The sequence below is a fragment of the Pontimicrobium aquaticum genome, assembly GCF_005047595.1.
GTDB lineage: Bacteria > Bacteroidota > Bacteroidia > Flavobacteriales > Flavobacteriaceae > Pontimicrobium > Pontimicrobium aquaticum.
Window position 1 is genome coordinate 519,042 of the sequence record NZ_SUPL01000001.1, and the last position, 57,671, is coordinate 576,712.

Consider the following 57,671-nt stretch of genomic DNA (forward strand, 5'->3'; position numbering starts at 1 on the left):
AGACACTTATGGGAATATAGCTGGAGTAGGTTCTTATGCTAACCCTTATTTTGTACGTATGGCGTCTAGCTCTACAGCAACTGTCTTAGGAGATGCAGCAGCTCAAGTTCCTACGTTTTTCTCATTATCATTAATTGGTGGAAATGATGTTCTAGGTTATGCTGTCTCAGGAGGTACTGGCATAGATCAAACAGGAAATTTAAACCCTGTAACGTATGGCAGTAATGATATTACAGATCCAAATGTGTTTGCACAAGCATTTAACGCAATAGTAACAACACTTACTGCCAATAACGCAAAAGGTGTTTTAACAAATATTCCAAATATTACTGATTTACCACATTTTACAACAGTACCTTACAACCCCATACCTTTAGATGCAGCTACTGCTGGCGCTTTAAATCAAGGGTATGCTGCATATAACGGAGGGCTTCAACAAGCCTTTGCTGCATTATCAGGAGCTGGCTTGTTTACTCAAGAAGAATTAGACAGAAGAACTATCAATTTTGTTGAAGGACAAAATGCTATGGTCGTTATAGACGAAGATTTAACAGACTTAGGAGCAATTAATCCTGCTTTTGCAGGCATTCCACAATATAGGCAAGCAACTGAAGAAGATCTTTTTGTATTACCATTATCTTCATTAATTCCTCAAGGATATGGAACCCAAATTCCTCTAGAAGACAAATGGGTATTAACGCCTGAAGAGCAAATGGCTATTCAAACAGCAACCGACGCTTACAATGCTACTATTACTTCAGTGGCATCGACTAATGGTTTAGCACTAGTAGATTTACAATCTATCTTAAATCAAGCAGCTACAACTGGAATTCCTTTTGATGACTATGTTATAACAGCCGATTTAGTTACAGGTGGTACCGTTAGTTTAGATGGAATTCACTTGACAGCTAGAGGTTATGCATTCATGGCAAATAAATTTTTAGAAGCTATAGATGCTACTTATGGTTCAAACTTTGTAGCATCTGGAAATATTGCAAAAGCTAATGATTATAACGTAATGTATTCACCAGGCTTATAACAATAATATCTTTTATAACTATTAAAAACCCAGAACAAAATTCTGGGTTTTTTGTTTTCTAATTCAACATTTTAGCGTTCTTTTCTAAACATAAAAAAACTTGTGTTTTTTGATACTATTTATATATGGTTTTTTAATTAAAACTCATATATTTGCAGCGCGAAAAACAGCTTGTTTTTCAATTAAAATTTAAGCAAAAACAATAAACACATAAGTAATGTCAAAAGTTACAGGTAAAGTTGCACAAATAGTAGGTCCAGTAATCGATGTTGAATTCGGTGCTGGTGCTGAACTTCCAAAGATTTACGATTCGTTAGAAATTAAGAGAGCTGATGGTTCTATTTTAGTACTCGAAGTACAATCTCACATTGGTGAAGATACAGTACGTACTATTGCAATGGACTCATCTGATGGTTTAAGTAGAGGTACAGAAGTTACTGCAACTGGTGCTCCAATACAAATGCCGATTGGCGAAGATGTTTACGGACGTCTTTTTAACGTAATTGGTGATGCTATTGATGGGTTAGGAGACTTACCTAAGGCTGATAAAGATGGACTTCCAATTCACAGAGAAGCTCCAAAATTTGAAGATTTATCAACATCTACTGAAGTTTTATTTACAGGTATTAAAGTAATTGATTTGATTGAGCCTTATGCTAAAGGAGGGAAAATCGGATTATTTGGTGGTGCTGGAGTAGGTAAAACAGTATTAATTCAGGAGTTGATTAACAATATTGCAAAAGGACACGGTGGTTTATCTGTATTCGCAGGAGTAGGTGAAAGAACTCGTGAAGGAAACGATTTATTACGTGAAATGTTAGAGTCTGGAATTATACGTTATGGAGACGACTTCATGCATTCTATGGAAGAAGGTGGATGGGATCTACAAAAGGTTGACAAAAAAGCGATGTTAGATTCTAAAGCAACGTTTGTTTTCGGACAAATGAATGAGCCTCCTGGAGCACGTGCTCGTGTTGCATTATCTGGTTTAACTATTGCTGAATATTTCCGTGATGGAGCTGGAGATGGACAAGGAAAAGATGTATTGTTCTTCGTCGATAACATTTTCCGTTTTACACAAGCTGGTTCTGAGGTATCTGCATTATTAGGTCGTATGCCTTCTGCAGTAGGTTACCAACCAACATTAGCAACTGAAATGGGTGCAATGCAAGAACGTATTACTTCAACAAAAAGAGGATCTATTACATCTGTACAAGCAGTTTACGTACCTGCGGATGATTTAACCGATCCTGCACCAGCGACTACATTTGCTCACTTAGATGCAACAACTGTATTATCTCGTAAAATTGCTGAGTTAGGTATTTACCCTGCGGTGGATCCATTAGATTCTACTTCAAGAATTCTTACTGCTGACATTTTAGGTGATGAGCATTATGATTGCGCACAAAAAGTAAAAGAGTTATTACAACGCTATAAAGAATTACAAGATATTATTGCTATTCTTGGTATGGAAGAATTATCTGAAGAAGATAAAATGGCTGTAGGACGTGCACGTCGTGTACAACGTTTCTTATCTCAACCATTCCACGTAGCTGAACAGTTTACAGGTATTCCAGGTGTATTAGTAGATATTAAAGAAACAATCAAAGGATTTAACATGATTATGGATGGTGAATTAGATCACTTACCAGAAGCAGCGTTTAACCTTAAAGGTACTATTGAAGAAGCTATTGAAGCTGGAGAAAAAATGCTTGCTGAAGCTTAATTTAATACAATTAAAGAATGCATTTAGAAATCGTAACACCAGAAGCCACATTATATAGTGGAGAAGTAGAGTCGGTTGCTGTTCCAGGAGTGAACGGTGAATTTGAAATGCTAAAAGATCACGCACCTATTGTGTCATTACTCAAAGAAGGACATGTAAAAGTGCACGGTAATATTCAACTTGATGAAGAGGTTGAAGCTAAGTTTATCAAAACAGATAAAGGTGTTTCTTTAGCAATAAATTCTGGTACTATTGAAATGAACGATAATAAAATTATAGTTCTAGCGGACTAATAAGTTTTATAAACTCAAAAATATATTATAAAAGGGCGAAATATTATGTTTCGCCCTTTTTTTTATTCTCTATATAGCAGCTTTTTATAAAATATTTGTCTTTATTTTTTTCCAAAGCTTAATAAGTACAAGTGCTGAAGCTACTGCTAATCCAGACAACGCTAATGCGCTTATATGTTCTCCATAAATAAAATGTCCTGTTGCAAACATAACACTGTAAATCAATACACAGCCCACTAGCATAGCAATAATACCAGAAGGAACACTCCATCCTTCATTGGTGTCAATAATTTCAATGTTTTCAGCTCGTGCCTCAGTAACAACTTTATTCCATCCAGGTCCACCTGGTTGTATTTTCTTATAAAACAATTGTAACACGTCTTTGCTTTCTGGTTGTGTTAGGTACGTTACAGTAATCCAAACTATAGATGATACTAATACAATAAATGGAAATTTTGCCCAAGAAGGCATAATCGCTTCATTACCAAACAATATTTCTCCTAAAGAAGTAAACGTAATTAACATAGATACAACACCTGAAACAAACATGGCCGAAATCTCACTCCAAGCATTAATACGCCACCAAAACCATCGTAATATGAATATAAGTCCTGTACCAGCTCCAAACATTAAAATAATATCGAATAACTGTAATGCGTTTTGTAACACAAGCGCAAATAATGCACTAAACACCATTAATAAAACTGTTGAAATTCTACCAACAGCCACTAATTGTTTTTCCGTGGCATTTTTATTTATTTGTTGCTTATAAAAATCGTTGACTATATACGAACTTCCCCAATTTAAATGCGTAGAAATAGTACTCATATAAGCTGCGACTAATGATGCTAAAACAAGTCCTAATAAACCACTTGGCAACTTTGTAAGCATTGCAGAATAGGCTAAATCGTGACCCAATTTATCTTCAGCGACATTAGGAAATGCCTCTTGTATGCTTACTAAATCTGGAAACACCACTAAAGATACTAGTGCTACAATTATCCATGGCCAAGGTCGTAATGCATAGTGCATAATATTAAAAAAGAATGTGGCTCCTATTGCGTGGTTTTCGTCCTTGGCTGCCAGCATACGCTGTGCAATATAACCACCACCACCTGGTTCTGCGCCTGGATACCAACTACTCCACCACTGTACTGCTAACGGAATTATGAGTAGTGTAATTAGTGCTTCAGTATTGCTAAAATCAGGTAATATTGATAATTTATCAGCTACATTTTCGTGCTGAAGTAAACCTTCTAGTCCTCCTACTTCTGGTAAACCAACCAAATAATAAGCGGCTCCAATGGCTCCAGCCATGGCTGTAAAAAACAATATAAAATCCGTATAAACCACACCTTTAAAACCACCTAAAGCACTAAAAATCATAGCAATAACACCAGCATATAGAACTGTTTCAATAGGTTCAAGGTCAAGCATAATACTACCTATTTTAATAGCGGCTAATGTCACACCAGCCATCGCCAAAATATTGAAAATTATCCCTAAATAAATAGCCCTAAAGCTTCGTAAAAATCTTGCAGGTGCACCACCATAACGCAGCTCATAAAACTCAATATCTGTATTTACCTTAGATTTTCGCCAGAGTTTTGCATATACAAAAACGGTAAGAAGCCCTGTAATTAAAAACGCCCACCATACCCAATTACCAGAAACTCCATTGTTACGTACAATATCAGTCACTAAATTTGGTGTGTCTGTAGAAAATGTGGTTGCTACCATTGATACTCCAAGTAACCACCAAGGCATACTTCTTCCTGATAAAAAATATTCAGCTGAACTTTTTCCTGATTGTTTGGATACGTAAATGCCTATAAAAAGTGTAATTGCAAAAAATAAGATGATAATTGAAACATCAAATACGGATAAATCTACCATGCGTAGTGTAAATTAAATTTTAGCCTAAGTTATACTTTTTTAATCACATTAGTTACAATTCCCCAAATGACAAATTGATTGTCTTGGGTTATTTTAATAGGCTTATAGTTATCGTTTTCGGGTTGTAACCAAATACCATCCTTTTCTACCCTTAATCGCTTTACGGTGAACTCTCCATCTAAAAAGCAAACAGCTATTTTATTATGCTCAGGCTCTAGACTTCTATCAATAATTAATAAATCATTATCATTTAGTCCTGCATTTATCATGGATTGACCACTTACTCTTGCAAAGAAAGTAGCTTCCTTATTCTTAATAAGCTCTTCATCTAATGATAATCGTTGTTGTTTAAAATCTTCGGCGGGAGAAGGAAATCCAGCTGAAATACCAGCATCTACTAGTATTGCACCTAGACTATTCGTTTTTTTTGGTGTTAAAAAAGTTAAATCTTGGGTTGATTTTGTCATTATTTTATTTTAATAATTTCATTTATATCTGTTGTATATCTTGGTGATAAACGTTCTTGGCGCATTTTCCATGTACGTTCTAAATCTTGATTACCAAGTTTTATTTTATAATCTTTATACCGTTTGTTAATACTATCAATTACTGTCATTAAAGGTTTGTGTTTAGGGTTTTCTTGCTCAAAAATATTTAACTGATGATTGTAAGTAGGAACCAACCCTGTTACGATAACGCCTGCTCGTTTATATTTTATATCTTCCTTAAAAATTGATGTCACAGCTTCTACGGCGTATTTGCATATAGTAAGCGTTGAATCTGTAGGATATGATAATTTTACTACTCTACTAACACGATGTTGTTCTAAGTCCTTTTTATGTCTATCGCTACTTAATAAAACAATAATCATGTGGCAGCTAGATTCTTGTTTACGAAGTTTTTCGGCACAACTGGTAGCAAAAGTTGAAACACGCTCTTTAATATTGTCAATATCAGAAAATGTATATTCAAAACTTCGTGTGGTTGCAATGGCTCGTTTTGTTTTAATTTCGTCTAGTTTTAAGGTTGAAATACCTTCTAAATCCTTTTTTAGTTTCCACTCGGTTATTGAAAAATGCTTGCGAACCCAATCATCCGATAACTGTGTAAAATCGAATGCTGTTTTACAGTTTTTTGCAGCCAACCGTTTTTGTAGTCCTCTTCCAATTCCCCAAACATCTTGCAATTTAATCCATTTTAAGGCTTTAATTCGTTTTTCTTCAGAATCTATTACATACACCCCTTTGGTCTCCTTAGGAAACTTTCTTGCAATCTTGTTAGCTACTTTACTCAACGCTTTTGTTGGTGCTACACCAACACATGTTGGAATACCTGTCCATTTTAAAATGCGTTGTCTTATCTGATTTCCATAATCATTAAAATCATAGGTATCGAAGCCTTTAAATTCTAAAAATGCTTCATCTATACTATACACCTCAACATCTGGTGTAAATTGTTGTAAAATTGACATAACGCGGCTGCTCATGTCTCCATACAACGGATAATTTGATGATAGTATTTCTATATCGTTCGCTTTACAAAAGCCTTCCCACTTAAAAATTGGTGCTCCAAAAGGAAGTTGCAAATGCTTAGCTTCATCGCTCATAGAAATAACACAACCGTCATTATTACTTAGGATAGCAACAGGTTTTTCGCGTAAATTAGGATTAAATACGCGTTCACAAGAGGCATAAAAATTATTACAATCAACTAAAGCAAACATGCTTATAAAGGTACATATTTGCTTTAGTTTTTTATAGAAAGTGTTTTTAAATTATTTACTTTTTTTACGTAACCAAGCCTCTCTTGCTGCTACTTGTTCCTGGCTAGCATTCTCATTAATACTTATAGAGTAAGAAGGATCTGATTTAAACGTTAGGCTTGTTTCTCTTTTATTTCCTAAACGTTCATACACTACTTTAGCTACATCACCTGCTTTAAAATTCGTCATTATAGTGTTAGAGTCTAAATCATCACTTAACACATAATCTCCTAGTTGAATGATAGTGTCGCCATTTTCAAGCCCTGCTTCATAAGCTGATGAACCAATACTTGTGTAACCATAAATTTTGCCTTGTCTAACACTTGCGCCAAAACGCGCTTTTGTATCATCCTGTGTTAATGACACACCAACAGTTTTAAACAAACGCTTCATGTCTGGCATATCGCTTTTATGTACATAATTATTAAAGAACGTGTCTCCAAAACCTTCTCCCGCATATTCGTTAAGTGCCTTTTGTAAATCTGGGATCGTGTATGGTTTTTCATCTTTTCCTAATGTATTCCAAACGAACTTCATATAATCATCTAGATTCAAATTCTTTTCACGAAGCGATAAATCTAAAGCTAAGCCCAAAGCACTTCCATAAGAGTAATACGAAATAAAGGTATTACCTCTATTTACAGGATCTACTGAACGAGCAGCATCCACGAAAGGTGCTTGATAACTCATTTCAATCACATTAAAAAATTGTCTCCCAGGAGAATTCCATACATAATTAAAGGTTCCCGAAAGCCCTCTTACGTAGTTTTCTGGCTCCATGAGCCCTGCGCGACATAAAATTAAGTTGGTGTAATAGCTTGTAAATCCTTCGGCAAACCAAAGTTCACCACTCATATTTGCTTCTTCAAAATCGAAAGGTTCTAAAGATTGCGGACGAATACGCTCTACATTCCACGCATGAAAAAGCTCATGAGATACTGTCCCTATATTTCTTTCCATACCTCCATCAGCCAAACTTCTTGTAGATGTTACTACTGTGGAGTTACGATGTTCCATGCCATCGCCAGATGCATTAGGAATGTAACAAGCTAAAAAATAATAATTATCATAATCAAAATCTGGTAATTCACCATAAACAGCTTCTTGTTCTAATACTACTTTCTTTACTTTCTCGAAATATTCATCTAATTCGGCATCAGTACCGTTATGATGCAATACAAGATTTACAGTTTGCCCATTTACATCGAACGAACGAACACCATGGTTGCTGATTTCGGTTGGACTATCCATAAAATACTGCAAATTAGGTGCGTAATAGGTGTTTCCGTCTTTATGCTTTAATTGTGTGGCTATTTTCCAATTTAAATCTTCACGTACATTAAACGTTACTTCCATTTCATCATTCGCTAAACTTGGCGCATACATAAACGTTGCTGGAATATTTAAATGTGCATGGGTTTCATCTATTTGCGCATAGGTTCCGCCGCCTCTATTAGCAAATAAGGTATATGATACTTTTATGGTACCATCATGTCCGTTTACTTTCCAAGAATAAGGATCTGGTCTTGTGGTTTCCAGCTCGTTTCCTTGGCTATCTGTTACTTTAACTGCATATACGTTTTTAATAAATTCGTGCAATGCATAACGTCCTGGAGAGGTACGACTCATTCTAAATTCTACTTCGCCAGATTTTAAATTGGTAAAGGTTGCTTGCACGTTAGCTTCGTGATGTACAGCATTTTCAAATGAAATGTTATAAGTCGTAGAAACACCTTTTGAGGCTTCTTCGGTTTGAGTGCCTTCTTTACAATTAAAAAAGGCCAAAAGTGTGAGTAATAAAAATAGTTTTTTCATGATTGAAATAGTAAAAAAAGTGTTTAAGCAACTAAGATACTATTTTTACAGAATGACAGAAACTAATAATGAATTAAAGTATATAGGTTACTCTTCTACATATTCCAAAATATCACTTGGTTGACAATCTAATGCTTTGCAAATGGCTTCTAAGGTTGAAAAACGAATTGCCTTTGCTTTCCCTGATTTTAATATGGACAGGTTAGCAGTGGTAATACCAATAATTTCGGCCAAATCTTTGCTTTTCATTTTGCGCTTTGCCAGCATGACATCTAAGTTTACAATTATTGACATAGGCTAAATGGTTAAATCGTTTTCATATTGAAGTTCCAACCCTCTTTTAAATAATAGTGAAAACACGTAAACGATACCTGCTATTAACACAAATTCGCTAGGTATTAAGGTTGCTTTTATGCCTTGTGTTGCCTCTAAAATTCCTACGTGAATATTATGAGCTACTACAATTGCCCACATTAGCAAAAGACTATAGCTAATAGTTTGCATCCATTTTAAAGCATTTGCATTAAATGGTTTGTTTATGTTTAAGTTACTCAAGAGTTTCACTACAAGAAATGCAATATATGCTTGAATACTAAATTGAATAATTCTATAGCCAACAATAATAGAGTAGTGCACCAAACTGTTTTGTTTATAAGCAATTAAATTCATGCCTTCATATAAATCTTTAGCAACTTCTTCGTTACCTAAGCTTATTAAATATGATATGATTATAGCACCTGCCTTAATTGACAGCCCAATCAAGGCTATCCATGCAAACACATGCAATATTTTAAGTATTCTTTTTGTATTCATAATGTCTTATTTATTCATAAACCAATGTACATGACCGCAATTATTACATATATAGTTTAAAGCTTGCTTATTTGCCCAATCTAATTTAAAAAAGGTCATTCTAGGTGTATTCATTAATGTGGTTCTTGCCCAAAATTTATCATGTTTGCACACATTGCATTCTAATTTGTTCCCTTTTATTATTCGTTGTTTTACTTGAAGATTACTTGACATAACTTTGCTGTTTTTTGATTAATTGATATAGCAAATATATTTAAAATTATCGAAAAACAATAATTTTATATTGAAAAAGGATGTTTTTAAGTTTAAAGCACAAGCTATAACTCGCTAACAACCTTAGTATAAGCATGCTTTAATTTTTCAACTACTGCTTCGATTTCTTCTTCGTTTAAGTGTCCAAAACCAAAACGAATGGCACAGGTGTTTCTATCTTGATACAAAATGGTTTTTGGTAAGAATACGTCTAATTTTTCGGCTTCTTCTGCTAGTTTTACTAGAGAAATTGTGACATTAAATTCCAGCCAAATAGCTAAGCCTCCATTAGGTTTAGTGTAAGTTATACTATTCTCAAAATAATGGTCTAAATAGTTACATAAACAGTCGCGACGCTTTTTATAGGTGATGACATTTTTTTTAACAAGTCTATATATTTCACCTTCATCTATTAATTCAGATAACATTTGTTCTTGTATTGCATCTCCTTGTGCATCAAGCAATGTTAAGTAATTATTGGCTTCTATAATTAATGCTTCTGGTGCCACTACAAAACCTGTTTGAAAGCTTGGAAATAAAGACTGCCCTAATTTACCTAGATAAATAACCATTCCGTAAGTATTTGCCGTTGCCATAGGTAACATAGCAGACCCTTCAAATTGAAAATCATAATCGTAATCATCTTCTATAATAGCAAAACCATAATCCTTTGCTAGTTGTAATAATTGCAATCGTCTTTCTGCATTCAAGGTTGTAGTTGTTGGGTAATGCCTATGTGCGCTTACATAAACACATCTTATACTACCTTTAACAAAATGCTTTTTTATATAATCTACATCTAAACCATCAGCATCTATAGGTATGGTTTTTATAATGGCTCCTGATTCCTGAAAAATAGTGTTTGAAGAGTAATTACTTAGCCGACCAACCAAAACTACATCACCTTGATTTATTAACAACTGTGACACAATATACAGACTCATCTCTGTACTTCTTGTGCTCATTAAATTATTTGGCATTATATGAAACCCTCGTGTTGCGTTTAAATAATTACAAAGGTTAATTTTATAGTTAGTAATGGTTGAGGCTGATCTTCTATTCCATTTATACTGTAAAGTCTTTCGTTTCATAGCGGCACTATACCATCTTGAAAACTGATGCGCAGGATGTAATCGTAAATCTGGACTACCTTCATTTATAATATAAGTTGCTCTTGTTTCTTGTTTAGTTGATGCTAAATGAAATGATTTTTGAAATGGAAAACCCGTTTCTTTAGGGTACGTATAGGCCTGATTTACATGTTTTCCTGTAGCTTTAATTATGGCTGTAGTTTGTTCTGGTACTAAAATAAAGGTTCCTTTATTAGCAACAATATCTACCCAACCTTGTGAGGCTAATTCTTCATATATAGCAACAGCTGTGTTTCTATGAATCCCTAACAAATTGCCTAAAATACGTGTTCCCGGTAACTTACTCCCTTTTATTATATAACCACGCTGAACAGCATTTATTATTTGCTGTGCTACTTGTATATATACAGGTTGTATAGTAGATTTATCAATAGATATAAGCTGCTGTAATTTTTCATTAACCGGACTATTAATCATTTCGAAACTGGACTATTTTAATAGTCCGGAAAGTTACGAATTTTGCATCTTAAAATTATTTCATCTTATGAAAAGAAAACTTACACTTACAATAGCTGTATTTATTACCATATTTCAATTAAATGCTCAAGAAGTTTCAAGGCAAAGTTTAGATTCCATAACCTTAATAGGAAACCGTATAGATATTCCATTTAAAAAAAACTCAAGAACCGTTACAGTAATTACTGCAAGCCAAATTTCACAAAGTCCAGCAACTAACGTTACTGAATTATTACAACAAGTGGCTGGAATAGATATGAGACGTCGTGGTGTTAATGGCATGCAAGCCGATTTATACATTCGTGGTGGAAGCTTCGACCAAACCTTAGTTCTAATTGATGGTATTAAAGTGGAAGATGCACAAACTGGCCACCATACCATGAATATGGCTTTACCCATTGAAGTCATTGAACGTATAGAGATAATTAAAGGACCAGCAGCACGCATATTTGGGCAAAATGCTTTTACAGGTGCCATAAACATTGTTACAAAAAAGAATACTAATAATGTAAACACTGCTGGTTTTCAGGTGGGGTCTTTTGGACAACAACATGCTACAGGAACTACAGGGATTGATTTTAATAGAACCTCTATTATCGCTCATGCGTCTGTGAATACATCAGATGGTTACAGGCATAATACCGATTTTAAAAATCATAATTATTTTATAAAAGGAACCTTTAATAAAAATCATACACCTATAAATCTTATAGGTTATTATACTGATCGCAAGTTTGGCGCCAATGGGTTTTATGCATCTCCTTCGGCTATTAACCAGTATGAAGAAACACAAAGCAGTTTAGTTGGAGCATCATCGGTTTACAAAAAAGGAAACTTTACATTAAAACCTCGTTTATATTGGAAACGCAACCAAGATATGTATGTGTTTGTTAGAAACAACCCTTCTATTTACCGAAACTTACATATTTCGAATAAAGTTGGTGGAGAAGTAAACATATCATATAAATCTAACTTAGGAACAACTGGTTTTGGAGTAGATATTGCCAAAGTGTATTTGTCTAGTAATAATCTTGGAAATCGTGATCGTTTTATGACAAATATGTTTTTAGAACATCGTTTTACTTTTGCAGATGACAAATTAGATGTCACGCCTGGAATAGCGATAAACTATTTTTCCGATTTTAAATTCCATGCATTCCCAGGAATAGATATTGGTTACCAAGTAAACGACCATTTAAAAATATACGCTAATGCTGGTTATACTTATAGAATCCCAACATATACTGACTTATTTTATAACGACCCAACAACAGTTGGAAATGAAGATTTAGAACCTGAAGAAGCACTAACCGAAGAGCTAGGAATTAAATATACTAAAGGGAGTTTCTCTGGTTCTTTAGCTATATTCAATAGAGATTCTAACAATCTTATTGATTATGTAAAAGAAAAATCGGACGATTTATGGGAAGCAACAAATATTCAAAATTTAAACACTATTGGGTTGGAAGCGAATGCGTCTATAAATTATACTATAAGTGGTTTTAATCAGAATATTACTTTAGGATATACATATTTAGATGAAGACTTAAAAAAATCGAAAGTTAATTTCTCAAGATATTCAATCAACTCATTACAACATCACGCTACTGCTACTTTTAGAACACAGTTCTTTAAAAATTTTAGACAAAGTATTGCTTATAAATTTGCAAAACGAACTGAAGGAACAGATAACGATTATCATGTGGTTGATTTGAAAGCAACATTATATCTAAAGTCATTTGAAATATCAGTGATAGGAAACAACATTTTTAATACCTACTATACTGAAACTAACTTAGTACCTATGCCTAAAGGTAATGTGTTATTGGATGTAAAATATAGATTTTAGATATTGCACAAACATTATTTTAAATTAGATAACGTTTTGTTAAATTTGAAACGTTAAAACGAATTCAATTGAAATTAAATCTTCAAGAGGTTCCGCGTGTAAAAACCATTACAAAACAGGAATTCATAAAACACTATTTTAAGCCACAAAAACCTGTGGTTATTGAGCGTTATATTGAAGATTGGCCAGCATTTACTAAATGGAATTTAGATTATATGAAACAAGTTGCTGGAGATAAAACCGTACCGCTTTACGACGACAGACCTGTAGATTATAAAGATGGCTTTAACGAACCACATGCGACTATGAAAATGAGTGAATATGTTGATTTGTTAAAAAAAGAACCAACAAAGTATCGTATTTTTCTTTGGAATATTTTAAAAGAAGTACCTCAACTTCAAAAAGATTATAAATATCCTAATTTTGGTTTACGACTCATGAAAGGCTTACCAATGTTATTTTTTGGAGGAAGAAACTCCTATACTTTTATGCATTACGATATAGATTTAGCCAATATTTTTCATTTCCATTTTGAAGGAGAAAAGCAATGTATTTTATTCGACCAAAAACAAAACAAACATCTTTATAAAATACCTCATTCACTAATAACAAGAGAAGATATTGATTTTGCGAATCCTGATTTTAATAAATGGCCAGCTTTAAAACATGCACAAGGCTATATTGCCAACCTCAATCATGGTGAAGTGCTTTATATGCCTGAAGGCTGGTGGCACTATATGCGTTATATTACCCCTGGGTTTTCTATGAGTTTACGAGCTATTGCCAGAAATCCGAAAAACTTAGGAAAAGCGATTTATAATATCTTTTTTATGCGAAATTTTGACAATGCTATGCGACGCTTAAAAGGTCAAAAATGGATTGATTGGAAAAATGAACAGGCCATTGTTAGAACCAATAAATCAAACAACCTTAAGTAACAAGTTCATTTACTTTATCGTAAACCAAAAAAGCTTCCCAGCCTCTGTATAATAAGTAATCTGCCAATTTTTTCTTTCGCTTATAGATATTACGTTCTTTAATTAAACCAAACTTTTTTTCTGCTAAATCATTAAAAATGTTTAAATATTCTTCATCATTTATCTCTGCTAAGGCTTTCGTTATGTTTACTTTAGAAATATCCCTTTTCTTTAGTTCTTGGATTAAACGTTGTTTTCCCCATTTCTTGTGTTTTAACTTTCCACTTACATATGCTTTGGTAAAACGCTCTTCATTCAGATAATTATGTTGTAATAAATGCACTATAATTACATCTATAGCTTCAGGTATCATATACATCCCTTGTAACTTTTGCCTAACCTCTTTATGATAACGCTCTTGATAAGCGCAATAATTTTCAAGCGCTTTTTTGGCTTCCTCTAATGTATAGGTGCGTTTTTTAAACATAGTTCAAAAATAACAATTGACGGCAAATTGTGCTCTACAATCTGTGTTTTTTAAAATTACTTAAACTCATAATTACGGTAAAACCACAATAATTTTACGGTTTTCCCTCAATAGCATTCATATTATTAGTGTTATATTTGAATTAAATACTATAAAAATAGCTGCCCTACTATTTTGTTTGTCAGATTAATAGCAAATGAAATATAACATTACTTTTATACTGCTTTTTGGGGTGCTATACTTTAGCTACGGTCAAACTATTTTTTCTAATGAAATAACCGACACTGACCCTTCTGCTGATAATCCATATACAAATAACCAGTATGTTGATGCAAATATTACTGTTTCAGGAATTGGGAGAGGAAGCAATATAACTCGTGTTCAAAACCCATATAGAGAAAATAAGTATGCCGCATATAATTGGTCTGAAGTCTTTCATGAAGACGATTATTTAGAATTTGTATTAACCCCAGATCCTGGCAAACAAATCAATTTTAATAATTTTATTTATACTGGAGTAGTTGAAGGCATTTATGGACAAATACCAACCAATATTTCTATCAGAAGTAGTGTAGATAGTCTTGCAAGTGATATAGGAACCCCTACTTTGGTTGGATACAATTATATTGATTTATCTGCCCCAGAGTATCAAAACATAACCTCTGCAATAACTTTTAGAATCTATGCTTGGGGTGGAGACCCTTTAGGTATTTTTGGGCTTGAAAGATTTGAGTTTAATGGATCAGTAGAAGATATCCCATGCTACGGAGGAACGACGTATACTTGGGAATCTGGGCAATGGAATTCTGTTAATCCTTCTGGAACTCCAACATTAAACGATCCTGTTATCATCAACGATAATTATAACAGCACCACAAACGGAAGTTTCAGCACCTGTAACTTAACGGTTAATAATAGTTATACATTAACTATAGCAAACAATACGTATGTTGAAGTTGAAAACGACATTGTAGTTAATGGTAGTATTATAGTACAACCAAAAGGGTCAGTCGTACAAATCAATGATAATAGCAGTGTAACCAATAACGGAAATATTACCGTTAATAAAGAAACAGCACCAGCTAATAAATGGTATGAATACACTTATTGGAGTTCGCCTGTTGAAAACGAAACGATAGGCGGTGCTTTATCAGATGCTGATATTGGAAGACGGTTTTGGTATAATGCTGAAAACTATTTGGATGCCACAATGGAAACCAACAACAATAATACATCAGAAACGGGACAAGACGACATTGATGATGATGGTAATGACTGGGTATATGCCAACGCAGCAGATACTATGATCCCTGGAGTAGGTTATGCATCAACGCATGATCAGGTTGCATTTAATTTTTCTCCAGGAAATCAATTTGTATATTCTTTTCATGGTGCTTTTAACAACGGTGAAATCACGGTTCCTGTGTATAGAAATGATTCTGAAACCAATGACAATAACTGGAATTTTATAGGAAATCCATATCCTTCGGCTATTGATGCTGATGTGTTTTTGACCACCAATAGTATTATTGCAACCAATATACCTCATCATAATCTTACTTTAGATGGTGCCCTGTTTTTATGGTCTCAAAATACAGTGCCTTCCGATACTGCTAATGGAAACCAAAATTTAAATTTTGCCTCTTCAGATTATGCAGTCATTAATGCGGTGGGAGAGATTGCGGGTGGAGATGGGGTTACCCCAACTAGATATATCCCTTCTGGTCAGGGATTCTTTGTGGTTTATTCTGATGATGCTACACCTGATACTACAGTTAATGATATAAGTCGGGGAACTGTTGTTTTTAATAATTCTATGAGAGTTACTGATAATAATGACCAGTTTTTTAGGACTACTCATAACACTAAAATGAATAAGCTTTGGCTAAACCTAACGTCTGATAATGGTGTGTTTAAACAAATACTCGTTGCTTATGTCCAAAATGCCACAGACGATGATGATGGCATGGCTTATGACACACCTAGGAATCTTTCTTCTAATGCTGCAGCTATATTGTATTCCACTATTGAAAACAATACTAAAAAGTTCGTCATTCAAGGGAAGGCTATTAACAGTATTGATAAGGATGAAGTGATTAGTATTGGTTATAAAACCAGTATTGATGTACCAACTATCTATTCAATATCTATAGCGCAACTTGAAGGAGGGTTTTTAACTAATAATGCTGTTTATTTAAAAGATAACTTGCTAAATAAACTTCATAACTTGAAAGTGAGTGATTATAATTTCACATCAAACGTTGGTGAGTTTAACGACCGTTTTGAAATCGTTTTTTCTCAAGATGCGCTTTCTCTTAACGAGCAACTAATTGGTAGTAATCAGCTCTCAATTATTGAACATGCTAATGGCAATGTTCAGTTTAAGCTGAATGCTAGCAACTCTATGACCAACATTAAAATTATTGATTTACAAGGTCGCATTTTGTATAATTTTGACGTAAGTAACAACGATGAAACTTTATCGCTTTCTAATTTAAGTGGTGCGCCTTACATTGCTAAAATAACGCTTGATAACAATGTAATAATCAATAAAAAAGCCATTAAGAGGTACTAAAAATAGAAAGTGACTATGTATAAAAGCGGGGGAGAGCCCTCGCTTTTATTGTTTTATAGGGTATATTTTAAAGACACTATAACATTAGTTCCTGATGCAGCTACTCCAGATGAATACGGTCTGTACAATTGGTTTGTAATATTTTCAATAGTTGCCACAATAGATGTAGATTCACTAATTTGATATTGCGATCTAAAATTTAAAGTGTACCAAGATGGCGCATACGAATTACCGTTTTTATCTTTAGCATAAATATAATCCTTATCTGCTTCAGAAGGTGCTAATTGATAGAATGACAATTCTCCATTATAGTTTGCAAAGGCATCCCATTTAAATTTGTTATTTCCCCAAGTTAAGTGCGTATTTCCAAAGCTAGGTGCTACATGCCTTATTGGTACTTCAACACCACCTTTTTCCTCTTCTGTCCCTCCAATAACGCTATATTGGGATGTTAATTTTAAGTTGTCGCTAAAAGTGACTTTAACTCCAGCTTCAAAACCATAAATCCATGCTTTAGAGGCATTTTGAATTGCTTGTATATCGCTTAACTCACCATCATACATCATTTGTGAATCACCATTAACAGTAAACTCTCGCCTTACTAATGCATTGTCGAGGTATGTGTAATAGGTTGATAAATCTAATACAACATCGTCGCTAAAATTTAAGACTAATCCTAATTCTCCACCATACGCATATTCGGGTTTTAAATTTGAGTTAGGAACAACGACCGATCCTGGCTCGGAATCGAAAACCTTACCAACATCATCAATATTTGGTGCCCTAAAAGCCGAGGTTCCATTTAGTTTCCATTGTAATATCTCATTTGCCGACCAACTTATACCTGCGGTGGCTGTAAATGCACCAGTACTTAAATTGGTATCGTTAAATGGAAAATTATAGAACTCATTGTTGTCTGTGAAATTTGCATCTATTTTTATATGATTATAGCGTATGCCTGATTGAAACGTAAATTTCTTGTTTGGTTTAAACTTATAACTAAAATAAGCAGCAGCTGATTGCCATGAGGAACCATTAGGATACCTTGATGCTATAGCTTTTGATTGGTTTGTAACAATATTGGTTTTTTTTCCTGTTGAATGTACCTTGTTGTAAATATATTCAAAACCATAAAAAATGTTAGATCGTTCCGATACCGTTTTTTCAAAATCTAAATTACCGGATAATACATCTACATTTTCTTTGCGATTTCTTCTCTCTAATGCGTTTACATATCTATCTATCCTGCTTTCCTGAAAATTTTGATAGGCTACAGTAGCTTTTATTTTGTCATAAAGGTTAGATTTACTGCTATATTTTGTGAGTTTTAAATTTCCTAGAAACCACTTTTGTGGTCCGTAACTCCATTCGGCTGAACGTAAACTATTTCCTCTGTACCTTATAAGTCTGTCGTATCTTGGATAGTCTGACGTAGCTGTATAATGTAACCCAAGGTCGAAACTTAATGTTTTATCGGCTTGATAATGTAACTTCTCTAAGAAATTTATTTGGTTATATCCTGTAAACTTTTGAACTCTAGGGTTTGAATTTTGTTTAATTACATCTACACCATTAATTGTTTCAATATATTCTGGGCGTAAATATTCACTAGGACCATATTTTCCCATTTTTAAATCATCAAAATCAGTATAACTAATACTAGTGTATGAAGCCCATTTTTCCCAGCCTAAATTAAAATCTAAGTGACCTGTCTTTTCTTTACTAGCAGTAGCATACCTAGAGATAACATTAGCGTTAAATTCTAAATTGTTTGATGAAGACAACATAGGTTTTTTTGTATAAAAATTCATAACGCCTCCAATAGCGTCACTACCATAAATAACCGATCCAGCTCCTAAAATAACTTCGGTATTTTGAACTGAGAAAGGGTCTATAGATATTATATTTTGTACATTGCCTCCTCTAAAAATTGCTGTATTCATTCGTACATCATCTACAGATATTAGTAGTCTATTGGTAGAGAAACCTCTTATCATTGGGCTACCTCCTCCTAATTGGCTTTTTTGTATAAACACTTGCCCACTTGAGCCTAATAAATCGGCACTTGTTTGTGGGTTTGCCAAAACTATATCATTTGCTTTTATACTAATAATTTTTTGCGGCACTTCCCTTTTGCTTTGCTCAAATTTTGAAGCTGAAATTACAATCTCATCTAAATCTTGTTCTTGAGGAGATAAATAAACCAAATTGTCAATTTTAGATTTTACTATAGCTATTGTAACGTGTCCAAGATGTTGAAATGTTATTTTTTCATTCTTAGAAAATATGTCGATTGATACCTTCCCATCTAATCCGGTAAAAGCACTTTTTGTTTTTGAAGTGTTAAATACAGCCACACCAGGAATGGTTTCATTAGTAACTTCATCTAGAATTGTAATTTCTTGAGAGTTACCTATTAGGCAAAGTGAAATTAAAAAAAGCGTAAAAAGGCTCTTCATTTTAATGAAAAATTTGGTTTAAGACTGTTATAGATTTAGGTTGTTTAAACCCTTCTATGTGTAATTTAAAATAATTTAAAATAATATTTAAAATTTCCAGTCGCTTAGTTGGTTTAAAATTTATCGCTCTATCTACATCAAATTTTGTACCAATAATCTCTTTAAATAGTATTAAATTTTCACCTTGAATATTATGCCTTCCTGTTATTTTATTATGGAACTTACCGTCTTCAAGATTAAAGTAAGGCAGGTGAGATTGACTAGTATCTGGGTAAAACCCTAGATACTTAGTTAGTTGCAGTAAAAATAATAAGTGAAAGTTCACATTTGTGTCTGTTTCATCAAACCAAATCATGGTTGTTTCTAAAAAACTATAAAGTTTTTCGTTTTCTTCTTCTTCTTTTAGAATACTTGATAAAACCTCAGATAAAAACATGACAATAGTACTTTTTATAACATTTGTGTGTAATGTGCTATAATACATATGCAGTTTAATATCTCGTAAATATTGTAAAGAACGATTTTCTTTATGATCTGCTTCGATGTCTAATAAACTTAAAGGTTGAAAATAGGCCGATTTAAATTTCCCCTTTTTCGTTTTAATAACGTTTCTAACTAAATATGAAATAATCCCAAATTTTTCGGTATAGCATTTAATAATAAGGTCACTGTCTTTGTACTTAATTTTTGATAATACAATAGCCTTTGTAGAAACAATCATTATCTAACAATCATTAACTTTAAAACTTTGGTTTCTAGAGTTTCCATATCAGAAATCATTACTAAATATACGCCTGAAGCAACAGTATTATTAGCCATGTTTTTTCCATTCCAATATGCTGTACCTCCATCTATTTCTAGATTATAGCCTCTATATCTAGAGTTTGTTTTAGATTGTGCTTCGGCTACCAAATTACCTTCTATATCTGTAATCTTGATATTTACATTATCTGTAATGTCTTTAATTTTTATTTTTTCGGTTGTAATGTTAAATCCTGGTCTCACAGGGTTAGGATATGCGTAAGCATCAACAAGCTCATCGGTTGGAGCTGAACCTCCTGATTTAAATGACACTAAGCCTTTGTCTGTGCCAATATAAACAACTCCGTTATTACTATCTATCGTTACGTCATTAACATTATTTGATGGAAGTGGAGAATTATCTTTGGTAAAATGATAAATAGTTTGTTGACCATCAGGCGAAAAGTAAAATAACCCCGCGCCAATGGTTGCTATCCATTTATTGTTAGAACCATCCACTTTAATATCTGATATAAACTGATCTTGTAAAAGCTCTTTAGGTATTCCGTTATCTAATATTACAATCTCATCGGTTGTTAGATTGTCATCACTAAAAAAGCCTGATGTATTGTAAAGTACTCTCAATCCCATATCAGTTCCTATCCATAATTGTCCGCCTTTGTCTAAAGCTATGGCTCTTACCGATTTATCTGGCAGATTTCCATTCTCTTTATCGACATTTTTAAATATTTGGTTGCCTCCATTATGTTTAAACCCAATAACACCATAAGAAAATGACGCAATAAATATATCTCCTGAAGGAGCTAATAAGAGTTCGCTAAAACCAATATTATCATCAACTTCAGGAATTAGCTCAGTAAAATCAAAACTTCTCCATGAATTAGAGCTAGGGTCGAACGCCTTTAATGGCCTTTCTACTAGACCTGTAAGAGACCATAATACGCCATTGTCATCAAACGTTGTTCCTGAAACTCTAATGCTTTTATAATTTGGATCTGGAGGGTAAATTAACGATTCGAGCCCACTATTCGTTTCATCAAGTCTTTGGGTTGCTATACCATCATTAATTTCTAGCATACCATCATGAAACGAACTTACAAACACCTGTTGTGGGTTTAATGGGTTTATTGAAATAGCATTTAAATTTCTTAATCCAAACACCTCATCATAAGGAATATTATTCCATTGTTCATCATATAGTTGACTAACTCCTGCTCTTTTAAAAGGACCTGGATTATAAAACCTAGTATAGTCTCCAAACGATGCCCAAACACTACCAAATCCTGACTCTAACGAAAATATGCTGTTTTGTAATGGACCATCTGGATGTATTTCTAAAAACGACGACACATTCGTTTGCATGGTTTCTAATACTCCAAAGTTTTTTGTTCCAATATAAATACCCTCTTGACTTACAGTAGCACTAGTAAATGTTGTGTTGTATTCGCTAGTTAATATTGGGTTTGCCAGCAGCACAAAATTAGCATCATAAACATATACACTGTTTTGTGTTGCCACTAATAGTTGATTGTTTCTAGTTTTTAAATCTAAAGGTTGGTTTGGATAAACAAATAATTGGTTTAGAGTTGTGTTATCAATTTCATAAACTCTTCTATTAGTAGAGGTGCAATATAATTTGTTTTCAATAGCTTCTATACCATTAAAATTTCCTGTTGAAATTTGCTCCCACTCTTGAAAATCGATAAGGTTAGAGCTACTTAACAAGCCTCTCTTTATTGCCTCATTATCTTCACAAGCAGCATAAATATAACCGTTAAAAATAGTACTTTGATTAACCTTTATTTGCGAGCCTCCATTTCCAATAAAATAAGTGTCGCCAAATTCTAATCTTGATATATCATAAACAGAAATGCCGTAATCTGCTGAGATATAGACATAATCATTTAATTCACTAAAATGATTAACCCTTTTATTGTTAGGAGGTATGGTAATTTTATCTAAAATATCAACTACGGTTGTCACCTCTTTAGTTGCATCATTATAAATTTCAACTAATCCATTTTCATATCCTATGAGAAGTAATTCAAAATGGTCACTAAAATAAATAGTTGAAATTTGCTCTCCTGATAACCCATGAATAGTTGAAATCTCTTCTAGTTCATTTGTTTGCAAATCATAACTAAACACAGCATTTTCAGATGCTGCATAAATTTTTTCTTCACTCGAAACAACATCCTTAATATTTAAATAAGAAAAATGACCTTCCCAAAGTAATGATGTATTTTGAGCATTACAGAAAAACATGCCTATAAGCCCAAAAACCATTAAAAAAAACGTCTTCTTCATATAATTATATCAATAGTCAAATATATTTATAACTAACGACAAATATGCTAAAATCATATAGATTAAAAATAAAAAGCTCCCAGAAGTCTGGAAGCTTTAAAATATTATTTGCGATGTTTTATTTATTAAACAACACCTTGTTCTAGCATTGCATCAGCTACTTTTACAAAACCTGCAACATTAGCTCCTCTAACATAATTTACGTAACCATCTTCATCGGTTCCATAAGTAACACAAGACTCGTGAATATCGTTCATAATCTTGTTAAGCTTCTCATCTACTTCTTCTCTAGTCCAGCTTAAACGTAATGAGTTTTGACTCATTTCAAGACCTGATGTTGCAACCCCTCCAGCATTTGATGCTTTACCAGGAGAAAATAACACCTTTGCATCTTGTAACGCTTCAATAGCTTCTGGTGTTGTTGGCATATTAGCACCTTCAGCCACAGCTATAACATTATTAGATATTAGCATTTTAGCTTCTTCCTCGTTTAGCTCATTTTGGGTTGCACATGGCATTGCAATATCGCAAGAAATTGACCAAGGTCTTTTTCCTTCGTGGAATGTCGCTGATGGGTATTGTGACGTATATTCACTTATTCTGCCTCTCTTAACATTCTTTAAATTCATGACAAATGCTAACTTTTCAGCATCAATACCATCGGCATCATGGATAAATCCAGAAGAATCAGATAGTGTTACTACCTTACCGCCTAATTCTGTTGCTTTTTCACAAGCAAATTGTGCAACATTTCCTGATCCAGAAATAACAACTGTTTTACCTTTAAAAGAATCTCCTTTGGTAGCTAACATGTTTTTAGCAAAATAAACTGTACCATACCCTGTTGCTTCAGGACGAATTAAAGAACCTCCGTAAGATAAGCCTTTACCTGTTAAAATTCCGGTAAATTCATTTCTAAGTCTTTTATATTGTCCAAACATAAATCCAATTTCACGTGCACCAACACCAATATCTCCAGCTGGCACATCTGTATTCGCTCCAATATGACGGAAAAGTTCGTTCATAAACGATTGGCAAAAACGCATTACCTCATTATCAGATTTCCCTTTAGGGTTAAAGTCTGATCCTCCCTTTCCTCCACCCATAGGTAAAGTTGTTAACGAATTTTTAAATACTTGTTCAAACCCTAAAAATTTAAGAATACTTAAGTTAACGCTTGGATGAAAACGCAACCCTCCTTTATACGGTCCAATAGCAGAATTAAACTCTACTCTAAACCCTCTATTAACTTGTGTGTTTCCTTTATCATCAACCCATGGTACTCTAAAAATGATGGTTCTTTCTGGTTCAACCATTCTTTCAAGCAACATTTTACCTTGATATTTTGGATTCTCTTCAATAAACGGAATTACCGTTTCTGCAACTTCGTGTACAGCCTGCATAAATTCTGGTTCATGACCATTTCTTTCTTTTACAAGCTCTAAAAACGCATCAATTTTAGCTTTCATTTATATAAATTTGAAGTAATAATAAATATTGAATTTTTATGACGACAAATATACATTATCTTAAAAAAATACAGGCTATTTTTTATTATTTAGCAATAACTTTTTAATATTTACTGTTATTTATACGGCATAAGGATTGATTGAATAATAAATGTATTTTATCGGATTTATTTGTTGTTTCATCGAAGTTTTCTATATTTGCTCATATTAATAGCCTTACAGTGTCAATACATACTATGCTTAACCCTAAACAATTAGTTTTACTAATATGCTTATTTGCCACCGCGCAAACAACATTTTCTCAACTAGGGTTCTCCCATGAGATTGGTGCTATTGCTGGTCCTGTTGAATTTAGATCAGATTTTGGGGAACGTTTAAATGAAAAAAACAATTTTGGAAATTCTGGCTATGGTATTGGTATTATACACTATCTAAATTTTGCTTATAGTGCTGATTGTAATTGCTATACTACCTATAATTACTTTAACGATCACTTTAAACTTAGAAATGAAATTTCTTATAACAAGTCGCAATTAGAACATCATGGAGAATGGGTAGCTCCTTATAGAAATACTCCGGAAGCTAACCAATTAAGAGCTCATACTGGTGTTGCCGAAAATTTTGACATCGGTACTCAACTAGAGTTTTTTCCAAGAAGTATTAGGGATTTTCAAGGATTTGCTTATCGTTTTGCACCTTTTATAAGTCTTGGTGTACATTATACATATTCTACACCTGAAGTATCTACTACCTATGGCAATGGTGATATTACTGACCCAGCAAATTTCTATTCGTATTGGCAACCTGATTCGGTTAGCAATGAAGCAAAAAGTGGTTGGTCCTTAGTAACAAGCGTAGGTGTTAGATATAAACTTGGTGTATTATCTGATTTAATGCTAGATTTAAGATGGCAATATTATGGACATGATTGGGTTGATGGTTTAAATCACCAACTCACATCTAACAAATACAACGATTGGTTGTTATGGCTAAACTTTGGTTATATCTATTATTTAGATTAACTCTAGAGCTTGCTTTAAATCGTTTATTAAGTCGGCTTCGTCTTCAATACCAACACTTAACCTAATTAAAGAATCTACAACACCTGTTTTTTCACGCTCTTCTTTTGGAATACTTGCATGCGTCATACTTGCTGGGTGACCTGAAAGAGACTCTACACCTCCAAGTGATTCAGCTAGTGTGAATATTTTAAGGTTTTCAACTATTTTAATCGATTTGTCGTAATCATTTCCTTTAGTTGTAAACGATAACATCCCTCCAAAATCTTTCATTTGAGTTTGAGCAATATTGTGATTTGGGTGCGTTTCAAACCCTGGCCAATATACCTTTTCAATCTTAGGGTGTGAAGCTAAAAACTCAGCAACTGCTTTTCCGTTTTCGCAATGTCTTTGCATTCTAACATGTAATGTTTTTATACCTCTTAGCACTAAAAAACTATCTTGAGGTCCGCAAACAGCACCGCTTGCATTTTGAATAAAGTATAGCTTTTCAGCTATTTCTTTGTCTCTTAACATTAACGCTCCCATAACAACATCACTATGACCTCCTAAGTATTTTGTTGCCGAATGCATTACAATATCAGCGCCCAAATCTAAAGGTTGTTGTAAATACGGTGTTGCAAATGTATTATCAACAGCTAACAGTATATTGTGCTTTTTTGCAACAGTAGCCAATGCTTTTATATCAATAATATTTAACATCGGATTTGTTGGTGTTTCTGTCCAAATCAATTTAGTGTTTTCATTGATTTTTGCCTCTACATTCGAAACACTTTCCATGCCTACAAAATGAAATTTAATCCCAAATTTTTCAAACACATGTTTAAACAAACGATAGGTTCCTCCATATAAATCGTTAGTAGAAATCACTTCATCTCCAGGACTGAGAAGTTTAATTACCGCATCAATTGCTGCTAAACCTGACCCAAAAGCCAAACCATAATTACCATTTTCAATACTTGCAAAAGCATTTTCTAACGCTTTACGTGTTGGATTATGTGTTCTTGAATATTCAAACCCTTTGTGACCTCCTGGTGTACTTTGGGCATAAGTTGATGTTTGATAAATTGGTGGCATTACTGCTCCATAAGCAGGATCGTGCTCTTGACCTCCGTGAATTGCTTTTGTATTAAACTTCATTTTTTAATTATTTGCAACAAATGTATATATAATTCGTTGTTTTAAAAAGTATATAATACCTTTATAACACATATAAAACATAATTGTATTGAAAGCAAAACTCATAGCTCTTTTTTCTGTTTTAATTCTTTTTTCCTGTGAAGAAATTACAGTTGTAAATTTTACCGAAACCAATGCGCTTTATGAAGATAATGCCATTATTGAATTAAATATTCCGAAAGCCGAAGGGAATTCAATTGCTGCTAAAGCAATTAACAACGCTATAGAAAATCATATTGCCAATACGTTGGTGTTTCTTGAAGAACCTTCAGATACTTTACAATTAGATTATGCTATAAAGACTTTTGATACTGAATATAAATCCTTTAAAGATGGTTTTGGTGAAAGTGCCATGGTTTGGGATGCTAGTTTTGATGGCGAAATTACATACCAATCACCTATGCTTATTTCTATAGCCATAAATAGCTATGTTAATTCTGGTGGTGCTCATGGAAACTTAAATGTAACTCTTTTCAACTTTGATGCTTCAACTGGTGAGCTATTACAATTTGAAGATATATTTAATAACAAAGACGCTTTAATCAAAGTTGTTAAAACTCATTTTGAAAAAGAGACCAAAAATAGCGATATAAACTATTTCTTTGGTGAGCCTTTTAGTCTTCCAGCTAATATTGGTTTTAATTATGAAGGCATTATTTGTTTTTACAATGTATATGAAATTGCTTCATACGCTGATGGAGTTATTGAATTTACAGTTCCGTTTAATGAAGTAGAAACCTATTTAGATATATACTAAGGTTTTTGTTTAGTTAATTTCTTGACAATTGGTTCTACCGTTAAGCCTTGACCTATAATAGAAAATGCTACGATTATATAGGTAATTACCAAAAACAGTTCTTTATGCATTTCTTGGGTTAAGCTTAATGCTAAGGCAATAGAAATGCCTCCTCTTAAACCTCCCCAAGTCATAATAATATTTGTGTTTGGCACAAACTCCAACTTCTTATCAAAAAACTTAATTGGTCCCCAAAGCGATACAAATCTTGCCAGTAGCACAATTGGAATACCCAATAATCCTGCTATAATATAGCTACCTTCAAATGTTAACACTAACATTTCCATACCAATCATCACAAATAAAATGGTATTTAATAATACATCTATTAGTTCCCAAAACTTATCGACGTACATTTCGGTAATTTTAGACATGGCTGCATTTCTAACAGTATCGTTACCAACTATAAGTCCAGCAGTTACCATCGCCAAAGGTGCCGACATATGCAAATTTTGTGCTACATGCGTTCCACCCATGACAGCTGCAATAGTAATAATTACTTCGATTTCATAATCATCTATTGAGCGCATCATTCTATAAGTAATCCATCCTAAAATAGCACCAAGTAGAATACCTCCAATTACTTCTACACCAAATAATTTAACTATTTCCATTAGCTCAACATCTCCTGAAGACGAGGACGCTATATTAAATATGGTTAAAAACACAACCACGCCAACACCATCGTTAAATAATGATTCTCCAACAATTTTTGTTTCCAGTTTTTTTGGTGCTCCAGCTTTCTTTAAAATTCCTAAAACAGCAATAGGATCTGTAGGTGAAATTAACGCTCCAAACAACAAACAGTAAATAAAATCAACCTGTAAACCAACTAACTGAAGCACATAAAACATGATTATTCCTACCAAAAAAGTTGACATTAAAACACCTAAAGTAGCAAATACAAATACTGGCCATCGTTGCACTTTTAATTGAGCGAAATTAGTGTGTAGTGCCCCCGCAAAAAGCAAGAAACTTAACATGATGTCTAGTAAAACTGTTTTGAAATCTATTTGGGAGATGAGTTCTTTTTCTCTTACCAATAACGCATCATCAAATTGACCAATGGCAACCACCACTAGAGTAAAAACAATAGTAATAATCATTAACCCAATAGTAATTGGCAGTTTTAAAAACCTCACATTTATATACCCAAATACAGCTGATAAAACTGTTAAAATTGCTGCTATTGAAAAATAATCCATCTTTTTATAATGTTCGTTTTAATGCTAAAATGTATCCCAAGTGTATTCCTTCATGAAAATTGTTAAAAGCTATGGCTTCTTCAACATTTGTCATAGTACTGTTTGTGGACGTCGTATAAGAGTTATAGTTTTTAAACACGCCATTTTCATAATCTTTTTGTGTTTGCTCTAAAGTAGAAAATAAAAGACTTTTTATTTCATCAACTTCTTGTTGTGTTACATCTCCATCTACTTTTGTACCTTTTCGATATTTGGCTACTAACTCATCGTTGGTCATCATAGGTAGTCCAGACAACTCATACACTAGCAATTGTTGGGTTACAATTACATGCGCTAAATTCCAAATAATATTGTTGTTGAAGCCTTCTGGAACTTTGTTCAATTCTTCTAACGAACATTTCTCAAAAAATGAGTTTAAAATAGTTCTGTTTTTTAAAGCGATATCTAATTGGTAATTCATTTTATTAAATTAAAAATATAAGTATTAATCTTAATTGATTTTCTTTGTAAAGTTAATGTTTGTTTATGATGAAAAAAATATACTTTTTAAAAACTTGTAATACGTGCATGCGTATTATTAAAGAGCTTGATCTTCCTTCTAATTTTGTGTTTCAAGACATAAAAGAACAACCTATTGCTGTTTCTCAACTAGAAGAAATGCACCAGCTAGCTGGTAGCTATGAGGCTTTGTTTAGTAAAAGAGCTAAACTTTATAAAGAAATGGATTTAAAAAATCAGTCACTTACGGAAGCCGATTATAAACACTACATTTTAGATCATTATACTTTTTTAAAGCGTCCAGTAATTATTGTTGATAATCAAATTTTTATTGGAAATTCTAAAAAAACGATTTTAGCAGCAAAGTCTCATCTAGAAAAATTGTAGTTTGTAGGGAATTTAAAAAATTGAGACTAATACTACATGAGTCATTTGCAAGCGGTTACTTATCATACTGTAACAGCAATCTCTTCTAAACAATGGATAGAGCTTGAATGTGCTAACAATGCCTATTTTAGTCCAAAGTTTTTAAAAGCTTTTGAGGTTTCAAACCCAAACATAAATTTTAAATATATTGTTGTTAATCAAAACAGCAGCGCAATAGCCTTAGCAATAATTCAAACTATTGAATTAAGTGTAGATGTCATTTTGAAAAACATAAAACTAGCTAATTGGTTAAAAAAATTAGCTCACTCATTATTCTGCAATAATTCTATGAAGATTATGACTAATGGGAACATTTTTTTAAGTGGCGAACATGGTCTTTATATAAAAGAGGAGGCTAGTAAAATTAAAACCTTAGGCACCATTGCTGAAGCAATTAATAATATAGCAAAGCATACAAAATCGCTTCATGCCATTGTTTTAAAAGACTTTTTAAAACACTCATTAAAGCTAACTACTCATTTTGAAAATTATGGTTTTACTGAAATGCATGTAGAACCTAATTTAATCTTAGAACTAGATACTAATTGGAAAACCTTTGATGATTATAAAAAAGATTTAAAGTCGAAATATCGTGTAAAAGTTAATAAAGCTGACTCGTCTAGCAATTCTTTAACTGCTCGTTTATTTACTGAGGAAGATTTTGCAACATACAAAGAAGAGCTACAAAAACTTTACGAAAACACCATTGCAAATGCCAATTTTAATGCTCAGGTGTTAAACTTAGACACTTACATACACTTGCGGGAAATATATCATGATGATTTTATTGTAAAAGCCTATTTTTTAGAAAATAAATTGGTTGGATTCCTTTCGGCATTAGCTAACAACAATCATTTGGATGCCCATTTTATTGGTTTAAATTATAATTTGAATAGAGAGCATGCCATTTATCCAAGAATATTAAATGATTATGTTCGTATAGGTCTTGAGAAACAAGTATCACATATAAATTTTGGAAGAACAGCTTCTGAAATTAAAACTACCATTGGTGCTATTCCTGTTGATTTAACTTGCTATATAAAACACAAAAGACCTTTTATGAATCGTATTATTAAATTCATTATTAAGCGTGTTAAATTAAAAGAATTTAAACAACACCATGCTTTTAAAACAAAAAAAGAGGCTACAAAAGCCTCTTAGATTTATAAAGTTTAAAATTTTTATGACCAAGCGTTTATTAAACCTCCCATTAATGCCATTGTTACTATCCAGTATCCAACATTTATCAATACATACTTTGTTGATTTCATCTCAAATAATGCATTTGTTGCAAAAACTGGCAACACTAAAAATACACCTATTAAGGCACCATGAAAAGCACCATGCTTAAATGTCATATAAGGATCTACACCATGAGGCTCGCCAGGACCACCTCCTATCATTACTTGTGCCCAAAGAGAAAAGGCTATTAAAAAAGCAAACACTACAGCTAATCCATAGGTTTTTCCTGGATTCATGCTTTTTGCTTTTTCTTCTGTCATACCAGTTTCTTTCATCCATGCAGTTCCAAAAATTTTAGGATGATACCATATAAATCCAGTTACTAATGGTATAATTGCCGCTACAATAAGGGCAATCCAATTAATATCAAATTCTTCCATAATATTGTTTGTTTAGTTAGTATATTATGGTATTAAGTTAGTAAAAATTCCTTTTACAGTTAATTACCTGGCAAGTCTATGGGTTTTTTAATCAGCCTTTTTGTCTCTTCTTTTGTTAGAATTTTGAAATTATTTGATCTTGGGAAATTTTTAATTTTTTGTAGTAATTCAATTGGTATTTTTCCAAATCTTCGAGTTTTTAAATCCATCCAAGAAAATAACATTTCAGCATTTGCTAAATTTTTACCTTCTTCATTAAAAAAGTTATGTTCTATTTGAATAAAACGACCATCTTCACTCATTCCAGAGACTTCTAAGCTTACTTTTACCTTGTCGTCAAGTCCAATTTCTTTAAAATAGTATATATGCTCGTACATTACAATTGGTCCCAAACCATAACTATTTACAACATCTAGACTTAAACCATGGCTTGTTAAAAAACTCATTCGTGTATCGCTCATATATTCAACATAAGTTGAGTTCCCTAAATGCTTATTCGCATCAAGGTCATTCCATCGTATTTCAAAGTGCTTTAAATACATATATTTTATTTTTTGTAAAGTTATTATTTACAGCTTATGTTTCAATTTAATAACATCATTACTTAAGTGATTTAATTATCTTTGTGCAACTTTTAAATATTACCAATGATACAATCAATGACAGGTTACGGAAAATCTGTACTTCAGTTTCCAACAAAAAAAATTTCCTTAGAAATAAAATCGCTCAATAGCAAAAACCTCGATTTGAATACACGCATGCCATCAGTGTATCGTGAAAAAGAATTACATATTAGAAAACTTATTGCGTCGCACCTTGTAAGAGGTAAAGTTGATTTTTCACTCTACTTAGAGATTACAGGCGAAGAAACAACAAGCAAAGTAAACAAGCCTGTGGTTAAAACCTACATGCAACAACTTAAAGATATTGTTGATGGTGATGCTACTGAATTATTAAAAATGGCAGTTAGGTTTCCTGATGCTTTAAGTACCGAAAGGGACGATATAGATGCTAACGAGTGGAAACAAATTGAAGATGGTATTAAGGCTACTTTAGAAAAAATTAAAGATTATAGACTCCAGGAAGGGAAGGCACTTGAAAAAGATTTCATTACTCGTTTAGAAAACATTGATAAGCTACTTGAAGAGGTTATAAAAATTGACCCAGAACGTATTGAAAATGTTAGAGAGCGTTTAAATAGAGGTATTGCTGAATTAAAAGAAAGAGTTGACGAAAACAGATTTGAGCAAGAGCTCGTTTACTACATCGAAAAATTTGATATTACCGAAGAAAAAGTACGCCTTCACAACCATTTAGAATATTTTGTAAAATCTCTGCATTCAGCAGATTCTAATGGCAAAAAACTTGGGTTTATTGGTCAAGAAATAGGTAGAGAAATAAACACCATTGGCTCTAAAGCCAATTATGCGCCAATGCAAAAGTTAGTAGTTCAAATGAAAGATGAACTAGAAAAAATCAAAGAGCAATTATTAAACGTACTGTAGTTATGAGTCAAGGTAAATTAATTGTATTCTCTGCGCCTTCTGGCTCTGGTAAAACAACTATTGTAAAGCACCTTTTAAAGCAACCTGAACTTAATTTAGAGTTTTCAATTTCGGCTACTTCAAGAAACAAAAGAGGTGAGGAAGTTAATGGAAAAGATTACTATTTTTTATCTGCAAAAGAATTTATTTCTAAAATAAAAACCGATGAATTTTTAGAATGGGAAGAAGTCTATCGCGATAATTTTTATGGTACTTTAAAAACCGAAGTGGAACGTATTTGGGCACTTGGCAAGCATGTTATTTTTGATATTGATGTGTCTGGAGGATTGCGTATAAAACGAAAGTTTCCTGAGCAAACATTGGCTATTTTTGTGAAACCACCAAGTATCGATGAGTTAAAAATACGCCTTAAAAAGCGCAAAACTGAGAGCGACGACAAAATAAATATGCGCGTTGCAAAAGCTTCAGCTGAATTAGCTACAGCACCACTTTTTGACGTAATTATTGAAAATGATTCTTTAGACAAGGCGTTAGATGAAGCCTATACTTTGGTAAACAATTTTGTAAACCCAAACTCTTAAAAATGAAAATCGGTCTTTACTTTGGCACCTTTAATCCTATTCATGTTGGTCATTTAACCATTGCCAACCACTTAGCTGAGTATAGTGATCTTGACCAGGTATGGTTTGTAGTAACACCGCATAGTCCCTTTAAAAAGAAAAACTCGTTACTAGACAATTACCAACGATTAGAGATGGTATATCTAGCTACAAAAGATTATCCAAAATTAAAAGAAAGTAATATAGAGTTTGGTTTACCACAACCTAATTACACAGTCAATACGTTGAGCTATTTAGAAGAGAAATATCCTGATAATGAGTTTGCACTTATTATGGGAGAAGACAACTTGAAGAGTTTTCATAAATGGAAGAACTACGAGGTAATTTTAGCAAGACATAGTATTTATGTATATCCTAGAATATCAGAAGGTACAATAAACCATCAATTTGAAGACCACCCAAATATTGTTAAGGTTGATGCTCCAATAATGCAATTATCTTCTACGTTTATTAGAAAATCTATTAAAGCTGGAAAAAATGTAAAACCCATGCTTCCAGAACATGTTTGGCAATATCTTGACGAAATGAATTTTTATAAATAAAACATTATTTAGCAATGTTATTATTTATACTGGCATAATTCCATCGTCATCATCGCAGTCTAACAAACTAGCTTCAACATACATCGCCCAACTATTTCCTGGAAATTCTGTGCCTTCAGCCCAAGCAGTCTCTCCTCCAGTAGGTCCTTGTACTTCAGCATGTGCAGCAAAGCAAAACTCATCTAGGATAGCATCTAAACTAATTGTATAAGTGACTACATTAACACCATCAGAATGTGTAGAATGATATTCAAAATGTCCGATTTTAGGATTTCCCGATTCAGTAGTTGGAATTGACCCATCGTCGCATCCTCCAATACTTAAATGAGTGGCTTCAATTGTCCAATCTCCATTTGTAATATAGGTAATAATTAAGTTTTCTCCATCATTTTTAACACTTACCGTTCCTGCAACATGGTGTTGACCAGCAATTAAGTTAGTAGTTAAGCATACTTCATTATCTGTACTATTTTGGTTCTCGTTGGTTACAATATCTTCTGTAACAGTAAAGTTTGGGTCATCTGCCAATGTTAGTTCCTCGTTACTAATTAACTCTGTATCACACCCAGATAATACAAATAGACTCAACATTAGGATTAAAAGTATTGGTTTTTTCATAACATTAGATTAAGTAGGTTACTTATAAAAGTACAATAATAGTCTTGAAAAACCATATTTTTTAGATGAACTACTTTTTTTAGTAGTATTCTACTTTCTTTTTATGTGTCCACGCATAAAAAACCAGCTATATAGCTGGTTTTTTATTTTTTATATATTAATCTAAGTCTAGTCCTCCATATGAGGTATACGCAATACTTGACCTGGATAAATTAAATCTGAGTCTTTTAGCATTGGCTTGTTTGCTTCAAAAATTACAGGATATTTCATTGCATTTCCGTAAAATTTCTTGGCAATTTTACCCAAAGTATCACCACTTACAACCGTATGGAACTGTGCTTCTGGTTCTACATTTTCAACTGTCATTTGGTCATTTACTGTTGCTATTCCATTAGAGTTTCCAACAACCAACACCACTTTTTCTTTTGTTGCTTGGTCGTAGGCAGCTCCTCTAATTCTTGCCGTATCACCTTCAACGTGAATATCTAAATTTTCTACCTCTAATTGCAAGTCTTTTACAGTTTGCATCATGTGTGCTGCTGCAGTTGCTTCTGCTTTCTTTTTTGCTTCTAATGCTTCGGCCGCTTCTTCGGCTTCCGTTTTTCCAATTCCAAAAACTTTTGCTCCTGCATTTTTAATAAATGAAAATATTCCCATTGTCTTATTGTTTTAAAGTTGTTATAAATGATTTATTATAAAGTTCTTAAAATGTTATTGAAACTCCAATTATTGTTAATAACTCTATGTGTGTGTGTTTTAGACACCTTATTTTATTTCTGGTCACATAAAAAATAGAAACTGCTTAGACACCATAATGCATCTAAGCAGTTTTAAAACTAAAATAACCAACCAAAATTTTAGTTTCTTGTATTAACCCTAGGGTTGTCTTTCTTTATTGTTTTTTGTTTACGCTTTTTTTGAGATTTATCTTTTTTGCTATTTGTTGTTCTCATATACTCTATGTATCCTCTTCCTTCAAACTCGTAATACGTTCCAGAAGTTGAATGATACAGTTCTATTCGCGCATCATTTATAACGTTTAACTCGAAATATTCATTGTCAAAATAATCGTAATCTAATGTTAAAGTTTTTAAATAGTCGTTATTTACTACATCTTGTACACCATACTTTCCAGAGTAATCCCAATAAATATTATTAACGTTACTTACGTTTTCATCTTGCGAACTTCTAAAATCTGAATCGTCACCACCAGATAAAAACTGTAAATAGTTTTCGTAATCAAATTCATTTAAAACACCTACATCACTTGTATATGTTTTTTCCCAAGCTTCGTATTCCTGTAAGAAATAATGAATGTTATCATAGAACACAAAATCGTAATCGAATGTGTTACGCTGGTAGCCATGCAGAAAGTATGAGGTATCGTTGTTTGGATTGTACAACTCGATGGTATTTGAGTCTATTAAATACACATCAAACGTATTAAAACCGTCAACATCATGGTCAACATCTAATACCATATCGTAAGTTCCGTAGCTTCCAACCGGAATACCAAAACCGTTTCCTTGACTACCAATACCAACTAGATTGTTATTGGCATAAAGTGTACCATTTCTAAACGATACTGTAAACGCTATTTGTAAAAAGGGTGTTTCTCCTAAGCCAACAGTTTGATTTACATCTATGTACCAAAGCTCATGAGAATTTAATACACTGTGTAAGGATGTTGATGGTTCGTCATCAATAATAACTTCTGTATAACAAGAAGTAAACAATAGTGCGACTATCGCAAATCCTGAAAGTAATTTTAAAGTCTTCATAAGCATTTCTTTTAATGTTATACTTAGTCGCTTTCAAATTACATGCCAAAAACATAAGCTCCTGTTTATCAGTACTTATGTAAACTTATTATTTTACGTATTTTTGAATACTCAAATTAAAAATTTTTATGGCGTCAGATTTAAAATATGCAGTGTTTGGAGGCGGAAGTTGGGCAACTGCTATTGTAAAAATGTTATGTGAAAATTTAGATGAAGTTGGTTGGTACATGCGCAACGAACAAGCCATTGACTATATTAAAAAATACCAACACAACCCAAGTTATTTAAGCTCTGTTGAGTTTCATTTAGAACAACTCAAACTTAGTAACGATATTAATGAAACAGCCGCTTATGCTGATGTGTTGATTTTTGTCATTCCATCAGCTTTTATTCATGACGAATTAAAAAAGTTAACTATTGATATTTCTGATAAAATAGTGGTTTCCGCTGTAAAAGGAATTATTCCAGAAACCGGTTTGCTACTTGGTGAACATCTTCATGATTTTTATAATATATCTTTTGAAAATATTGCGGTAATTGCTGGACCATGTCATGCTGAAGAAGTTGCTTTAGAACGCTTATCGTATTTAACCATTTCGTGTGCTGATGCAAACAAGGCACAAGCTATAGCTAGTGCTTTGAATAGTGATTATATTAAAACCAAGATTAGCGACGATATTATTGGCACCGAATATGCTGTGATGCTTAAAAATATTTATGCCATAGCAGCAGGCATAGCACATGGTTTGGGTTATGGTGATAACTTCCAGAGTGTGTTAATGAGTAATGCCATTCGTGAAATGAAGCGTTTTATTAAAAAAATGCATAAAATGAAACGTAACATTAATAACTCTGCCTATTTAGGTGATTTATTAGTAACAGGTTACTCGGTGTTTTCTAGAAACCGTATGTTTGGTAACATGATTGGTAAAGGTTATACTGTAAAATCTGCACAAATGGAAATGAGCATGGTGGCAGAAGGTTACTATGCTACTAAAAGTGCGCATTTGCTTAACGAGAAAAACAAAAAGAAAACGAGACTGCCCATTATAAATGCAGTCTATGCTATTTTATACGAAGGTAAAGACGCTAAAAAAGAGTTTAAAAAACTGACTGAGAAGTTGGATTAACACTTAATTTTGTAAGAATTTTATTTAAATTTACAGAAATACATATAATGTAGATAAACGCAATTGTGTTTATCTGTACGTTGGCGGTAATTAAAACAAATTAAACTTTGAGAAATCACATAATTAAATTTTCAGTGCTAGTATTCGTAATATTATTAAATGCTTGCAAAACTGAGAAATCGAAAACAAAAGAGAATGATTTTTCGACCACGGAAAGTCCTTATCTTGGTCAAAAGCCGCCTGGTTTAATACCAGAACCTTTTGCCCCTGGATTAGTTACAACTTTGAATTGGGAAATTGATGGTGTTTTTACGCCTGACCTTAAAGAGTTTTATTTCATCAGAGAAGTTGGAGAAAAAGAGGAAGATAAAAAAATGGAATTTGTGGTCATTCAATATAAAAACAACCAATGGCAGGATTTTGTTATATCACCAAGGGTTGGACAACCTTTCATATCTCCCGATGGAAAAAAAATGCACTTGGGCAGAAGGTATAAAGAACGTATTGGTACTGGTTGGTCGGAGATAAAAAAACTTGACACCGTATTTATGAAGATTCCTATTATGAGACTTACAGCTTCAGCCAATGGAACTTATGTTTTCGATGAAATGTCGGAACAAGGTAATCTGCGTTACTCTCGATTAATAGACGGAAAACGTGAAGAACCCAAATCATTCGGAAAACAAATTAACACTGGAAAATCAAACGCTCATCCTTTTATTGCACCTGATGAGTCTTACATTCTTTGGGATGGCAGACGAGATAGCGGATATGGCAATGCTGATATCTACGTCAGCTTTCGACAAAAAGATGGTTCATGGAGTGAAGCAATTAACCTAGGTGAAAAGATAAACACTGAAGCGTCAGAATATGGTGCAAGTGTAACACCAGACGGAAAATATCTGTTTTTTAACAGAAATGTTGGTAAAGTAAAACCAACTGACAAATATGAGAATACGGATATGTTCTGGGTGGATGCTCAGGTTATTGAAACGCTAAGACCAAAAAAATAACTACCGCCAATAATGGCTATAAGTAATTGCTTGTTCTCGCCTACTTCTGAAAATCCTCGCGGATTTTCTATTTGGTTTGTATTTTGCTAAATTAGGTGCTTAAAACACGCAACAAACCATATACAAATACGCCCTACATAATTTGACATAACCAACAAAATGAAATTAAAAACTTACACTTTTAGCTTACTTATCATATTTCTGATTTCATGCAATAACGAAAACAAATATATTCCGAATGGATTAACAAAACTGACAGAAAAGGAACTAATTGATAGAGCCAGAAATAAAGAAATTCTGGACATCCAAAATATTACTTATAAAAATGAGAATGGAGAAATATTAACTCTGGATTCAATTAAAAAAATTCCTAATCAAGAAAATTGGGCATATGATAGATATGTAGATAAAAATGGAATTGTAAGGGAAATGATTTTAAGAAAGGCTACTCAAAAAGATGGGGAGCTTTTAATAAAATTACAACAAGCGTACAATTATGTACCCATAAAAATTATAAACATCGATTGTCAAAAAAAAGCTGAAATTTTGGAAGAAATACATTCGCTGGATCAGAATATGAGATTAACTGATAATCTCAGCGATATTGACCCTAAAATAGACAAACAAAATTTAATTAAAGTTGTAAGTCTGATTGAAAATTGTGGAATGCCAACAAAAAAAGATGTGACCAAAAAACAGATGAATGCTATTTGGTTGGTATTCCAACACGCGGACAACATCAATCGAAAAAAATATTTCCCTTTATTAAAAAAATCAGCTGAAATGGGAGATTTAGACAAAAGTAGTATTGCCTTGATGGAAGATAGAATTTTAATGTTTGATGGAAAACCCCAAGTATATGGCTCACAAATTACCCAAAATAGAGAAACTAAAAAATGGGAATTATATAATCTTGAAAAACCCGAATTTGTTGATAGAAGGAGAGCTAAAGTTGGATTAGGTAGTTTAAAAGAGTATTTGAAAAATTGGAATATTGAATTTAATGTTGAACAATTTAAATAAAAAAACTTAGTAGAACAACGTTTATAATTCATTGCTAATACTCATCTACTTACGAAAATCCTCGCGGATTTTCTATTCGGTTTGTATTTACTAAATTAAGTGCTTAATCAAAGGTTAGTACACTTTTTTTGTTACGTAACCTACAAGCTAAAAAACACAATGTTAAAATTAAAATGAGTAAAACAAAACAACCTATATCGCTGTTCTCTGAGTGGTTTCAAAAGGAACTTAATCTAACTAAAGTACAAATTCCCACAGCAGTTTGCTTATCAACAATCGGAATTGACAATTTTCCAAATGCTAGATTTGTTTCGTTTAAAGAAATAATTAATGACTCTTTTATTCTTACTGGATCTTTAAACTCAAGAAAAGGAATTGAAATCAAAAATAATGATAAGGTTGCACTAACTTTTTGGTGGACAAAAACTGAAAGACAAATTAGAATACAAGGAATAGCAACCGAAATAAACAAACAACTTGCAAACAAATATTTTAGTGAGCGAAGTAAAAAGTCTAAAGCAGTTTCTTCCATTTGTGAACAAGGAAAAGAAATTGACAATATGGAAAGACTGGAAAAACAAATATTGAGAAAAGTGGCAGAAGATAAAAATATTCCAAGACCTAAAAACTGGGGCGGAGTTTCAATCAAACCTTTAAGAATCGAATTTATGGAATTCAAAAAAACAAGATTCCACGACAGAAAATTATTTGAATTTGATAATGGCGAATGGAATATGAAGCAAATTCAACCGTAAAAAACCACTACTAACAAGAACGTGTAAGCGCAATAACAACAAAAAATTTAGTTGGTTTAAAATAAAGCTAAACTCGTTTTGGCTAAATACCTAAAATTATCATAAATATTGCATTTTGTTTTTTCATTTCTAAGCAATTGATTAGTTTTGTAAAGTTATAGTAATTTATGGCTAGAAAGAAAGAATATAAAGAAGAGGAGGTTATAGAAAAGGCAATGGATTTGTTTTGGCGTAATGGATACGAAAGTACTTCTGTTAGAATGCTAGAAAAAGAAATGGGAATTAACCAGTTTTCAATCTACTCTAGTTTTGGAAATAAAAAAGGGGTGTTCTTAAAAAGCCTAAACTGCTACAAAAAAAAAGCTAAGCTAGAATTAATAGATAAACTTAAAAATTCTTCTGATGGAATAGAATCAATTAAGCAGTATTTCTATGATTTTATTAATTTCTCTAAAGATATACAACTTAATAAAGGGTGTTTAATAACAAACACCGTAAATGAATTAGGGGAAAAAGCTGACAAGGAAATTATTTCTGAAATTTTAAATTTTGCTGCAAGTGTTAAAAAAGTATTTATACAAAAATTAGAATCTAACAGTTTAAAGACAACAAAAACAATTAATAAGCAAGCAAATTACTTAATGATATCATTACAAGGATTATCTGTTGCCTCAAAAATGTTTGACCAAGAACAGTTAAATGATTTCATAGAAAGTACTTTCAAAAATTTATAACTTTTTTTTATAATATAACTAAGCGTATGCTTAGTATTAATAATTCAAATAAATAATAATTATGAGTATCACAAAAACAATGGATTTAAAACCCAAGACTATTGAAAATGCAGATGCAATTTCGAGTCAAATTTTAGAAGCAACACAAAAGAAATTAGGATTAATTCCTAATATGTATGCAGGTATGGCTAACAACACTGCTTTATTAGATGGTTATGCATTTGCTTATAACTCTTTTAGGGCTAATTCGGGATTTAACTCACAAGAACAAGAGGTAATATTTTTATCGATAGCATTTGAAAACAATTGCGAATATTGTATGGCTGCACACAGCTTTGTTGGTGACAACATGACTAATGTACCAATTGAAGTTACCAATGCAATAAGGGACAACTCAGAAATTCCAGATGATAAACTTAAAGCATTAAGCGTGTTTTCAAGAATAATTACAAAAAAGAGAGGGTTACCTACAGACAATGATATTGCAAACTTTATGGATGCAGGATATACTGAAAAACACATTTTAGGTGTAATCTCAGCTGTGGGCATTAAAACAATGAGTAATTATTTCAACCATATTTTTAATACACCTGTTGACGATGCCTTTAAAGGTCGAATTTGGAAAAAGAAATAAAGACTACAACAACATATGTGAAGAACAGCCAGTTAAGCACAATCCGAAAGGTTTGTGCTTTTTTATTCATTTTTTATTCAGAAAAGCTAGTGTATTCCTACTCGCTACTTTTATATAACAACCGTTGGGGTTAATTTTAAAAAATGAAAAACATATTTCTGATTTTATTATTGAGCTTTTGGTCTCTATATTTACTTGAACAGTATGTCACTAAATTACGACAGATGTGACTATTTTAAAATCACTTCACCAAAACACCTCTTACTTCCATTAAAGGAATAGTTTGCAGTGCCTTTTTATTAATGGTATTTTTTCTAAATAGATAAGTTTTCTCAAACATTTTATTAGCTTCAAAAAATGTTACTTTAAACTCGTTATTTAGGGCTAGCACATCCTCTTGCATGAATTCTATTTTTGCATAACTTTTAGCAGGTAGCATATCTAGTTTATGACGCATGGTTGAGGTGGATTTAATTTCAGAAAAACCTCTGGTAACAATTAGCACCATTTCTAACGCAACGTCTTTATCGTTAATGATATAAGCATTCCAATCATGTGTTTTGTAAATATCGTTATACTCATTTACAACAGATACATACACATTAGATACTTCTGGTATTTGGATATCTTTTTTCATAGTTCTTTGTCATTTCGAGCTAGCTTGCACTGAGTGAAATCGAAGTGAGAAATCTCAAACAGTATCATTTAAGAAAGTCCAATCAGGATTTTTTAAATTAATCAACCTCTCTTTTTTAGCTCTACTCCATTTTTTAAGTTGTTTTTCTCTTTTAATTGCATCTTCAATTTCCAAAAAATGCTCAAAATATATTAAGTATTTACATTTATACTTATGTGAAAATGATTTTGAATGGGGTTCAGGGTTAGAATGATAAAATATTCTCTCTTTTAAATTATTAGTCACACCAATATATAGAACCGTTTTATTTTTATTGGTTATTATGTAAACATAATAATTATGCGAAGCTGTGACTTTAGGCATTCAACAAAAATAAGAAAACATAAGATTCCTCCACTACGGTCGGAATGACATTACCCTCGTAATGACAATAAATTATAAAGCCGACTTAAACTGATCTAAAAAACGCGCATCGTTTTCACTTAATAAACGTATATCACCTATTTGGTGTAATAACATTGCGATTCTATCAATTCCCATTCCAAAAGCAAAACCAGAATACACTTCAGGATCGATGCCGCAATTTTTAAGAACATTAGGGTCAACCATACCACAGCCCATAATCTCTAACCATCCTGTGCCTTTAGTAATACGATAATCTATTTCGGTTTCTAATCCCCAATACACATCTACCTCAGCACTAGGCTCTGTAAATGGAAAATACGAAGGGCGCAACCTTATTTTAGACTTTCCAAACATTTCGGTTGTAAAGTATTGCAATGTTTGTTTTAGGTCTGAGAAACTCACGTTTTTATCAATATACAAGCCTTCTACTTGATGGAAAAAGCAATGCGAACGTGCCGAAATGGCTTCGTTACGATATACTCTTCCTGGAGAAATAGTACGAATAGGTGGTTTGTTATTTTCCATATAGCGCACTTGCACAGAACTTGTGTGTGTGCGTAATAAAATATCTGGATTTGTTTGAATAAAGAATGTATCCTGCATATCACGCGCTGGATGATATTCTGGCAAATTTAATGCTGTAAAGTTGTGCCAATCATCTTCAATTTCAGGACCTTCGCTAACGTTAAATCCAATACGTGAAAAGATGTCAATAATTTGATTTTTTACAATTGAAATAGGATGACGAGACCCAATATTTATAGGTTCTCCTGGTCTTGTTAAGTCTCCTAAATTACCTTGAGTATCTTCTCCTTTACCTTCTAATTCTTCTTTTAAAGCATTAACTTTTTCTTGTGCAGTTGTTTTAAGTTTATTAATAGCTTGACCAAATTCTTTTTTTTGATCATTTGCTACATTTTTAAACTCTGCAAAGTACTCATTAAGTAATCCCTTTTTTCCTAAATACTTAATTCGGAATGCTTCTATTTCATCTAACGATTGTGCAGAAAATGCTTCTACTTCTTCAATTAGTTCTTTAATTTTATCAATCATGATATCTCTCTTGTGCTGAATACATACAAGTATTCAAAATAATGGGCAAATTTAACAAATCTTATCTTATAAATTCCGCTTGAAGAAAATAGTTTACAATGGCCTCTTTCATTAAAACACTTTGTTCTCCAGCTTTTAAATTTGGAAGTTTTTCTTTTGTTTTATAATGTGGCCAACCTTGATCGTCTATAAAATCGAACTCATAATATCCATAAGGCTCCAGTAATCTGCAAATAGCTATATGCATAAGGTTTACCTTTTCATCTTTTTTAAACTTACGATGTAGTTGTCCTAGTTCCTGAACACCAATTAAATAAATTATTGCATCTAAATCTAAGGTGTCGCCATCTGCAAACTGCGTTGAAAGTCTCCCAACCACAAGCTCCCATCGTTCTTTTAACTGTTCGTCTCTTGCCATATTTTTTTCCGTTACAACGGTAATTTTTCATTTAATAAGCCACAAAGTTACAGAGATATAAAATACTAAGGAAACTCTATCGTTATTATTACACTACCTTTTAATTTCTTTTTTTGATTTTAAAATATGTAGGTTTGTAACACACTATATTTATATGAATATTTTAGATATCATTTTAGGAGCCCTGATTCTATTTGGTCTTATTCGTGGTCTTTCTAAAGGTCTGTTTGTTGAAATAGCCTCTTTAGTGGCACTTGTTGCTGGTGTTTTTGGTGCGATTCACTTTAGCGATTTTGCGGCTGGTTTTTTAGAAAGTAAGGTAGATTGGAGTGAACAAACCATTAATATAGCTGCTTTTGCCATAACCTTTGTTATTATAGTCATGGTTATTTCGTTAGCTGGGAGAGCGTTGACCAAGTTGGCAGATTTTGCTGCTTTAGGTATGTTAAACAAACTCCTTGGAGGTGTTTTTGGAGCACTTAAAATAGCGCTTATTTTAAGTATTGCTTTAATGATTTTTAGTAAAATGAATAGAGCAATTCCTTTTTTAGGTGAAGAAGACATAGAAAACTCTGTGCTTTATGAGCCTGTTGAATCGCTAGCTCCTATGATTTTTCCTTATATTATAAAAGAAGATTTACCAGCAGAAACTGCTGAGAAATAAAAAAAAGCCGCTCATTAGCGACTTTTTTTTATTCACTATTTTATAAATAACTATTCGTAAAAGGCTACAGCACCAGTGTTAATATCATACATAGCACCAATGATCATGATCTCTCCGTTCTTTTCCATTTCTGAAAGGATAGGGCTTTCTTCATGAATTCTATCAATGGTTAATTCTACATTCTTTTTTGATACTGCATCTACAAAGTCTAAATTTTTAGACGTTCTTAAACTTTCATCCTTAGGGTCTTGTGTGGCATTTACTGCTGGAGTAATCTTTTCTATTAACTTGGTCAAATTACCCATTTCTGCATGATCACATGCGCCTTTTACAGCACCACAACTGGTATGCCCTAATACAACAATTAGTTTTGTACCTGCAAGCTTACATGCAAACTCCATACTTCCTAAGATATCTTCATTTACAAAATTTCCAGCGATGCGAACACTGAATATATCACCCAAACCTTGGTCAAAAACCAATTCTGCTGACACTCGGGAATCTATACAACTTAAAATGGTTGCAAATGGAAATTGCCCTTCACTAGTATCGTTCACTTGTTCTAATAAATTTCTATTTGCCTTTAAATTACTTTGAAACCTTATATTTCCTTCTTTTAAAAATTGCAATGCCTTTTCAGGGGTCATTGTTGCTTGTGATTCTTTAGTATGTGCTTTCATAATTTATTGTTTTTTTCTAATATTTTTTTAAATCTTTAATGTACATCTTTTATATTTTGTTTTATCCAGCGAACACAGTCATTAAAATTATTGAATATGTGCTCTTCTGGAATAAAGTCTGGTATGATATCTATTCGCTCCATCATGTAACGCGGTTGTTTTAATAAGTTTACAAACAACACATCTACATTTTTGGTTTTTAAATCTTGAAGCATATCCTCCATAGCATATAAACCTGATTGATCCATATATTGCATACGTCCTAACCTCAATATTACTGTGGATGCTGTATCAGGTATTTGCAACCTGAGTTGCTGAAAATCGCTTGTAGAACCAAAAAACAAAGGGCCTTTTAAGTGTTTAATAAACACTTCTTCTTTAAGGTTTTCTGGAAACCCTATTTCGTCTTTCCAAGCTTCTTCTTTTAATGGTTTTACATCACTACGCTCAGCTGTTAAATCACCTATTTTCTTCATAAACATTAATGAAGCTATTACCAAACCAATTCCAACCGCATATACTAAATTCCAGAATGTAGATAATAATAATACTATAATCATTATGATTACTTCTGAACTTAATTTTAATGGTCCAAACTTAACATCTTTTGGTAAAGCAGGAATCGCTCTTAATCCTTTATAATCCATTACACCAATGCCAACAGTAATTAAAATTCCGGCTAAAACAGCTGCAGGAATTTTGGATGCCAATGGAGCTAATGCTAATAGTATTATTAATAGCATGATACCAGCAATCATCCCTGAAAGTTTTGTTTTTCCACCAGAATTAATATTTACAACGGTTCTAATAGTTGCTCCTGCTCCTGGAATACCTCCAAATAAAGCTCCTATAGTATTACCAATTCCTTGACCTACTAATTCTTTATTTGGTTTGTGTTTAGTTTTTGTCATATTATCTGCTACAACACTTGTTAATAAGGAATCAATTGCTCCTAAAAGTGCTAATGTAAGCGCTGTAAATATATATGGCGTTATGGAGCCTAAGCTAAAACTGGTAAAAATATCGGTTCTAATAGTTGGCAATCCTTCAGGGATTCTCTCTATAGGTTGATAGTCTAAACTAAACCCAATGGCTACAGATGTCATTACAACTAAAGCCACTAAAGTACTTGGCACTGCTTTGGTTACTTTCTTAAATCCATAAATAATAAAAATGGTACCAAGTGCTAACAATAACTCTAGCCAGTTTGTTTTTTGCAATGCTCTTGGCAGCACTTTAAAAGCTCCCATAACACCTGAAGCTTCTTTGGCTGCTAACGTTTGCGACTCTTTAAGAATTTGGTCTGGTGTTACTTTTTCGGCTCTATTAATTGTTTCTTTAAAATCTTCAAGAACTAAAATGCCTTCGCCTGCTTCTTCTTTAAGAATATTCTCTAATATTAGTTCTTCGGCTACGGGTTTAAATTCGCTTACAAATTCTACATCGTCTTTTGGGTAATACCCAATAGATGGTAAAATTTGTGTTACTAAAATTATAACACCAATAGCAGTCATAAACCCTGAAACTACAGGATAAGGTATGTATCGAATGTACTTACCAAGTCCTAAAATTCCAAGACCTATTTGCATTAGTCCTGCTAAAATAAATACTGTTAAAATGGCTGGAAGTGCTTTATTGACATCGCCATCGTTTACCGCAATTATACCAGCGATAACCACCATACTAACGGCAGTCATTGGTGCTGTTGGTCCAGAAATTTGCGTGTTTGTTCCTCCAAAAAGTGCAGCGAAAAAGCTAATAAAAATAGCTCCATACAACCCTGCGCTTGGGCCTAATCCTGAAGAAACACCGAAAGCTAATGCCAATGGTAATGCTACAATTCCTGCTGTAACGCCTCCAAAGATATCGCCTCTTAAATTCGAAAATAAATTTTTCATGGTTATTTAGTTATTTTGTGTTCTTTAAAAAGTAAAAAACGTTATTATATTAAATTGATCTCGACTTGTAGTTTCAAAAAACTGATTCATATAGCCAGCTTCTAATCTTAATGTATTGCTAATATTATATCCCAAACCTGCATAAACTCTGTTTCTGTCGAAAATAGAACTTTTCGTGTTTAAGAAAATTTCATTGTAAGCAGAAATATAATATTTATTTACATCTTTCTCTTTTTTACCCAAAGGGATGTTTAAGCCTAAAAAATACCTGAAACGCATTTTAAAAGCGTCTTCAACAAATCGTTGTTCAAACCTATATCGATGGTTTAACTTTACTGAGCCTACTGACTGTTTTGATGTAAACTGCTGAAAAATTCTATGCTCGTTAACCGATATTTTGTCGTCTGTATTTCCAACGTAATTTTCAGATAGTATATAACCATAACCTAGTAACATATTGTTTTTGTTATCGTTAAAGGTATATCCTAAACCTGTTCTAAGTAATAACTGCTCCAAATCGCCAATGGCATTGTAGTTTCTATATTGAACTTCATTATGGATGTTCCATTTATTATTTAGTTTTTTGTTCCCTATATAAATTAGCCAATTACCAAAATTACTGTCTTGACTTTGAACAAATGTAGGCAGCATTAATGCAATGATTAGTGCTAACAGACTTATTTTACTTTTTATATTAATTTTCTTCATTCTAAGCGGTTTTAGGCCTTAGTTTAAAAAACTCGATATAACTATCTGGGTTTTGTACAATTCCTCTTTCTGAAACTAACTCTATATCAATATTTCTTTGTTTTGCTTTAAATGCAAAATCTTCGAGAATTTCAACAATATCGTTATCTAAAAATCTTGTCTTTCTTACATCAAGTTCTAAAAAAGAATTTTCAGGAAGCCTATCAAGCTCTTTTAAAATAGCACCTTTATTAAAGAATGTTACCTCTTCTGCTAAGGTCATTTTCAATCTTTGTTTACCATTGCTTTTATCTTCTATATGCAAAAAGTGTGAGTTTTGGTAACTCTTTATAAGTATTACAACCACACCTACAGTAAGTCCTAAACCAATGCCATATAAAAGATCGATAAAAACAATACCTAAAACAGTAACTGTAAACGGAATAAATTGTTTCCAACCAATTTGATACATTTTTATAAACAATGATGGTTTTGCTAGTTTATATCCTACAATTAATAAAATGGCTGCTAAAACAGATAAAGGAATCATGTTTAACAATCTTGGAATTAAAATTACTGAAACCAATAATAATAGACCGTGAACAATTGCAGATAGTTTACTTCTACCACCAGATTGAATGTTTGCCGAACTACGTACAATAACCTGAGTAATTGGAAGTCCTCCTACTAACCCTGAAACAATATTACCTGTTCCCTGCGCTAATAACTCTCTGTTTGTTGGAGTTACATTTTTATTTGGGTCTAACTTATCTGTAGCTTCTACACATAAAAGCGTTTCTAAACTAGCAACTAAGGCAATGGTAAACGCTACAATCCAGATATCTGGATTTGTAATAACGCTAAAATTTGGAAAGCTAAATTGTGCAAAAAACGATGCAGCATTTTCGGGTATTGGTACACTTACTAAATGTGATTCGGTTATTACCAATGAATCATTTGATTGTGTTAGTGTATAAAAAATAATACCAATAGCTACTGCTACCAAAGGTCCTTGAATGATTTGAAATATTTTTCCTTTTTTAGATAATACTTTGTCCCAAAAAAGCAATATGCCTAATCCAATAATTCCAATTAATGTTGACCCAATTTGTATATGATCTACAATTTTTAGTAATTGGGTTAAGGTACTTTCTTCATTAACATTAAAAAACACGAATGTTTTATCGTAACCAAAAAAGTGTGGTATCTGTTTTAAAATAATAATAATACCAATCCCTGTTAACATCCCTTTTATTACAGATGATGGAAAATAATAGCCTATAATTCCAGCTTTTAAAAACCCAAATAAAAGCTGGATAGCTCCAGCTATAACTACTGCTACTAAAAAATTTTCATAACCTCCTAAGGTTCCTATTGAGGTTAACACAATAGCTGCTAAACCTGCTGCAGGTCCTGAAACACCAATTTTAGAACCACTTAAACCTCCAACAACAATTCCACCAATAATTCCTGCAATTACTCCCGAAAAGAGAGGAGCACCACTGGCTAACGCAATACCTAGACATAATGGCAATGCAACAAAAAATACGACTATACTCGCAGGTAAGTCACTCTTAATATATTTAAACATATAATAATTGATTTAATTAATCTAAAAAAGATTAATTTTTAATTGAACTTTCAATTTTGATAAGGCTTTGCTTTGCCTTAAACTAAATTATTACATGTTTACTTCTGGAGGTGGAGACGATAAATTAAGGTGAGGTGTAGAATACTTCTTGTTACGATACTCTAATTGCTTAGTTGTGTTACTTGCAAATACTTTTTCTGTATCGCTTAAGTCACTATCAGGCAAGGTGAGTTTAAAGTTTTCGTTTTCTTCTTCTGTAATACTGTAGAGTATTGAAATATCTACAGAATCATCTATTGCACTAATTATAGATGGCGCCGAAATAAGAGCCACAAATAGTATAGAAAAGATAAGTGCAATAGCTTTTTTATTCATCTAAAAAATTTGAAAAGCAAATATACTTTTTGATTTTGTTAAAACTGTTAAGGAAATATTAAATATCATTCAACAACTTAATATCTTCTGATGGAATCCAACCTATTTTTCCATCAGCTAATTTTATTTTTATCCAATTTTCATCATAACTCTCTAACACTAAAACCTTTGTGCCTTCGTGTAGCGTAAATGCTATTTCACTTCGTAAATTTGGCTCTGTTTTAACATCGGTTTCTTTTGCAAACACTATTGCTGGTTTATCTTTTTGGGTGTATTGATATTTTTGTTGAGCAAAAAATAAGCACATGATTGCTAAACCAAGAGAGGTTGAGCTAACTATGAATGCCAACCGTTTTTTAGCTGTGGCACTTGAAAAATAATACCCTAAAAATAATAATACAAATAATAATACAAATGATACGGAGAGTATTGCCCAAGTATCAAAATTAAACGCATTGATAATGCTTTTCCTTATTTTAGACAAACCTATTTCCGGAATAATTTCAATATTATCAACAGTCATATTTTGAGCAAAACCTAAATTATTCTTAATATCTTTGTTGTTTGGTGATAATTGCAAAGCTTTCTCATAATAATAAATGCTTGGTGCAATTCTATTAAGTTTATAATACGCATTTCCTAAGTTAAAATATAACTCACTAGAATGAACACCATTACTTAATATACTTTCATAACTTTCAATTGCTTCTTGAAAACTGCCATTGTTATAAAGTTTATTGGCTTTATCAAATAAATCATCGTTTTGAGCACTTAAAGACATACTAAACAACAAAACGACTATGTATAAAATATATCTCATTACTATCTCTTAATTTGTTTGTCTAAAGTTGAAATTACTCGTACTGCTTTATCGTAATCTTGTTGCATTTCAACATTCGAAAATGGTGTGTATCTTGCTAGCTCACAACTTTCAAGGAGACTGTTAAATTCTACAACCGTATTATTATTAACAGATTTTTGAGTTAACAATTCTGAGATTTTGTCTTTACTAAACTCACTCGTCTCGATATGAAGTTTAGATTTTAAATAATTATGTAATGCACGTTCTAAGGCGTTGTAAAATTCTTCTTTGTTGCCTAAAGATTTTTTTGCTTCACTTAAATACTTTCGAGCTAGTTTATTAGCTGTTCTTATTTTATTTCCTACAATGTCATTATCTCTTTCTATTTTTTTACGCCTTAGTAAGATTGTTATTGGAATAATTAAAAAAGGCACTAATAATAACATCCAAAAAGACTTAGATTTATAGAAATATGATGTCTCGATTGGAATGAAATTGGTTTTTGTTTTAAAAGATAAGAATTGTCCTACAACCTGTACTACTGGTTCTTTTGTTAAAGTTGTAGTATTTTCATTAGTGTTTTCACTACTTATAGGTCCTTCGTTAACATTAATTACAAGCTCATCAGATGTTATTGTTCTATAGCGCTTTGTATTGATATCGAAATACGAAAATGAAACACTTGGTATTGGATATTTACCCTGATAAGATGGCACAATGGTATAAGTATCTGATATTTGCCCTTGCATTCCTGCTAAAGTTGTTGATACATTTTCACTATGTTCGGGCTCGTAAACCTCTAATGAACTTGGAAGTGTTAACTTAGGGAGTTCAAAAAGTTTTAAGTTTCCTTTTCCAGATACTTTTACGGTTGCCTCTAAAGCTTCGGTTGCTTTAAGTTGACTTTTATTAGCTGATACTTCAAAATCAAAGCTTCCTACAGCTCCCGAAAAATCTAATGGTCTGCCTTCTTTAGGCAATGGTTTTACATTAATGGTTCTGTTACCTGCGGCAACTGTACGATGTACTGTTTTTAATAGTCTGCTTCCAAAAATATCACGTCTGTTAGTTGGCACTTGAACCTTAATATCTAAGGTTAAAGGTTCAATATTAAGTTTACCGGTTTTTTGTGGATAAAGTACCGTTTTTCTTAGAACAACATACCTATAATCTTCTCCTTTATAAGTACTATTTATAAGCTTTAATTCCTTTACATTAATATTCTGACTCCAAAAATCGGCATATCTTGGATTATCTAATTCTCTCCATGTTTCAACTCCTGTATTAGGTGAAATATAGAGTTTATATACAACTGTGATGGCTTCGTTTAAATAAGGATTGGTTTTTGAAACTTCGGCTACTAAATGAATGTTTTGTGACGCTATATAGTTTGGGTCGTTAACGTCTTTGGGTTTATCTATGGCAGCAGTCACCTCTACAGTAATAGGTAATGTTTTATAGGTTTCGCCTTCTATCTCTATAGTAGATTGCCCAATGGTAAACCTTCCTCTTTTTTTAGGTGCCAAAAAATAACTGTAGGTTTTTGAAAACGACCTAACACCATTTATCCAAGAATTATTAATGGCTTGACTAGGGCCTCCAACAATGGTAAAGTTTTCAAAATTTGGTGGATTAAAGTTATCGCCATCCTTATTCATTACAAAATCGATGCGCAAACGCTCATTTATACCTAATTTTTTCTTACTAACTTTTGCTTCAAAAGTTACTTGAGCTGAAGCAAAACAGGTGATTAAAAATGCAATTATATGGAGCTTGAGTTTCATGTGTTAATCATTATCATTTTTCATCTGTCACATGTAACATCTATTGAATATCTAACTATAATTTAAGATAGTATTAAGATGTTTCATTTTACCAATCTTTTTCGGCTTTTACTTTCTTTCCTTTGGCTTTTTTGGCATTTATTTTTTGCTGCACCTTTTTCTCTTCATTGTTCATTGCTTCTAACAAGTTTTTAACTTGCTGAGGCGATAATTTTCCAGGTTGCGGTTCTGGTTTATCATTTTTATTTTTAGGATCACCATCTTTTTTCTCGTCTTTATCATCTTTAGGCTTGCCCTGATCGTCTTCTTTATTATCACCATCCTTTTTGTCTTGATCGCCTTCATCTTTATTTTCCTCTTCTTTTTCTCCGTCTTCCTTTTTTTCTTTATCTTCTTTCTTTTCGTCCTTTTTCTCTTCGTCTTTTTTGTCTTTATCCTTATTCTGGTCTTCGTTTTGTTGTTGCTGTTTAGCACACTCTTTAGCTACTACAAGGTTGTATCTACTTTCCTCGTCACTAGGGTTATTTCTTAAAGCATTTTTATAGGCTTCAACTGCTTCTTTACATTTTTTTTGTTCCATTAGTGTATTACCAATGTTGTGAAATGCTCTATGCTTTTCTTCTTTAGTTTTAGCTACATTAGCAGCTTCGATGTGGCGTAATAACGCTTCGTCAAAGTTTTCGGTTTTATAATAAGCATTTCCTAGGTTATAAGCTCCTACTGCATTAGTTGGCTTTTTAGAAATGGCTTTTCGGTACTCTTTTTCGGCTGCTATAAAATCTTCATCTATTAAAGTGTTTCCTTGATAGACAAAATCGTTAGATTTTTGCAATGCTTTGTCCTTTTCTTGTGCAAAGGCTACAGAAATTGATAAGGTTAATAAAAAAGTGAATACATATTTCATACTACATATATCTTTCGTTACTTGATGAATATCACCGAATAATACTACTTTTTTATGTAAAAAAATCATAAGTTTTCGTTAAATAAATTTAAACTGTTTAACCATGCTGTTTTACGTTCCAATAAAAATATATCTATTAATAAAAAGAAAATACCTAAACCTAAAAACCATTGAAACTGGTCTTTATACTCTGCAAATTGCTTAGCTTCAAATTCTTTTTTATCCATATTGTTTAAAATGTCACGAATGGTTTCAACAACCTCACTCGTGTTAGTGCCATTAATATATTGTCCGCTTGCTTCTTTAGCAATATCAATTAATGTCTCTTCATTGAGCTTAGTTATAACCGTTTCACCATCATTGTCTTTTTTATAATTAAGTATAATGCCGTTACGCTTTATAGGAATAGGTGCTCCTTTAGTGTCTCCTACACCAATGGTGAATATCTTAATGCCTTCGTCACTAGCTTCTTCCGCTACAGAAGTTGCAATATTGTTATGATCCTCACCATCAGAAATAATAATTAGGACTCGATTTGTTTGTTCTTCATCATCATAATAGGTTTTTGCTAGCTGAATTGCTTCATCGATAGCTGTACCCTGAGATGACAACATATCTGTATTCATACTTTGTAAAAACATCTTTGCTGATGCATAATCGGTAGTAATAGGTAGTTGCGGAAATGCTTTTCCTGCGTAGGCTATAATACCAACCCTATCGCTTGCTAAATTATTGATGATTTGCGTTACTAATTGCTTAGATTTTTCAAGACGATTAGGTGCAATATCTTCAGCTAACATACTTTTGGAAACATCGACCGCAAAAACAATATCGACACCTTGACGCTTTATGGTTTCTAGCTTTGTTCCTATTTTAGGGTTTACCATAGCAATGGTTAAACTAGCAAATGCTAAACAAAGTACGATGAGCTTTAATACTGATTTTAACGTGGATTTATTGGGGCTTAATCGTTTTAATAATTGTTCGTTAGCAAACTTCTTTTGTACATGTCTTTTCCAGAGCTGAAGTGCTAAAAAAATAACTATTACCACAGGGATAATAAGCAATAACCAAAACCATATTTTTTCTTCTAGTTGAAACATTTTTTTTGTGTCCAGTTTACTGTAGTAGTAATTAGCTATCTACTAATATATTTAACTGGTTTTTTTGTTCTTGATTCTTTTTTTAAATTCTGCTATATAAAACTTCTAAAAATTGTAAATCGCAATAGCACTTCTATAAGTAACAGTATTCCTGCAAATAGTACTAATGATCTATATTTTTCTTCGTAGTTATAGAATTTAAACTCTTCTACATCCGTTTTTTCTAACTTATCTATTTCTTTATAAATTTCTTTTAATTTTCTATTATCGGTAGCCCTAAAGTACTGCCCTCCAGTAACACTAGCTATTTCTTCTAACAATTCTTCATCAATCTCTACTTGAACTCTACCATATTGAAATTGTCCTGTGGTTTGACTATGAGCTATTGGCGATAAAGCCATACCGTTTGTTCCTAGTCCAATAGTGTAGGTTTTAATACCATACTCAACAGCCAATTCACTTGCGGTATTAGGGTCTATAAACCCTGAATTGTTAACTCCATCTGTTAATAAAATAATGATTTTGCTTTTTGCTTTACTGTCTTTTATTCTATTAACAGCTGTTGCCAGTCCCATTCCAATAGCTGTACCTCCATCGATAATAGTGTTGTATTTTATATCTCTTAACGACCTTAGCACGATAGATTTATCACTGGTAATAGGTGTTTTTGTATAACTTTCTCCAGCATATTCTACGATACCAATTCTATCATTTGGTCTGCCTTCAATAAATTCGGCAGCCACGGCTTTAAGAGCTTCTAATCTGTTTGGTTTTAAATCTTTGGCCAGCATACTTGCCGATACATCTATTGCCATAACAATATCAATGCCTCTTGTGGTTTTTGTTTTTGTAGAAACATCAACCGTTTGTGGTCTTGCTAATGCTGTAATTAATAATGCTAAAGCCACTAGGCGTAACAAGAATAAAACATGTTTAAATTTGGGCAATATTGAACTTCCTATTTTAAAGCCTTTAATGCTAGATATTTTAAACTCAGCGGTTTGTTTTTTATATTTAAAAATGTACCATACAAGTGCCAAAGGCAATACTAATAATGCCCAAAAAAACTGCTTGTTTAAAAATTCTATTCCTTCTAACATTATTCTTCGTCGTCTTCTAACTTAATTAACTCAATTGAATTTAATATACGCTCCATGATTTGATCGGCATACACATCGTCTTCTTCCCATACAAGTACTACTTGCTGCAAAAGGTTTTGGGTAGTAAACCCAAGAATAACGTATTGCCCTTTTACGTTATCTCCATTCTCAGTAACAAAATCACCTGTTCCGTAGGTTTTTAAACCTTCCTGACCATTTGGTGTTATAAATTGTTCGCTTCTAGTAATAATATTTGTTACACCACGTTCTTCAAAACTTTTAAGTTGACCTTCAGCAACATTTATTAAGTCTATCTCGTTTTTTTCTTGTTCGGCGTTTTCTTGATCATGACCTCCAGGAGGTTCTGTTGATGCCATTTTTGTAGAAATAACAAGAATATCAAAATTTGTATTCTTATCTCCAAAGCCAAATGCAGCGACTTGCATTTGCTTTTTTAAGTTTTCTGGCAATTCGTTAGGTTTTCGTTCTAACACCTTAGGTGTTGTAATAATAACACCTGGAGCTCCATATTCGCTGGTAACCCAATCTTTTTCTTCTAAAAGCTCTAAACTTGAATTTCCAAAAATGGTGTCTTTTATATAGTTGAAACCATAATGCATTCCAAAACCTATGTATGTTGCTACTAGAATTAAAACTGAGGCAGCAACAGTAATAGTAATTTTTCTTTTTCGTTTTTTCTCTTCTAATTCTTCTTGATATTTTAAATCGGCTAAAAGCTCTTCTTCTGTTGGTTCAGGAAGCGCTTCTTTAACATGGTCAATTTCCATGTCAATAGTATCTCTGTCTAATTTGGCTAATTCTATATCTGGTTTTGACTTTGCAAACTTTACTAAGTCGGCTCGTCTAAGAATTGTGTTTATTTTTTCAATATCCTCTTTGCTCAAGTCTATTTGATTGCCATCTTTAAGCAAATGAAGCCTCGTTATTAACTCTTCTGTAGTACTCTCTAGAGCATGATCATATACCTTTTCGTCTAGGTATTTTCTAATAATTCCTGTTAATTCAGAATAATATTCTTTTAGTTTTTCACTCTTTAGGTAACCTGATTCATCAAGCTGTGCTAGGGCTAACTTTGCACGTTCGTAAGGAGGTAATAAAGCTACTTTTTCTTCTTCAGTAAGTGGCTTTTCTCTCCAAATAAACCAATAGAGTAAAAATGCTATTACTGCTAAAGTAAAAATTATAATGAGTAAATATAACCACCATTTACTTGGGCTTTTATCTACCTCAATAATTGGCTTTATACTATATAGTGGTTGCTGGGTAGTGTCAACTTCTATAGTGTTTACCTCCACTTTTAACGAATCGGTAAAAAATTCGTAATCGCCAATTAAAACTTTTTGTCTTGGTATGGTATAGGTGCCAGAATCAAACTGTGTTAATCCGTATTTTTTTATTAGTTTAAATCTATCTCCTAATTTAGTAGCATCAACTTGATATGATTCTAAAACTTCTAATGGTAAAAATGTTTGTCCTTCAGGAAACACTACTACGCTAGATGTATCTACATCTACTTCTATTTCATAAACTAATTCTTGACCTATTTTTATGGTTGTAGAATCAATAGAAGAAGTTATTTTTTGAGCAAAAGAGAACAATGACAAAAGCACAAACACAGAAAACAGAAGCCAGTTTCTTCTAAAGTTTCTTTTTGTATTTAAATCAATATTTTGTGTTTCGTGGTTCATTTTTTATCCTCTTCTCTTAAAATATCCCAATAATTTTTTCACGTAACTTTCGTCTGCACGACAATCTATAACGCCAGCTCCTGATTTATTAAAGCTATCTTTATAATAATCTACCTTATCTCTATAATATTTACCATAATTAAGGCGTACTTTTTTTGACGAAGTATTTACCAATAGTAATTCGCCTGTTTCCTCGTCTTGCATTTGTACCATTCCAAGATTAGGAATACTTTCTTCATGCTTATCATATATTCTAATGCCTGTAACGTCATGTTTTTTAGCAGCAATTTTAAGTGTATGATGGTAATCATCTGCTATAAAATCACTTAACACAAAAACAATAGCTTTTTTCTTCATCACGCTAGATAAAAACTTTAAAGCTTCAGCAATATTTGTTTTTTTGCTTTTAGGATGAAACTCAATTAACTCACGAATAATACGCAACACGTGTGATTTTCCTTTCTTGGGCGGAATGTATAATTCTACATCATCAGAAAATAAAATTAATCCTATTTTATCGTTGTTTTGAGTGGCTGAAAAAGCTAAAGTTGCCGCAATTTCTGTAACCACTTCGTTTTTAAACTGCTTAACTGTTCCAAAAAATTCTGATCCTGAAATATCAACCATCAACACCATAGTAAGTTCTCTTTCTTCTTCAAAAACTTTAATATGAGGTTCATTGGTTCGTGCAGTTACGTTCCAATCTATGTTACGCACATCATCTCCATATTGA

General features: G+C 32.6%; 57 protein-coding genes (2 of these 57 cut by a window edge). 20 read left to right on the plus strand and 37 right to left on the minus strand.

Features of this window, described 5'->3' with window-relative positions; translation table 11 throughout:
- The 3 genes from E5167_RS02365 to E5167_RS02375 form a co-directional block, all read left to right on the plus strand.
- A protein-coding gene (locus E5167_RS02365; protein ID WP_239021924.1) for an SGNH/GDSL hydrolase family protein crosses the window boundary here: on the plus strand, nucleotides 1–1,039 show its 3' portion. 491 nt of this gene lie to the left of the window's left edge; the window shows 1,039 of its 1,530 coding nt (coding positions 492–1,530); the start codon falls outside the window, past its left edge; the stop codon is at nucleotides 1,037–1,039.
- A 217-nt stretch (nucleotides 1,040–1,256) separates the two neighbouring features.
- A complete protein-coding gene (gene atpD / locus E5167_RS02370) occupies nucleotides 1,257–2,765 on the plus strand; it encodes a F0F1 ATP synthase subunit beta (protein ID WP_136840646.1) in 1,509 nt (502 codons plus the stop codon).
- 17 nt (nucleotides 2,766–2,782) lie between these two features.
- On the plus strand, nucleotides 2,783–3,058 hold the full coding sequence (locus E5167_RS02375) for a F0F1 ATP synthase subunit epsilon (protein ID WP_136840648.1): 276 nt from the start codon (nucleotides 2,783–2,785) through the stop codon (nucleotides 3,056–3,058).
- Nucleotides 3,059–3,142: 84 nt separating this feature from the next.
- Here E5167_RS02375 and E5167_RS02380 read toward each other — a convergent pair whose 3' ends face one another.
- The 8 genes from E5167_RS02380 to E5167_RS02415 all read right to left on the minus strand — a co-directional run bounded on the left by E5167_RS02380 (nucleotide 3,143) and on the right by E5167_RS02415 (nucleotide 11,164).
- Nucleotides 3,143–4,954, minus strand: coding sequence for a sodium:solute symporter family protein (locus E5167_RS02380; protein ID WP_136840651.1), 1,812 nt, complete (start codon nucleotides 4,952–4,954; stop codon nucleotides 3,143–3,145).
- A gap of 29 nt (nucleotides 4,955–4,983) precedes the next feature.
- The gene (locus E5167_RS02385; RefSeq protein WP_136840653.1) at nucleotides 4,984–5,421 is read right to left on the minus strand and encodes a LexA family protein; all 438 of its coding nucleotides are present in this window, start codon (nucleotides 5,419–5,421) and stop codon (nucleotides 4,984–4,986) included.
- Nucleotides 5,421–6,677, minus strand: coding sequence for a Y-family DNA polymerase (locus E5167_RS02390; RefSeq protein ID WP_136840655.1), 1,257 nt, complete (start codon nucleotides 6,675–6,677; stop codon nucleotides 5,421–5,423). The genes E5167_RS02385 and E5167_RS02390 overlap by 1 nt, the downstream gene beginning before the upstream one ends.
- Before the next feature lie 51 nt (nucleotides 6,678–6,728).
- Nucleotides 6,729–8,531 carry a M61 family metallopeptidase gene (locus E5167_RS02395; protein ID WP_136840657.1) on the minus strand — a complete coding sequence of 601 codons (1,803 nt, stop codon included), beginning with the start codon at nucleotides 8,529–8,531 and terminating at the stop codon, nucleotides 6,729–6,731.
- A gap of 87 nt (nucleotides 8,532–8,618) precedes the next feature.
- Nucleotides 8,619–8,825: a helix-turn-helix domain-containing protein gene (locus E5167_RS02400; RefSeq protein WP_136840659.1), complete on the minus strand. Its 207-nt coding sequence runs from the start codon at nucleotides 8,823–8,825 to the stop codon at nucleotides 8,619–8,621.
- 3 nt (nucleotides 8,826–8,828) lie between these two features.
- On the minus strand, nucleotides 8,829–9,344 hold the full coding sequence (locus E5167_RS02405; protein ID WP_136840661.1) for a DUF2975 domain-containing protein: 516 nt from the start codon (nucleotides 9,342–9,344) through the stop codon (nucleotides 8,829–8,831).
- A 6-nt stretch (nucleotides 9,345–9,350) separates the two neighbouring features.
- Entirely contained in the window at nucleotides 9,351–9,557 is a 207-nt protein-coding gene (locus E5167_RS02410) for a hypothetical protein (RefSeq protein WP_136840663.1), read from the minus strand.
- 104 nt (nucleotides 9,558–9,661) lie between these two features.
- Nucleotides 9,662–11,164: an aminotransferase-like domain-containing protein gene (locus E5167_RS02415; RefSeq protein WP_136840665.1), complete on the minus strand. Its 1,503-nt coding sequence runs from the start codon at nucleotides 11,162–11,164 to the stop codon at nucleotides 9,662–9,664.
- A gap of 67 nt (nucleotides 11,165–11,231) precedes the next feature.
- On the opposite strand from E5167_RS02415, the gene E5167_RS02420 reads away from it, so the two are divergent.
- Both E5167_RS02420 and E5167_RS02425 read left to right on the plus strand, forming a co-directional pair.
- Entirely contained in the window at nucleotides 11,232–13,052 is a 1,821-nt protein-coding gene (locus tag E5167_RS02420) for a TonB-dependent receptor plug domain-containing protein (protein ID WP_136840668.1), read from the plus strand.
- A gap of 68 nt (nucleotides 13,053–13,120) precedes the next feature.
- Entirely contained in the window at nucleotides 13,121–13,990 is an 870-nt protein-coding gene (locus E5167_RS02425) for a cupin-like domain-containing protein (RefSeq protein WP_136840670.1), read from the plus strand.
- Here the strand turns inward: E5167_RS02425 and E5167_RS02430 are convergent.
- Nucleotides 13,983–14,456 (minus strand): regulatory protein RecX, encoded by a 474-nt coding sequence (locus E5167_RS02430; RefSeq protein WP_136840672.1) that lies wholly within the window; start codon nucleotides 14,454–14,456, stop codon nucleotides 13,983–13,985. The two genes, E5167_RS02425 and E5167_RS02430, sit on opposite strands and share 8 nt — an antisense overlap.
- A gap of 196 nt (nucleotides 14,457–14,652) precedes the next feature.
- On the opposite strand from E5167_RS02430, the gene E5167_RS02435 reads away from it, so the two are divergent.
- The gene (locus tag E5167_RS02435; protein ID WP_136840674.1) at nucleotides 14,653–17,031 is read left to right on the plus strand and encodes a T9SS type A sorting domain-containing protein; all 2,379 of its coding nucleotides are present in this window, start codon (nucleotides 14,653–14,655) and stop codon (nucleotides 17,029–17,031) included.
- A gap of 53 nt (nucleotides 17,032–17,084) precedes the next feature.
- On the opposite strand, the gene E5167_RS02440 is transcribed toward E5167_RS02435, so the two are convergent.
- From E5167_RS02440 to gdhA, 4 genes are all read right to left on the minus strand, one after another.
- Nucleotides 17,085–19,490 (minus strand): TonB-dependent receptor, encoded by a 2,406-nt coding sequence (locus tag E5167_RS02440; RefSeq protein WP_136840676.1) that lies wholly within the window; start codon nucleotides 19,488–19,490, stop codon nucleotides 17,085–17,087.
- Nucleotide 19,491: 1 nt separating this feature from the next.
- Complete coding sequence (gene recO / locus E5167_RS02445; protein ID WP_136840678.1) at nucleotides 19,492–20,211, minus strand: DNA repair protein RecO; 720 nt, start codon at nucleotides 20,209–20,211, stop codon at nucleotides 19,492–19,494.
- Complete coding sequence (gene porZ / locus E5167_RS02450) at nucleotides 20,211–22,559, minus strand: type IX secretion system anionic LPS delivery protein PorZ (RefSeq protein ID WP_136840680.1); 2,349 nt, start codon at nucleotides 22,557–22,559, stop codon at nucleotides 20,211–20,213. Before porZ ends, recO begins: the two co-directional genes overlap by 1 nt.
- 125 nt (nucleotides 22,560–22,684) lie before the next feature.
- Complete coding sequence (gene gdhA, locus E5167_RS02455) at nucleotides 22,685–24,028, minus strand: NADP-specific glutamate dehydrogenase (RefSeq protein ID WP_136840682.1); 1,344 nt, start codon at nucleotides 24,026–24,028, stop codon at nucleotides 22,685–22,687.
- 236 nt (nucleotides 24,029–24,264) lie between these two features.
- On the opposite strand from gdhA, the gene E5167_RS02460 reads away from it, so the two are divergent.
- Complete coding sequence (locus tag E5167_RS02460) at nucleotides 24,265–25,050, plus strand: THC0290_0291 family protein (RefSeq protein WP_136840901.1); 786 nt, start codon at nucleotides 24,265–24,267, stop codon at nucleotides 25,048–25,050.
- Here the strand turns inward: E5167_RS02460 and E5167_RS02465 are convergent.
- Nucleotides 25,042–26,187 carry a cystathionine gamma-synthase gene (locus tag E5167_RS02465; protein ID WP_136840684.1) on the minus strand — a complete coding sequence of 382 codons (1,146 nt, stop codon included), beginning with the start codon at nucleotides 26,185–26,187 and terminating at the stop codon, nucleotides 25,042–25,044. The genes E5167_RS02460 and E5167_RS02465 overlap by 9 nt on opposite strands.
- A gap of 88 nt (nucleotides 26,188–26,275) precedes the next feature.
- Here E5167_RS02465 and E5167_RS02470 point away from each other — a divergent pair, with 88 nt between their 5' ends.
- Nucleotides 26,276–26,983 carry a DUF3298 and DUF4163 domain-containing protein gene (locus tag E5167_RS02470; RefSeq protein ID WP_136840687.1) on the plus strand — a complete coding sequence of 236 codons (708 nt, stop codon included), beginning with the start codon at nucleotides 26,276–26,278 and terminating at the stop codon, nucleotides 26,981–26,983.
- Here E5167_RS02470 and E5167_RS02475 read toward each other — a convergent pair.
- The gene (locus E5167_RS02475; RefSeq protein ID WP_136840689.1) at nucleotides 26,980–28,227 is read right to left on the minus strand and encodes a cation:proton antiporter; all 1,248 of its coding nucleotides are present in this window, start codon (nucleotides 28,225–28,227) and stop codon (nucleotides 26,980–26,982) included. The genes E5167_RS02470 and E5167_RS02475 overlap by 4 nt on opposite strands.
- A 4-nt stretch (nucleotides 28,228–28,231) precedes the next feature.
- On the minus strand, nucleotides 28,232–28,687 hold the full coding sequence (locus tag E5167_RS02480; RefSeq protein WP_136840691.1) for a DinB family protein: 456 nt from the start codon (nucleotides 28,685–28,687) through the stop codon (nucleotides 28,232–28,234).
- 68 nt (nucleotides 28,688–28,755) lie between these two features.
- Here E5167_RS02480 and E5167_RS02485 point away from each other — a divergent pair, with 68 nt between their 5' ends.
- The gene (locus E5167_RS02485) at nucleotides 28,756–29,112 is read left to right on the plus strand and encodes an arsenate reductase family protein (RefSeq protein WP_136840903.1); all 357 of its coding nucleotides are present in this window, start codon (nucleotides 28,756–28,758) and stop codon (nucleotides 29,110–29,112) included.
- 36 nt (nucleotides 29,113–29,148) lie between these two features.
- Nucleotides 29,149–30,312, plus strand: coding sequence for a hypothetical protein (locus E5167_RS02490; protein ID WP_136840693.1), 1,164 nt, complete (start codon nucleotides 29,149–29,151; stop codon nucleotides 30,310–30,312).
- 20 nt (nucleotides 30,313–30,332) lie between these two features.
- Here E5167_RS02490 and E5167_RS02495 read toward each other — a convergent pair whose 3' ends face one another.
- Together E5167_RS02495 and E5167_RS02500 are read right to left on the minus strand one after the other, a co-directional pair.
- Nucleotides 30,333–30,773, minus strand: a complete 441-nt coding sequence (locus E5167_RS02495; protein ID WP_136840695.1) for a DUF1761 domain-containing protein — start codon at nucleotides 30,771–30,773, stop codon at nucleotides 30,333–30,335.
- A 59-nt stretch (nucleotides 30,774–30,832) separates the two neighbouring features.
- The gene (locus E5167_RS02500; RefSeq protein ID WP_136840697.1) at nucleotides 30,833–31,315 is read right to left on the minus strand and encodes an acyl-CoA thioesterase; all 483 of its coding nucleotides are present in this window, start codon (nucleotides 31,313–31,315) and stop codon (nucleotides 30,833–30,835) included.
- A gap of 105 nt (nucleotides 31,316–31,420) precedes the next feature.
- Between E5167_RS02500 and E5167_RS02505 the strand changes: the two genes are divergently transcribed.
- Genes E5167_RS02505 through nadD form a run of 3 tightly spaced genes read left to right on the plus strand, consistent with a single transcriptional unit; the run spans nucleotide 31,421 to nucleotide 33,440 of the window.
- The gene (locus tag E5167_RS02505; protein ID WP_136840699.1) at nucleotides 31,421–32,278 is read left to right on the plus strand and encodes a YicC/YloC family endoribonuclease; all 858 of its coding nucleotides are present in this window, start codon (nucleotides 31,421–31,423) and stop codon (nucleotides 32,276–32,278) included.
- Nucleotides 32,279–32,280: 2 nt separating this feature from the next.
- Nucleotides 32,281–32,859 carry a guanylate kinase gene (gene gmk, locus E5167_RS02510; protein WP_136840701.1) on the plus strand — a complete coding sequence of 193 codons (579 nt, stop codon included), beginning with the start codon at nucleotides 32,281–32,283 and terminating at the stop codon, nucleotides 32,857–32,859.
- 2 nt (nucleotides 32,860–32,861) lie between these two features.
- Nucleotides 32,862–33,440: a nicotinate (nicotinamide) nucleotide adenylyltransferase gene (nadD, locus tag E5167_RS02515; protein WP_136840703.1), complete on the plus strand. Its 579-nt coding sequence runs from the start codon at nucleotides 32,862–32,864 to the stop codon at nucleotides 33,438–33,440.
- Between the two features lie 24 nt (nucleotides 33,441–33,464).
- Here nadD and E5167_RS02520 read toward each other — a convergent pair whose 3' ends face one another.
- From E5167_RS02520 to E5167_RS02530, 3 genes are all read right to left on the minus strand, one after another.
- Nucleotides 33,465–34,058: a hypothetical protein gene (locus E5167_RS02520; RefSeq protein ID WP_136840705.1), complete on the minus strand. Its 594-nt coding sequence runs from the start codon at nucleotides 34,056–34,058 to the stop codon at nucleotides 33,465–33,467.
- Between the two features lie 168 nt (nucleotides 34,059–34,226).
- Complete coding sequence (lysM, locus tag E5167_RS02525; RefSeq protein WP_136840707.1) at nucleotides 34,227–34,715, minus strand: peptidoglycan-binding protein LysM; 489 nt, start codon at nucleotides 34,713–34,715, stop codon at nucleotides 34,227–34,229.
- A 200-nt stretch (nucleotides 34,716–34,915) separates the two neighbouring features.
- Nucleotides 34,916–35,839: a nicotinic acid mononucleotide adenyltransferase gene (locus E5167_RS02530; protein WP_136840709.1), complete on the minus strand. Its 924-nt coding sequence runs from the start codon at nucleotides 35,837–35,839 to the stop codon at nucleotides 34,916–34,918.
- A gap of 128 nt (nucleotides 35,840–35,967) precedes the next feature.
- Here E5167_RS02530 and E5167_RS02535 point away from each other — a divergent pair, with 128 nt between their 5' ends.
- From E5167_RS02535 to E5167_RS02560, 6 genes are all read left to right on the plus strand, one after another.
- Nucleotides 35,968–36,969: an NAD(P)H-dependent glycerol-3-phosphate dehydrogenase gene (locus tag E5167_RS02535; RefSeq protein ID WP_136840711.1), complete on the plus strand. Its 1,002-nt coding sequence runs from the start codon at nucleotides 35,968–35,970 to the stop codon at nucleotides 36,967–36,969.
- Nucleotides 36,970–37,076: 107 nt separating this feature from the next.
- Complete coding sequence (locus tag E5167_RS02540; protein ID WP_136840712.1) at nucleotides 37,077–37,982, plus strand: TolB-like translocation protein; 906 nt, start codon at nucleotides 37,077–37,079, stop codon at nucleotides 37,980–37,982.
- 159 nt (nucleotides 37,983–38,141) lie between these two features.
- Complete coding sequence (locus E5167_RS02545) at nucleotides 38,142–39,005, plus strand: DUF6624 domain-containing protein (RefSeq protein ID WP_136840714.1); 864 nt, start codon at nucleotides 38,142–38,144, stop codon at nucleotides 39,003–39,005.
- A 173-nt stretch (nucleotides 39,006–39,178) separates the two neighbouring features.
- Nucleotides 39,179–39,760, plus strand: a complete 582-nt coding sequence (locus tag E5167_RS02550) for a pyridoxine/pyridoxamine 5'-phosphate oxidase (protein ID WP_136840716.1) — start codon at nucleotides 39,179–39,181, stop codon at nucleotides 39,758–39,760.
- 167 nt (nucleotides 39,761–39,927) lie between these two features.
- Nucleotides 39,928–40,494, plus strand: a complete 567-nt coding sequence (locus E5167_RS02555) for a TetR/AcrR family transcriptional regulator (RefSeq protein ID WP_136840718.1) — start codon at nucleotides 39,928–39,930, stop codon at nucleotides 40,492–40,494.
- A 61-nt stretch (nucleotides 40,495–40,555) separates the two neighbouring features.
- The gene (locus tag E5167_RS02560; protein ID WP_239021925.1) at nucleotides 40,556–41,128 is read left to right on the plus strand and encodes a carboxymuconolactone decarboxylase family protein; all 573 of its coding nucleotides are present in this window, start codon (nucleotides 40,556–40,558) and stop codon (nucleotides 41,126–41,128) included.
- Nucleotides 41,129–41,369: 241 nt separating this feature from the next.
- Here the strand turns inward: E5167_RS02560 and E5167_RS02565 are convergent, their stop codons facing one another.
- The 4 genes from E5167_RS02565 to E5167_RS02580 all read right to left on the minus strand — a co-directional run bounded on the left by E5167_RS02565 (nucleotide 41,370) and on the right by E5167_RS02580 (nucleotide 43,641).
- Entirely contained in the window at nucleotides 41,370–41,765 is a 396-nt protein-coding gene (locus E5167_RS02565) for a hypothetical protein (RefSeq protein ID WP_136840720.1), read from the minus strand.
- A 54-nt stretch (nucleotides 41,766–41,819) separates the two neighbouring features.
- On the minus strand, nucleotides 41,820–42,128 hold the full coding sequence (locus tag E5167_RS02570; protein WP_136840722.1) for a GIY-YIG nuclease family protein: 309 nt from the start codon (nucleotides 42,126–42,128) through the stop codon (nucleotides 41,820–41,822).
- Between the two features lie 72 nt (nucleotides 42,129–42,200).
- Nucleotides 42,201–43,223 carry a phenylalanine--tRNA ligase subunit alpha gene (pheS, locus tag E5167_RS02575; RefSeq protein WP_136840724.1) on the minus strand — a complete coding sequence of 341 codons (1,023 nt, stop codon included), beginning with the start codon at nucleotides 43,221–43,223 and terminating at the stop codon, nucleotides 42,201–42,203.
- A gap of 61 nt (nucleotides 43,224–43,284) precedes the next feature.
- Nucleotides 43,285–43,641, minus strand: a complete 357-nt coding sequence (locus E5167_RS02580) for a hypothetical protein (protein ID WP_136840726.1) — start codon at nucleotides 43,639–43,641, stop codon at nucleotides 43,285–43,287.
- A 154-nt stretch (nucleotides 43,642–43,795) separates the two neighbouring features.
- Between E5167_RS02580 and E5167_RS02585 the strand changes: the two genes are divergently transcribed.
- Complete coding sequence (locus E5167_RS02585) at nucleotides 43,796–44,305, plus strand: CvpA family protein (RefSeq protein WP_136840728.1); 510 nt, start codon at nucleotides 43,796–43,798, stop codon at nucleotides 44,303–44,305.
- A gap of 50 nt (nucleotides 44,306–44,355) precedes the next feature.
- Here the strand turns inward: E5167_RS02585 and E5167_RS02590 are convergent, their stop codons facing one another.
- From E5167_RS02590 to E5167_RS02645, 12 genes are all read right to left on the minus strand, one after another.
- Entirely contained in the window at nucleotides 44,356–44,985 is a 630-nt protein-coding gene (locus tag E5167_RS02590; protein WP_136840730.1) for a carbonic anhydrase family protein, read from the minus strand.
- 35 nt (nucleotides 44,986–45,020) lie between these two features.
- Nucleotides 45,021–46,883: a SulP family inorganic anion transporter gene (locus tag E5167_RS02595; protein WP_136840732.1), complete on the minus strand. Its 1,863-nt coding sequence runs from the start codon at nucleotides 46,881–46,883 to the stop codon at nucleotides 45,021–45,023.
- Nucleotides 46,884–46,907: 24 nt separating this feature from the next.
- Nucleotides 46,908–47,591, minus strand: a complete 684-nt coding sequence (locus E5167_RS02600; protein ID WP_136840734.1) for a DUF2490 domain-containing protein — start codon at nucleotides 47,589–47,591, stop codon at nucleotides 46,908–46,910.
- 1 nt (nucleotide 47,592) lies between these two features.
- Nucleotides 47,593–49,161: a SulP family inorganic anion transporter gene (locus tag E5167_RS02605; RefSeq protein WP_136840736.1), complete on the minus strand. Its 1,569-nt coding sequence runs from the start codon at nucleotides 49,159–49,161 to the stop codon at nucleotides 47,593–47,595.
- 90 nt (nucleotides 49,162–49,251) lie between these two features.
- Entirely contained in the window at nucleotides 49,252–49,536 is a 285-nt protein-coding gene (locus E5167_RS02610; RefSeq protein ID WP_136840738.1) for a hypothetical protein, read from the minus strand.
- Nucleotides 49,537–49,594: 58 nt separating this feature from the next.
- On the minus strand, nucleotides 49,595–50,356 hold the full coding sequence (locus tag E5167_RS02615) for a tetratricopeptide repeat protein (RefSeq protein ID WP_136840740.1): 762 nt from the start codon (nucleotides 50,354–50,356) through the stop codon (nucleotides 49,595–49,597).
- Between the two features lie 2 nt (nucleotides 50,357–50,358).
- Nucleotides 50,359–52,122, minus strand: coding sequence for a BatD family protein (locus E5167_RS02620; RefSeq protein WP_136840742.1), 1,764 nt, complete (start codon nucleotides 52,120–52,122; stop codon nucleotides 50,359–50,361).
- A gap of 88 nt (nucleotides 52,123–52,210) precedes the next feature.
- On the minus strand, nucleotides 52,211–53,095 hold the full coding sequence (locus E5167_RS02625; protein WP_317130356.1) for a tetratricopeptide repeat protein: 885 nt from the start codon (nucleotides 53,093–53,095) through the stop codon (nucleotides 52,211–52,213).
- Nucleotides 53,092–54,129 (minus strand): vWA domain-containing protein, encoded by a 1,038-nt coding sequence (locus tag E5167_RS02630; protein WP_136840744.1) that lies wholly within the window; start codon nucleotides 54,127–54,129, stop codon nucleotides 53,092–53,094. Before E5167_RS02630 ends, E5167_RS02625 begins: the two co-directional genes overlap by 4 nt.
- 92 nt (nucleotides 54,130–54,221) lie before the next feature.
- A complete protein-coding gene (locus E5167_RS02635) occupies nucleotides 54,222–55,229 on the minus strand; it encodes a VWA domain-containing protein (protein ID WP_136840746.1) in 1,008 nt (335 codons plus the stop codon).
- A complete protein-coding gene (locus E5167_RS02640; RefSeq protein ID WP_239021926.1) occupies nucleotides 55,229–56,938 on the minus strand; it encodes an ETRAMP family protein in 1,710 nt (569 codons plus the stop codon). The genes E5167_RS02635 and E5167_RS02640 overlap by 1 nt, the downstream gene beginning before the upstream one ends.
- Before the next feature lie 3 nt (nucleotides 56,939–56,941).
- A protein-coding gene (locus tag E5167_RS02645) for a DUF58 domain-containing protein (RefSeq protein WP_136840748.1) crosses the window boundary here: on the minus strand, nucleotides 56,942–57,671 show its 3' portion. It continues 137 nt past the right edge of the window; the window shows 730 of its 867 coding nt (coding positions 138–867); the start codon falls outside the window, past its right edge; its stop codon occupies nucleotides 56,942–56,944.

What these genes read in the sequence shown, in the direction of transcription:
- atpD (WP_136840646.1), top strand. Translation starts at nt 1,257, where the DNA reads ATGTCAAAAGTTACAGGTAAAGTTGCACAAATAGTAGGTCCAGTAATC.
- E5167_RS02375 (WP_136840648.1), top strand. Translation starts at nt 2,783, where the DNA reads ATGCATTTAGAAATCGTAACACCAGAAGCCACATTATATAGTGGAGAA.
- E5167_RS02380 (WP_136840651.1), bottom strand. Translation starts at nt 4,954, where the DNA reads ATGGTAGATTTATCCGTATTTGATGTTTCAATTATCATCTTATTTTTT.
- E5167_RS02385 (WP_136840653.1), bottom strand. Translation starts at nt 5,421, where the DNA reads ATGACAAAATCAACCCAAGATTTAACTTTTTTAACACCAAAAAAAACG.
- E5167_RS02390 (WP_136840655.1), bottom strand. Translation starts at nt 6,677, where the DNA reads ATGTTTGCTTTAGTTGATTGTAATAATTTTTATGCCTCTTGTGAACGC.
- E5167_RS02395 (WP_136840657.1), bottom strand. Translation starts at nt 8,531, where the DNA reads ATGAAAAAACTATTTTTATTACTCACACTTTTGGCCTTTTTTAATTGT.
- E5167_RS02400 (WP_136840659.1), bottom strand. Translation starts at nt 8,825, where the DNA reads ATGTCAATAATTGTAAACTTAGATGTCATGCTGGCAAAGCGCAAAATG.
- E5167_RS02405 (WP_136840661.1), bottom strand. Translation starts at nt 9,344, where the DNA reads ATGAATACAAAAAGAATACTTAAAATATTGCATGTGTTTGCATGGATA.
- E5167_RS02410 (WP_136840663.1), bottom strand. Translation starts at nt 9,557, where the DNA reads ATGTCAAGTAATCTTCAAGTAAAACAACGAATAATAAAAGGGAACAAA.
- E5167_RS02415 (WP_136840665.1), bottom strand. Translation starts at nt 11,164, where the DNA reads ATGATTAATAGTCCGGTTAATGAAAAATTACAGCAGCTTATATCTATT.
- E5167_RS02420 (WP_136840668.1), top strand. Translation starts at nt 11,232, where the DNA reads ATGAAAAGAAAACTTACACTTACAATAGCTGTATTTATTACCATATTT.
- E5167_RS02430 (WP_136840672.1), bottom strand. Translation starts at nt 14,456, where the DNA reads ATGTTTAAAAAACGCACCTATACATTAGAGGAAGCCAAAAAAGCGCTT.
- E5167_RS02435 (WP_136840674.1), top strand. Translation starts at nt 14,653, where the DNA reads ATGAAATATAACATTACTTTTATACTGCTTTTTGGGGTGCTATACTTT.
- E5167_RS02440 (WP_136840676.1), bottom strand. Translation starts at nt 19,490, where the DNA reads ATGAAGAGCCTTTTTACGCTTTTTTTAATTTCACTTTGCCTAATAGGT.
- recO (WP_136840678.1), bottom strand. Translation starts at nt 20,211, where the DNA reads ATGATTGTTTCTACAAAGGCTATTGTATTATCAAAAATTAAGTACAAA.
- porZ (WP_136840680.1), bottom strand. Translation starts at nt 22,559, where the DNA reads ATGAAGAAGACGTTTTTTTTAATGGTTTTTGGGCTTATAGGCATGTTT.
- gdhA (WP_136840682.1), bottom strand. Translation starts at nt 24,028, where the DNA reads ATGAAAGCTAAAATTGATGCGTTTTTAGAGCTTGTAAAAGAAAGAAAT.
- E5167_RS02460 (WP_136840901.1), top strand. Translation starts at nt 24,265, where the DNA reads ATGCTTAACCCTAAACAATTAGTTTTACTAATATGCTTATTTGCCACC.
- E5167_RS02465 (WP_136840684.1), bottom strand. Translation starts at nt 26,187, where the DNA reads ATGAAGTTTAATACAAAAGCAATTCACGGAGGTCAAGAGCACGATCCT.
- E5167_RS02475 (WP_136840689.1), bottom strand. Translation starts at nt 28,227, where the DNA reads ATGGATTATTTTTCAATAGCAGCAATTTTAACAGTTTTATCAGCTGTA.
- E5167_RS02480 (WP_136840691.1), bottom strand. Translation starts at nt 28,687, where the DNA reads ATGAATTACCAATTAGATATCGCTTTAAAAAACAGAACTATTTTAAAC.
- E5167_RS02485 (WP_136840903.1), top strand. Translation starts at nt 28,756, where the DNA reads ATGAAAAAAATATACTTTTTAAAAACTTGTAATACGTGCATGCGTATT.
- E5167_RS02490 (WP_136840693.1), top strand. Translation starts at nt 29,149, where the DNA reads ATGAGTCATTTGCAAGCGGTTACTTATCATACTGTAACAGCAATCTCT.
- E5167_RS02495 (WP_136840695.1), bottom strand. Translation starts at nt 30,773, where the DNA reads ATGGAAGAATTTGATATTAATTGGATTGCCCTTATTGTAGCGGCAATT.
- E5167_RS02500 (WP_136840697.1), bottom strand. Translation starts at nt 31,315, where the DNA reads ATGTATTTAAAGCACTTTGAAATACGATGGAATGACCTTGATGCGAAT.
- E5167_RS02505 (WP_136840699.1), top strand. Translation starts at nt 31,421, where the DNA reads ATGATACAATCAATGACAGGTTACGGAAAATCTGTACTTCAGTTTCCA.
- gmk (WP_136840701.1), top strand. Translation starts at nt 32,281, where the DNA reads ATGAGTCAAGGTAAATTAATTGTATTCTCTGCGCCTTCTGGCTCTGGT.
- nadD (WP_136840703.1), top strand. Translation starts at nt 32,862, where the DNA reads ATGAAAATCGGTCTTTACTTTGGCACCTTTAATCCTATTCATGTTGGT.
- E5167_RS02520 (WP_136840705.1), bottom strand. Translation starts at nt 34,058, where the DNA reads ATGAAAAAACCAATACTTTTAATCCTAATGTTGAGTCTATTTGTATTA.
- lysM (WP_136840707.1), bottom strand. Translation starts at nt 34,715, where the DNA reads ATGGGAATATTTTCATTTATTAAAAATGCAGGAGCAAAAGTTTTTGGA.
- E5167_RS02530 (WP_136840709.1), bottom strand. Translation starts at nt 35,839, where the DNA reads ATGAAGACTTTAAAATTACTTTCAGGATTTGCGATAGTCGCACTATTG.
- E5167_RS02535 (WP_136840711.1), top strand. Translation starts at nt 35,968, where the DNA reads ATGGCGTCAGATTTAAAATATGCAGTGTTTGGAGGCGGAAGTTGGGCA.
- E5167_RS02545 (WP_136840714.1), top strand. Translation starts at nt 38,142, where the DNA reads ATGAAATTAAAAACTTACACTTTTAGCTTACTTATCATATTTCTGATT.
- E5167_RS02550 (WP_136840716.1), top strand. Translation starts at nt 39,179, where the DNA reads ATGAGTAAAACAAAACAACCTATATCGCTGTTCTCTGAGTGGTTTCAA.
- E5167_RS02555 (WP_136840718.1), top strand. Translation starts at nt 39,928, where the DNA reads ATGGCTAGAAAGAAAGAATATAAAGAAGAGGAGGTTATAGAAAAGGCA.
- E5167_RS02560 (WP_239021925.1), top strand. Translation starts at nt 40,556, where the DNA reads ATGAGTATCACAAAAACAATGGATTTAAAACCCAAGACTATTGAAAAT.
- E5167_RS02565 (WP_136840720.1), bottom strand. Translation starts at nt 41,765, where the DNA reads ATGAAAAAAGATATCCAAATACCAGAAGTATCTAATGTGTATGTATCT.
- E5167_RS02570 (WP_136840722.1), bottom strand. Translation starts at nt 42,128, where the DNA reads ATGCCTAAAGTCACAGCTTCGCATAATTATTATGTTTACATAATAACC.
- pheS (WP_136840724.1), bottom strand. Translation starts at nt 43,223, where the DNA reads ATGATTGATAAAATTAAAGAACTAATTGAAGAAGTAGAAGCATTTTCT.
- E5167_RS02580 (WP_136840726.1), bottom strand. Translation starts at nt 43,641, where the DNA reads ATGGCAAGAGACGAACAGTTAAAAGAACGATGGGAGCTTGTGGTTGGG.
- E5167_RS02585 (WP_136840728.1), top strand. Translation starts at nt 43,796, where the DNA reads ATGAATATTTTAGATATCATTTTAGGAGCCCTGATTCTATTTGGTCTT.
- E5167_RS02590 (WP_136840730.1), bottom strand. Translation starts at nt 44,985, where the DNA reads ATGAAAGCACATACTAAAGAATCACAAGCAACAATGACCCCTGAAAAG.
- E5167_RS02595 (WP_136840732.1), bottom strand. Translation starts at nt 46,883, where the DNA reads ATGAAAAATTTATTTTCGAATTTAAGAGGCGATATCTTTGGAGGCGTT.
- E5167_RS02600 (WP_136840734.1), bottom strand. Translation starts at nt 47,591, where the DNA reads ATGAAGAAAATTAATATAAAAAGTAAAATAAGTCTGTTAGCACTAATC.
- E5167_RS02605 (WP_136840736.1), bottom strand. Translation starts at nt 49,161, where the DNA reads ATGTTTAAATATATTAAGAGTGACTTACCTGCGAGTATAGTCGTATTT.
- E5167_RS02610 (WP_136840738.1), bottom strand. Translation starts at nt 49,536, where the DNA reads ATGAATAAAAAAGCTATTGCACTTATCTTTTCTATACTATTTGTGGCT.
- E5167_RS02615 (WP_136840740.1), bottom strand. Translation starts at nt 50,356, where the DNA reads ATGAGATATATTTTATACATAGTCGTTTTGTTGTTTAGTATGTCTTTA.
- E5167_RS02620 (WP_136840742.1), bottom strand. Translation starts at nt 52,122, where the DNA reads ATGAAACTCAAGCTCCATATAATTGCATTTTTAATCACCTGTTTTGCT.
- E5167_RS02625 (WP_317130356.1), bottom strand. Translation starts at nt 53,095, where the DNA reads ATGATTTTTTTACATAAAAAAGTAGTATTATTCGGTGATATTCATCAA.
- E5167_RS02630 (WP_136840744.1), bottom strand. Translation starts at nt 54,129, where the DNA reads ATGTTTCAACTAGAAGAAAAAATATGGTTTTGGTTATTGCTTATTATC.
- E5167_RS02635 (WP_136840746.1), bottom strand. Translation starts at nt 55,229, where the DNA reads ATGTTAGAAGGAATAGAATTTTTAAACAAGCAGTTTTTTTGGGCATTA.
- E5167_RS02640 (WP_239021926.1), bottom strand. Translation starts at nt 56,938, where the DNA reads ATGAACCACGAAACACAAAATATTGATTTAAATACAAAAAGAAACTTT.